The 57,671-nt window shown below is 68.3% G+C and carries 10 protein-coding genes (1 of these 10 running past the window's edge); 9 read left to right on the top strand and 1 reads right to left on the bottom strand.

Translation table 11 applies throughout. The features are described 5' to 3' along the window. The 3 genes from ACWGI6_RS09920 to ACWGI6_RS09910 form a co-directional block, all read left to right on the top strand. On the top strand, positions 1-884 hold the 3' portion of the coding sequence (locus tag ACWGI6_RS09920) for an EsaB/YukD family protein (protein ID WP_453267019.1). It extends 478 nt beyond the left edge of the window; 884 of the gene's 1,362 nt are visible here — the last part of the coding sequence; the start codon falls outside the window, past its left edge; the stop codon is at positions 882-884. A gap of 95 nt (positions 885-979) precedes the next feature. Next, positions 980-3,649 (top strand): right-handed parallel beta-helix repeat-containing protein, encoded by a 2,670-nt coding sequence (locus ACWGI6_RS09915; RefSeq protein WP_453267018.1) that lies wholly within the window; start codon positions 980-982, stop codon positions 3,647-3,649. A 157-nt stretch (positions 3,650-3,806) separates the two neighbouring features. Then, positions 3,807-4,208 (top strand): WXG100 family type VII secretion target, encoded by a 402-nt coding sequence (locus tag ACWGI6_RS09910; RefSeq protein ID WP_453267017.1) that lies wholly within the window; start codon positions 3,807-3,809, stop codon positions 4,206-4,208. Positions 4,209-4,308: 100 nt separating this feature from the next. Here ACWGI6_RS09910 and ACWGI6_RS09905 read toward each other — a convergent pair whose 3' ends face one another. Next, on the bottom strand, positions 4,309-4,917 hold the full coding sequence (locus tag ACWGI6_RS09905; RefSeq protein WP_453267016.1) for a hypothetical protein: 609 nt from the start codon (positions 4,915-4,917) through the stop codon (positions 4,309-4,311). Between the two features lie 234 nt (positions 4,918-5,151). Between ACWGI6_RS09905 and ACWGI6_RS09900 the strand changes: the two genes are divergently transcribed. The 6 genes from ACWGI6_RS09900 (at position 5,152) to ACWGI6_RS09875 (ending at position 57,554) form a co-directional block, all read left to right on the top strand. Beyond that, positions 5,152-5,580, top strand: a complete 429-nt coding sequence (locus tag ACWGI6_RS09900; protein WP_453267015.1) for a WXG100 family type VII secretion target — start codon at positions 5,152-5,154, stop codon at positions 5,578-5,580. Between the two features lie 90 nt (positions 5,581-5,670). Then, positions 5,671-9,822, top strand: coding sequence for a type VII secretion protein EccCa (gene eccCa, locus ACWGI6_RS09895; RefSeq protein WP_453267014.1), 4,152 nt, complete (start codon positions 5,671-5,673; stop codon positions 9,820-9,822). Positions 9,823-9,836: 14 nt separating this feature from the next. Beyond that, positions 9,837-51,815, top strand: a complete 41,979-nt coding sequence (locus ACWGI6_RS09890) for a lonely Cys domain-containing protein (RefSeq protein ID WP_453267013.1) — start codon at positions 9,837-9,839, stop codon at positions 51,813-51,815. A 127-nt stretch (positions 51,816-51,942) separates the two neighbouring features. Continuing rightward, positions 51,943-52,638: a type VII secretion system-associated protein gene (locus ACWGI6_RS09885; protein WP_453267012.1), complete on the top strand. Its 696-nt coding sequence runs from the start codon at positions 51,943-51,945 to the stop codon at positions 52,636-52,638. Between the two features lie 1,158 nt (positions 52,639-53,796). Next, on the top strand, positions 53,797-55,755 hold the full coding sequence (locus ACWGI6_RS09880) for a hypothetical protein (RefSeq protein WP_453267011.1): 1,959 nt from the start codon (positions 53,797-53,799) through the stop codon (positions 55,753-55,755). 281 nt (positions 55,756-56,036) lie between these two features. After that, on the top strand, positions 56,037-57,554 hold the full coding sequence (locus ACWGI6_RS09875) for a sulfatase family protein (RefSeq protein ID WP_453267010.1): 1,518 nt from the start codon (positions 56,037-56,039) through the stop codon (positions 57,552-57,554). The last annotated feature ends 117 nt before the right edge of the window (positions 57,555-57,671 follow it).

The following is a 57,671-nucleotide window of genomic DNA, read 5'->3' as shown; positions in this document are numbered from 1 at the left end:
CCTGGTACGCCTCCTACAAGGCGTGGCCGGTGGGCGTCCGCGTTCGGCAGGCGCTGGCTCTGGCCGCCTGCCCGCTCATGGCCTGCGCCGGACTCGGCGCGCCGCTGCGCGGTCCGGTGGCCACGCCCGTACTGGTCTGTGTGATGGCGCTCGTCGGCGCCGCGGGCGGGATTCTGGCTCAGTCATGCGTGCCCACCGTGATGCTCACGATCCTCACGGGCTGCGCCGGCGCGCTGGTGGTGCCGCTTGTCGCCGTCGGCGCGAACGCGACGGAGTCCGCCGCGGTGGTGAGCACCGCCCTCTTCATGGTTCTGGGGACGCTGCCCCTTGTGCACAGCAGGATCGCCGTTCTCGTACCCGGAGCGCGGGGTGTCTCGGAGCGGAACCCGGGCAGTGGCGAAGTCGCCGCGGTGGTCGGGCGAAGCAACCGGCTGCTGGCGTTCCTCAGCTTCGTGGCGGCCGCCGTCTTCGCGACCTGCTTCGTCTTCCTCAGCTTCTCCCCCGACGTCTTCGCGCTGGCGCTGCTGGGGTGCCTCAGCGCCGGGTTGTTGTTCCAGGCGGGTTCGCTGCGGCTGCTGAGTGCCGTCTTCCCGCAGTTGACGGCCGGGGTCATCGGCCTGTTCCTGCTGGCGGTACGGCTTCCCGAGGCGGTTTTGCACACGCACGTCACTGGGCCTCTGATCGCTTTCCTGGCTGGTCCGGTGCTCGTCGGTGTCGGCGTATCGCTGGCGTTCGGTGCGGTGATGCGTCCCGCGCGTGCGGTTGACGAGCGGCCCCAGTGGCCCACGACGACCGCCGCATTCCTCGCGGTGGTGAGCCTGCCGCTGGCCGTCGGTGTCTTCGGTGTCTTCGGGACGCTGGCGAACCTGGGCGGCGGCCTGTGAGCCCCAAGGCCGCCAAGCAGCGTGTCGCGCCCGGGAGTTGGGGGGCGCACCGCTCCATAGCCGCCGCGGTGCGGGGCGCGAGACCCGGAGCGGTGGTGAGCGTGCAGCCGGGCAAGTACACCGAGAGCCTGTCGGTGGACAAGGACATCGTGCTCGTGGCCGAGAAGGAGGCCGGCAGCGTACGCATCGTCGCCCCGCGCGGACCGGCTCTTACGGTGCACGGCGGTCGTCCCGAGTTCAGGGGGGTGGTCTTCGAGACGGCCGGCGGGCGGGACGCCACGGTGGTGCTGCGCGGCGGTGAACCGGTGCTGCGGGACTGCGAGATCACCGGCGGGCCCGTCGAGGTGTCGGGTACGGCCGCGCCGACCTTCGCAGGGTGCTCCGTGCACGGCACGGGCACGGTGGGGGTGTGGCTGACCGGCACCACGCGGACGGCCATGGAGTCGGTCTCGGTGCGCGGCTGCGGGGCGGACGGCATCGTCCTCGACTGCGAGGCCCGCGCGGAGCTCACGGACGCGGTGGTGGAGGACAGCGCGGGCCGCGGCCTCTTTCTGACCGACTCCGCCCATGTGACGCTGACCAGGGCGGAGGTCCGCCACAGCGGCGGCTCGGCGGTGCACGCCGACGGCGAGGCGACGGCGGTGCTGCGCGAGTGCAGGCTCCACGATGTGAAGGGGCACGGCGTGCGGCTCGAAGGCTCTGCGGGCCGCCGCGGGACGGAGCCGAAGTCGAAGGGGCAGGAGGGCAGTTCGTCCGCGGCCACCGCCGGGGAGAGGGAGTCGCACGGTGTGCGGCTGCGGGACTGTGAGATTTACCGTACCGGCGCGACGGGCGTGTGCGCGGATGGGACCAGTGCCGCCTCGCTGGAGCGTTGCCACATCCACCACACAGGCAGCGCGGCCTTACTCGCCAAGGGCGAGGCATCGTTGACGCTGAGCGACGTCAAGGCCGTCCACGTCGAGGACACCGTTCTGGCGGCCAGTGGCGACGCCTCCGTCACCGCGCGCGGCAGCGTCTTCTCCAAGACGGCCGCCAACGGCGTCTTCGCCGTGGGCAACGCCAAGGTGGAGCTGAGCGAATGCTCGGTCGATGACAGTGCCTTCTCCGCGATTCATCTCGGGGCGGGCGCGCATCTGAAGGCCGACGGGTGCAAGATCACCGGCAGTGCGGAACACGGGCTGCGGGTCACCCAGCGGGCCGAACTGCTCGCCTCTGACTGCGAGATCAACGGCGTCGCCCTGACCGGCGTGCACGTCGACGGCGGTGACGCCGTGCTGCGGGACTGCCTGATCAGCGACGCCCGTACCGGCGTCCGGCTTGAGACCACCCACCGACCGCTCCTCGCCGGCTGTGAGATCTCCGCGACGCGGGGGGCGGGTGTGGAGGTCGGCCCGGATACCGGTGGCCAGTTGGAGAAGGTGACGATCACCGGCAGCGGTACCACTGGACTGCTGGTGGAGAGCGGCGGCTCGGTCGCGGTCGAGGAGGGGACGATCCGCGACTCCGCCGGGTCCGGCATCGTGCTGCGCGGCGGAGCCAGGCCCCGCGTGCGCTCCACGGTCGTCCAGTCCGCTGAGAAGAACGGGCTGTATGTCGAGGAGGGCGGTGCCGGCACCTTCGAGGACTGCCGGATCTCGGGCACCCGCTTCCCCGCAATCTACGCAGGGGCCAGGTCCACACCCGTACTGCGCCGGTGCACCGTGGCGGACACCGAACAGGATCTGCTGCTGGACGACGAGGCCGACCTGCGGGCCGAGGAGTGCCAGGTCGAGGGCGTAAGCGAGGTGCTGCTGCCGACGCTGGGAGGACCAGGCGCCAAGAAGACCGCGGTCCTGGCGACGACCGCGACCGCGAAGCCTGGCAAGGGTCCCGGCGGCAAGGGCAAGAAAGTGGGCGCGCCGGAGGAGGACGAGGCGGACGAGACCGCCGCGAAGCTCGCCGAACTCGACGCCGAACTCGACCGCCTGGTCGGCCTGGACAGCGTGAAGCGCGACGTGCTGACCCTCACCCGGCTCATGCACATGGTCAAGGCCCGCCAGGACGCCGGTCTGGCACCACCGCCGTTGAGCCGTCACCTGGTCTTCGCGGGAAATCCGGGCACGGGCAAGACCACCGTCGCCCGGCTTTACGGCGCCTTCCTTGCCGCGCTGGGCCTGCTCAGCCAGGGGCACCTGGTGGAGGCGGACCGCACCGACCTGGTGGGCGAATACGTCGGCCACACGGCGCCCAAGACGACGGCGGTCTTCCGCCGGGCGCTCGGCGGGGTGCTCTTCATCGACGAGGCGTACTCGCTGGTCCCGCGGGGCCAGATGACCGACTTCGGCTCCGAAGCCGTCTCGACGCTGGTGAAGCTGATGGAGGACCACAGAGACGAGGTCGTCGTCATCGTCGCGGGATACCCCGCCGACATGAGGCACTTCCTCGACTCCAACGCCGGACTGGCCTCCCGCTTCACCCGCACCCTGCGCTTCGAGGACTACACCGCGGACGAGCTGGTCAGCATCGTCAGCCACCAGGCGGACGCACACGAATACACCCTCGTGCCCGAGACCCTCTCCGCCCTGCAGACGTACTTCCGGACCGTGCAGCGCGGTGAGCAGTTCGGCAATGGGCGCGCAGCACGGCAGGTCTTCCAGATGATGACCGAGCGGCACGCGCAGCGCGCCTCCGATCTCGACCTCTCGGCGCTCGACCTCGCCTCCGACGAGGGCAAGGTGCTCAGCACGCTGCTGCCCGAAGACCTGCCGGTGGAGGACGCGCGATGACACCGGCACCCCAACTACTCGAACTCACGTTTCGCGACGTTGACGTTGTACTCCCCGGCCGTCGAGCCGAATCAGCGGTGCGGGGATTCATCAGGGCGGACGCCCGGCCGGCCGGAACCCACCGGGGCCCCTTCGGGAAAGGCGGTGCGGCGCACCGATGACAGACAGCGGGCGATTCACAGATATACACAAGCACGGCAAGAACGTCGAGTTCACCAAGAACGGGAAGCACTACGAGATAAGCCAGCAGAAACTCAGCGAGTTCCGGGTGGATCTCGACGACCTTCACGGCGCGATCGGCGATGTTCAGCGCTCGGCACAGCAAATCAAGGAGGCGATGCATGCCATCGATACGAAGATGAATCACATGCATGCGTACTGGAACAGCCCCTCGTACCAGAGCTACGACGACATGCGCAGCTGGTTCCAGCAGATTCAACACCGTCTGTACCACTTGCTGGAGGAAATCATCAAGCGGATGAATGTCTCCTACCAGCATTACCACAGCAGTGAGCTGGCCAATCTCACCAACATGACCTCCGGCAAGGGATCGAGGTGAGAACGGCATGCTGAGGTGTCTCCCCCGCGCGCCGACAGACGTAGTCGCGCCCCGCACACCGCCGGCGAACCGGCGGTGTGCGGCCGCACACCCCGGATGCTCACACGTTGGGCGGGTCGGGGAAGTTCGCCTTGCGGTCGGCCTGCGCGTACAGCTGCCCCGAGTGGTTGATCAGGGCGATGTACTCACCCAGCGACTCCAGGATGCCGCCGATCTGGCTCAGCCCCTTTTCCATGGCGGGGTTGATGTGGGAGGCGAAGTTCTGGGCGCTGTGAGCAAAGGGGCTGTCCACCTCCGAAATCGTGGGCGGGCCCGTGTAGTTCTGCGACTGCTTCTCCTCCACCGTTGCGTGCTGGCCGAAGATGTTGTCTTTGGCCGCCAGCGTGTGCTCACGCACCTCCTCGTACTTCGCCACGGCGGTCCTGGCGTCCGACAGCATGCTCACTTCGGTTTCCCGCATGGCCGTCAGATCGGCGAGCAGGTGTGCCACGTCGCCGGCGTCCTTGTCGCTGTTGTTTTGACTGCTGCCGGACTGGCTCCAGTCCCCGGGTTTCTGGTTGTAGGACGGCGGCGTGGTCCAGACGACCGTGTCTTCGGGGATGCGGTCTGTGAAGTCCTCGCCCCTGTCCGGATCCGGCGTGTGGTCTCCGTCGCCGCCTCCCGGCTTAATCGGGTTCGGGTCGTATTTCGACTTTATTGGTTCGGTCATGGCGTCTCCCTGATTCAGAGGGCATCCAGTCTCACTGGGACTGCTTGAAGCCTATCGTTCGAGGGGGCATGTGTCAGGGTGTCTCATGTTGAATATTGATAGCGGTCTGCAAGTGCCAGACATTCACTTGGGCTGCCTGTGTAATGGCCTTTTCTGTTCCGGCGGCGGTTCCAGATGCCTACCGCAGGAAAATCCCCGGATTTATTCCAGTAGCTTTCAGAAGGAGGGGCAGCGGTGAATGACCCATCTCGTGTGGACTACGACTCCGCCCTCGTCGATGTTTCGCCCCGCACCATGCAGCAGACGGCCAAGGAGTTGGACGCTCTGAGGACGGAGGTGTCCGACTGTCTCGGAGCCATCGACGACAGGCTGCAATCGCTGCGCCTGTCGTGGACGGGCAACGCTTCGAGGGAACGCCAGAAGATCACGGAGGATTGGCAACACGTGATAACCGGCCTGTTCGGGCAGCGCCACCAGCCGGATACGGGCGTCCTGAACGCCCTTGTCGGAGGGGTGGCTGACGCGGCCGGGAACTTCGCGAAGGCCGATCTGGGTGTCACCGACGTCTTCCGCCGCTTCGCCAACGGCCTGGAGTCGGACGGCAAGCCGACTTACACGGACAAGACCACGCACACTGCTGTGACCGCAGATTATCCCGATTAGTCCGCTTCCTGAGCGCCCCAGCCCACTGTTCTGATCGATGCCGAGGCAAGCGCAGCTATGAGCCGAGTTCCTTTCCACCGTCCCGCGCGGATGACCGCCCCGTCTGTACCTGAGGGAAAGACGGCCCTCGCTTCCCCGCCCCAGCGCACCGATGCGCAGGGCGCTGCGAGTTGGGTCATGCTGCTGCTGCCGTTGTTGAGCAGCATGAGCATGGCCGCGTACATGGTCGCCTACGGCAGGGCCTGGATGATCCTGTTGGGTGTCGCCTTCGTCGTGACGTCGATCGGTATCACCATCGCGGTGCGTATGCAGCTGCGCAGCAGTCGGCGTAAGAAGGAGGGCCGCCAGCGCGAGCGGTATGAGGAGTATCTGGCGGACGTGCGCAAGCAGGCCTCGCGTGTCGCTGTCGCGCAGCGGATTGCCGGCATGTGGCGGCACCCGGACCCGGAGCGGCTGTGGGTGCTTGCCACCCGGCGGCGCCGGGTGTGGGAGCGCAGGCCCGAGGACAAGGACTTCCTGCACCTGCGAGTGGGGACCGGTACGGCCCCCCTGGCCACGCCGCTGAGCCTGGCCCAGCAGTCCGACCCCACGGTCGAGTTGGACCCGCCGTCCCGCCGTGCGGCGGAGGAGGTTGTGGAGACGCTGGGCAGCGTCACGAATCAGCCGGCCTGGGTGGATCTGGGCGGCTGCGGCGTGGTGAGCGTCATCGGCCCCCGTGAGGGGACGGAGAAGGTGGCCCAGTCGATGCTCGCCCAGCTCGGCGTGCTGCATGCGCCCGATGATGTACGGGTCGCCGTCATCACCGGAGATGCCACGGGGCTGGAGTGGGCGAAGTGGCTTCCGCATGCGGAGGAGCCGGGGGCTGAGCCGCAGCGCCGTGAGCAGGAGGCGGTGCCGCTGCTGGCCGCCGACTTTCACGGTCTCCAGGACCATCTTCAGGCGGCGTTGGACAAGGCCGTCGCGGAGCGCAGCGAGCGTTCCTCGAAGTTCACCTCCATTCGCAGTGACGACAAGCCCAGGCAGCAGTTCGTGGTCTTCGTCAACGGCTTCGATCCTGCCGCGTGGTGGGCCCGCTCCCCGCTGGTCGCCGACCTGCTCAACGAGGCGGGGCCCAAACTCGGCCTGCATCTGGTGTGCCTGGTGGAGGAGGAGGCCAAGGAGCCGGGACGGGTGGATGTACGGGTGCGGGTCGATGCGCAGGGCGGGCTGAGCCTGGAGGGTCCCGCAGGCCGGTGCAGCGAGATAGCGGACGCCACCGTCGATGAGTGCCGGCGGGAGATCCTGGAGGACACGGCCCGCGCCCTCACCCCGCTGCGGCTCTCGGGCGAGCGGGAGCAGGTGCTCTCCGAGGACGTGTCGCTGTCGGGGATGCTGGGCTTCCGGGATCTCGCGGGCCTGGACCCGGCTACGAACCGCAAGGGCCCCGACGACAAGGAGCTGCTGCGCACCCCGATCGGTGTGGAGGGCACGGGCGAGGCGGTGACGCTGGACCTGAAGGAGTCCGCGCAGGGCGGTATCGGTCCGCACGGCCTGATCGTGGGGGCCACCGGGTCGGGCAAGAGTGAGTTGCTGCGCACCCTGGTGACGGGTCTGGCGCTGACGCACACGCCCGATCATCTGGCGTTCGTCCTGGTCGACTTCAAGGGCGGCGCGACCTTCGCCGAGGTCACCGAGCTGCCTCACGTCTCGGGCCTGATCACCAACCTCGCCGATGATCTGGCCCTGGTGGACAGGATGCGGCAGGCCCTCCAGGGCGAGCAGCAGCGCAGGCAGCGCATGCTGCGTGAGGCGGGCAATGTCGACTCGGTCCGCGAGTACCAGCTCCGTCAGGCCGCCGGCGGCACCGACATCCACGGCAAGCCGCTGGAGCCGCTGCCCTACCTGCTGGTCATCGTCGACGAGTTCGGTGAACTCCTCTCCCAGCGACCCGACTTCATCGACCTGTTCGTGCAGATCGGGCGTGTGGGCCGCTCGCTTGGCATCCATCTGCTGCTGGCCACTCAGCGCCTTGAGGAGGGGCGGCTGCGCGGACTGGAGTCCCACCTGTCGTACCGGATCTGCCTGCGGACCTTCAGCGCAGGGGAGAGCCGCGCCGTCATCGGCACATCCGACGCCTACATGCTGCCCTCCATTCCGGGCTCGGCCTATTTGAAGGTGGACGAGTCCGTCTACGAGCGTTTCCGCGTCGCCCACGTCTCCGCGCCCTACCGAGCGGAGGAGCCCGAGGACGGCCGGGGCGAGCCCCCGGCGCCGGTGCCTTATCTCGTACGCGGCGATCTCCCGCCGCTCGATGAGACCGAGAGCAGCGAGACCGTCACCTGGGAGGTTACGGGTGAGGCGTCGGGCACCGAGCTTCAGGCGATCGTGGGCCGCCTGGTCGACGAGGACGCGCCGGGGCACCAGGTGTGGCTGCCGCCGCTGCCCCCGGCGTTCACGCTCACCCCGCTCCTCGGCGACCCGCAGGAGGACGCCGAGCGCGGCCTGTCCAGCACACACTGGCCCTGGAACGGCGAGCTGAAGTTCCCCGCCGGCGTGGTCGACCTGCCCGAGCGCCAGGAGCAGGTTCCCCTCATCATGGATCTGACCGGACGCCAGGGGCACCTGGCGATGGTCGGTGCCCCGCAGAGCGGCAAGAGCACCTTCCTGCGCACGGCCATGCTCAGCTCCATGCTCACTCACACTCCGGACGAGTTGCAGTACTACTGCATCGACATGGGCGGGGGAGCCCTGCACGGTCTGGAGGATGCCCCGCATGTGGTGGGTGTGGCGGGCCGTCGGGACGGGGCCCGCGTCCGGCGCGTGCTCGCCGAGGTCTCGCGGCTGATCGGTAGCCGGGAGCGGATGTTCAAGGAACTGCGTGTGCAGTCCGCGGCCGACTTCCGAACCAAACGCGACAACGGCGAACTGCCCGAGGGCGTCCGCGCCGCCGACGTGGTCCTCGTCATCGACAACTGGGGCGCGCTGCATGCCGAGGAGGAGACGGCGCCGGAGATGTTGATGGACATCGCCGCCCGTGGCCTCGGGGTCGGCGTCCACCTGTGGCTGAGTGCCAACCGCTGGGCCGAGATCCGCACCAATCTGCGCGACAACATCCCAGGACGCATCGAACTCCACCTCAACGACCCGACAGAGTCCGAGATCAACCGCGCCGCCGCCCGCGAACTGGGCGCGGCCATCCCCGGCAGGGGCCTGTGCCCCCCGAGCCTGCTTCACCACATCGCCCTGCCCAGGGCAGACGGCGAGGACAGTGCGGACGATCTCGCCAACGCCGAGCGGTCCTTGGTCAGCCGCCTCGCCGCGGCCTGGCACAAGCCCGCCGCCCCAGCGCTGCGGGTGCTGCCGGAGCGGGTGACCGTGCGGGAACTGCAGGCACCAGCCGAACTCCCGGCCGGCAGCCACTGGGAGGAGACCGAACCGGCTCTGGCCGAGGGCGAGGTGCCCATCGGCTTGCGCGAGAGCGACCTGCGCCCCGTCGGCGTGGACCTCGCAAGCGCCGATCCGCACTTCGTTGTCTTCGGCGACTCGGGGTCGGGCAAGACCGCGTTCTTGCGCATGTGGATGCGGGGGCTGGCGGCCCGTCATTCGGCGCGCGAGGTGCGTTTCATGGCGGTGGACTTCCGGCGCAGCCTGCTGGAGGCGGTGCCGCCGGAGTACATCGGCTCCCAAGGCGGTGACCGGGAGTTGGTGTCCGGTCAGGCGGGGGCGCTGATCGATGTTCTGCGTGAGCGTCTTCCCCCGGCCGGGGTCACGCCGCGCCAGTTGCGTGAGCGGGACTGGTGGCAGGGGCCGGAGTTGTATGTCGTGGCCGATGACTACGACCTGGCCGCGGGCAGTGGTATGGCGCCGGGGCCGCTGGCGGGTCTGGCCAAATTCCTGCCGCAGGCAGCCGAGTTGGGGCTGCATCTGGTCCTGGCGCGGCGTGTGGGCGGGGCCGGGCGGGCGTTGATGTCGGACCCGCTGCTGAGCAGGTTGAAGGAGACCGGCATGGGCGGTCTGGTGCTCTCGGGAGACCACCGTGAGGGCGTGCTGTTCGCCAACCAGCGGGCGTATGACCGTCCCCCAGGGCGGGGCGTGCTGGTGCGCAGGAAGTTTGAGCCCACTCTCGTCCAGGTCGCGCTGGATGAGGAACACGGCGAGCAAGGGCCGCAGTCGGAGGCATCGGGCAGGCCGACGTCGGCCGATGCGTCGGGCCGCCCCCGGATATCCACCGTTCGGCCCCAGCCGGCGCAGAAGTACCTCTGAGGAGATAGAGACCCATGGCGACTTGGCAGGACGAGCTCAAGGGTATCGACCTCGATGCCATTTACGGGCTGGGCAACATGTGGATCGAGCTCGGCGACACCGTCTACGAGCGTGCCTTCAAGTCGCCTGAGGGCAGTGTGGAGGCACTTGGGCTGGCGGGTGAGGCGGGTACGGCGGCTCATCATGCCTGGACGGTGCTGGGTAAAAAGATCTATCGCGCTGCCACCGTCGCCTGGAAGATCGGTGAGTCGATCAACGAGTACGGCAATCAGCTCAAGAAGCAGGCCGAGGAGATGGCCGAGCAGGAGAATGCGTCGGATCTGGCATCCATTCTCGGGCTGATCTTCAGCTTTGTCCTCTTGGTGCCGCCGATGATGCTGGCTGCTCTCGTCGCCAGGATCGCTGAAGTCGTGGCAAGCCTGGCGAATTTGATCGCCAGGATTGGGGCGGCAGTCTCCAGCTTCGCCCAGCGGGTGGGCAGCGTCGGGATGGGCGCGATCGGTTTCGCGGGCGGCGCGGTTCTGGGCGGTGCCACGACGCTCGCCGAGGACATCGCCATCGGGGAGCTGATCGGTGCCATCACCGGCACCGGCTACGAGATCAACTGGCAACAGGAAGGCGAGTTCATCGGTCTGGGCGCGGCGACCGGGGCGATGGTGGGGCCCTTTGCCTTCTGGGAGGAATCTGGCGGACCCAAGAACCTGTGGGGCAAGTCCAATTCCTGGCCGGGTAAGGGCATAGACGTGCCCTCGGTCGGCGGGGGTGGGGGTGTCTCTGCGAAGAACTCGTCCGGGACAGGGGCCGGGCCTTCCCATGTGCCGGATGGGCCTGGCGGCAAGGGACTCGGCCTCGACCCTGGCTCCATACCCAAGGTGGGCAAGAACGGTTTGGGCAAGGGGGGAACCTCGTGGAAGGGCTTCCCTCTAACTGACCGGCCCGGTAAGTCGCCTACGCAGGAGGCTCCTGGCGGGGGGCGGGCCGCACAGGGGCCCGAGTCACCGACCTCGCACAGCAGCGGTAGTCACACGGCAACCGTGCATGAGTCCAGGACGCCGTTCTCGCCCGGCCGGGGGCCCAGCAAGACCGGGCATGGGGACCCGCAGAATGCCGGTGTTTCCCATTCGCCGGCGGGTGTGCGTCAGACGCCGAACGCCAAGGCGGGGAACTCTGCGCAGGTAAAGGCGGGGCGGCAGGGGCCGGCCACCGAGGCTCCCCCGGAGCTGACGGGCTGGAACAACAGGAGCAGCGGTTCGCCGCGAGCGACACCGCCCGGGGGCAAGGACGGCTCGCGCCCGGCGCCGCCGCCGGTGAAGGAAGACCCGAATCAGTCGACGCCGAGCACAACGGGTCAGGACCGGGGCCACGAGGTGGAGTCCGGTCCCTCCGTGGATCATCCCCACCCGCTCAAGTCCAATCCTGTGAACCCTCCCGTGAAGCAGGAGAACGCGGCTGGGGGCGGGGGAGGCCGGAGCGCCGAGAAGCAGCCCGAACAGCCCGCGCCGGTCGTTCCGGGGCGGAATCAGCCTGATGGCGCGGTCAACAAGTCGAGTTCTGCGCAGCACGGTTCTCAGGAGGGCGACGGCGAGAACACGTTAGCGGAGGTGGGTGGTTCGGGGGCCAACCCGGGGCGGCCCAGCGACGCGGAGCCGGTCCTCGGCTCTCGGGGCGGGAGCGGGACAAAGGGTGATGAGGGTGCCCCGTCCGGCGGGCGGCCCGCTGAGAAGGTTTCGGGGGGGAAGACTGACTCCGGCCGGACCGAGAACGAAGGTGGTCAGCCGCGGCCGGAGGAGGGCAGCGAGCCGCCGCAGGCTGCGACAGCGCCGCAGCCCGAGTCCAAGCCCGGGGGTGTCGAGTCCAGGTCGGGCGGCGGTAAGCCGTCCGCGTCCGAGACGAAAACCCCGGTGGAGACGCCGCACCGCGGTGCCAAGGACAAGGAGTCCGCCGGTCCGTCCCGCGGCGGCAAGAAGGCGGACGAGGAGGAGCCGCAGGGGCCGTCGAGGTCGCAGGATGGTCCTGTCGCCTCCGAGGGCAACGCCTCGTCCGGTCCGGCGAAGTCCGCCTCGTCCCGTTCTGTTGACCAGGGCGGGCGTACGGGTGGCGACTCCTCCGTGACGGAGGTGCCTGAGGGGACGTCTTCGCTGCCCCGTGAGTCGTCTTCTGCGACGGATGCAACGTCTGTGTCTTCTGTGGGTGGGGAGTCGAAGCTCTCGTCTCCGGCTAAGGGGAATTCGGCCCGTGGGGGGCGGAAGGACACCGGGCCGGGTGCTGAGGCCCACTCGGGTGCGTCTGATGTGCGCGGTGGCTTCGAGACGCGCGGTGGGCGTGAGGGAGGCGCTACCGGAGTCGAGGACGAGGGTGCCGGCACTCATGGTCCGGCGGAGGGTGAGGAGTTCGGGGCGCGTTCGCCGGAGCGTCTCGAGCAGATGGCGGGGCATGCCAAGGACCGCGGCATGCCGCATAAGGAGGCGACGGACTGGCAGGAGCAGTTGGATGCCGCCCACCGGTCCGGGGACCAGGACCGTATCGGGGATCTGGAGAAGAGCTGGGAGGAAGAGCTCGCGGGGCACTGGCGCATCGAGCCGCCGAAGGAGCACGAACTCGGCCCGCACGAGGGCAGTCGGGTGGCGTTCGGCAGTCGCGAGCAGCGTGACCGGTGGATCAATGAGAAGGTCCGCGAGCGCGAGATGCCGGTGGGGGACGAGGCGGGCTGGCATCAGCGGTTCGAGGAGGCCTACGACTCCCATGACGTACGGCAGATCAGCGCCGCGCACGAGGACTTCGACAGTGCTTTGAGCGGGTTGCCGCCGCGGGAGCCGGGCCGGTCGGTGCCCCGGCCCTCGCCTGGGCGTGATCGGTCTTTCGACTTCGATGCGTCGCACGATCCCCGTGCCGATGCGCTGGCGATCGACCGGTCGCCGTCGAAGGTGGCTGACGAGGTCGCGAATGAGGCCCACCGGCTGGGTCTGCCGCCGGAGGATGTTGCCCGGTTGCGGAAGGACGCCTTCGACGCCCACACCTCGGGTGAAATCGGCACGGTGCGCGCATTCCACAACGGGTGGGACCGGTTGCGTGAGTGGTCGAAGTCTGATGCCGGGACGGCTCTTGATCTCCCGCCGGAGTTGTGGGGCGAGAGGTTTGCTGCCCAGGCCCGTGAGCGCGGGCTGCCGCCGGGGGAGGTCGACAGGGTAAAGGCGGAGGCTATTGAGGCACACGCCTCGGGTGATATCCGCAAGGTGCAGGACGTCCACGGGCGTTTGGACGGAGAGAGGGACGAGCTGCCGTCGGCCAAGGGCGGCGATCCGGCGCTCACGTCGAAGCAATGGGGGGAGACGTGGAACAGGCATGCCCAAGAGCATGGGATGTCGGGCGAGGAGGCCGGTCAGTGGTCGGGCCTGATCAAGAGCGCACACGAGTCCGACAATCCCGTCGCTCTGCACAGTCTGGAGTCCAGCCTCGGCAAGCGCATCGGCGACATCCGCGGCGGCGACCGGCACGTGGAGCTTTCCGGGCGGGGGCGTAGGGGCGATGAGGTCGCCAACGAGGCGCATCAGCGCGGGATGACGCCGGAGCAGATCGCCCCGTGGCGGCGCGAGGCCGACAACGCCCAGGATTCCGGCAATCCGGAGGCCGTCCGCGACTTCCAGGACAGGTGGGAGGAGCACAAGTCTGGCCTGCCGCGGCCGCAGGGCAGCGGCTCCGGGGTCACGCCGGACCAGTGGGCCGACACCTGGTCCAGGCATGGCCAGGAGCAGGGGATGCCTGTCGAGGAGGCCCATCAGTGGTCGGGTCTGGTCAAGGGTGCTCATGAGTCGGGTAACCCCGATCTCGTCCACAGCGTCGAGTCCAGTCTGGGCGAGCGGCTGGGCGACATCCGGGGCGAGGGCGCGCACCTGGACCTGCCGTCCACGCGCTGGGGCGACAAGATCGCCGACGAGGCATTCCACCGCGGCATGCCGCCGAATGAGATCCCCGAATGGCGCGCCGCCGCCGACGACGCGCATGGCTCCGGCGACATCGACAGGGTGTCGGCGTTCCACGACAGCTGGGACGAGGCGAGCGGACGGCTGCCCGAAGCCGGGCAGGAGGGCGTCCGGGTCACTCCGGATCAGTGGGCGGAGGCGTGGGGAAAGCACGCCAGGGAGCACGGCATGCCGCCGGAGGAGGTCGCCGGCTGGAAGTCCATGGTGAAGGACGCACACCAGTCCCGGGACCACGCGCGCATCAAGGACGTGGAGTCGGCCTTGGACGCTCGCGTCGGCGAGGTCCACTCCAACGGCGAACACGTGGACCTTCCGCCCGAGCGGTGGGGCGCGGAGATCACGCGTCAGGGCCAGGAGCATGGCCTGACCGGCCACGAGGCAACGGAGGCCGGCAGCGAGGCGGCCGGCGCGCACCGCTCCGGCGGACTGGGCAGGATCTCCGACTTCCACGACGAGTGGGAGCAGCGGCTGTCGAGTCTGGATCGGATGTCGCCGGAGGAGCGCGGTGCTGAGATCGCCCGGTACGGGCGGGAGCACGGCATGTCGCGGCCGGAGGCGGCGGGCTGGCGGGCGAAGTATGTCTCCGCGCTGCGTTCGGGCAACACGAACTCCGTCAAGTCGCTGAACGCCGAATTCGACGCGCGGGTCTCGCAGTTGGAGGGCAAGGACGCCTCCGACCTGCACGGCGACAGCGTCACCGCGCCGAAGAGTGGCCAGGGGGCCGAGCCCGAGGCCGGCACCAACTCCGGTGGCGGCGCCTCGGGCGGCAAGGATGGCACCGGCAAGGACGGCACCGGTGAGGGCGAGTCCGGCTTGGGTGAGTCGGGTGCGGGCGGTGGCCGTCAGGGCGGGTTGGGTGGCCGTGCGGGGAGCCGGACGCCGGAGGAGATCGTACGCACGGGTGAGGATCGCGGTATGTCGCCGCCCGAAGCCGCGGGCTGGCGGGCGCGGTTCGCCTCCGCGCTCCGGTCGGGCGAGGGCAAGGACCTTGCCAGGGTCGACAGGGAGTGGCAGGCCCGCCTTCACCAGCTGTCCGGTGAGGGTGTGCCGGTCAAGGACATTCCACTGCTGGGCACCGAGCCGCGGGAGGAGCACGTTTCCGGTGGCGGTACCGCTGCGGGTGGGGGGACGCGTACGGGTGGTGGAAGTGGTAGGACCGACGGCGGACTCGGTGGGGGCGGAAGCCGTGACGGCGACGCCCTGACCGGAAGCGGCCACGGCGAGGGCGCCGGCGGCGGGGCTGGTGGTGAGAAGCCGGTCACCCTGGAGGACATCCTCAACCGCCAGGGCGAGCCCGGCGGCAGGGACGGTTCTGAGCCGGGTGGCATGAACTCGCGCTCCGGTGGCCCGCGGCTGGGTGGCAGGGATGACGAGCCCGGTGGCGGCGGGGCGTCAGACGGTCCCGGTACCTCCGTCATCGATGAGACCCACGAGTCTCAGTCCCCTGAGGGTGAGGAGCACTCCACCTCGGGCGGCGGCGATCACGACCCGAAGACGAAGGACCCCAAGACCAACGAGGAGGCCGCCGCCAAGCGCGCCGCCAAACTCGCCGGGCGGGCCAAGGCCAAGAACGCCCCGCCCACCGAGGTGGCCGAGTGGCGGGCGAAGTTCTACGCCGCGTTCCGTGCGGGTAAGGCGCGTGAACTCAAGGCCCTCGATGCCCAGTTCGCCCGCTACCTTGAGGGGCTGCACCGCGACAGTGGTGCATCCGGGCCGGGCGCAAAGGGCGAGCACGAGGCTCCGCCCGTGCTCGACTTCCCCCGACGCGACCCAGAGCCCGAGCCCGCTGCCACCACCTCCCATGCCGACACCGAGACCGCCGGTGCCGAGGTTGCCGAGGTTGCCGAGAAGACGGAACCGCACGGCGAGGTGGCCGAGCAGGAGCCGGTCCACACCACCCCGGAAACGGACTCGAAACCGGAGACCGACACCGCGGATCGCGGAACCTCGCACGCCGACGACCGGAGCGACCCCTCGGACCTCGGGGACGGCGAGCGGCGTCTTGGGGGACGGCCGAACGATCCCCACCACACCAGGGAGCAGCTGGACGCCCACCGCGAGGCCAAGGCCAAGGCCGAGGCCGATGCCGAGGCGAAGGCCCAGGCGAGGGCCCGGACCGCGGGGAAGGCTGAGCCTGAGCGGCGTCTTGGGGGGCAGTTGAAGGACTCCTATGGCACGAAGGAGCGGTTGGACAAGCGTGCTGAGGAGAGGGCCCAGGAGAAGGCCGACGCCGAGGCCGAGGGCGATGGGTCTGTAGGTGTGGGGGGTGCGGGGTCGAGGGCGCCCGAATTTGTGGAGGAGGATCCGCAGTTCCTCGGTGGGCCGCAGAACGATCCGTATGGCACGACGGAGCGTCTGCATGATTACAAGGACAGCCGCCCCGGTGGCCCGGCACGTTTTGCAGGCATGCCTCAGCCGCACCACAAGAAGGGTGCCGGATACGAACGTCCCGCCACCTTCAAGGACATCCAAGGGCACTCCAGCGACTCCGGTGGAGACGCGTTCCACCTGAACCCGGGCAACAGCAGCGCTACGCAACTCCAGGCGCCCGAACCCATCGAGGACCCCGCGCCGTCGGAGCAGCCAAGCCCGACGCAGACCTCGCAGACCTCGCAGACTTCGGACCAGTCGCAGACCGGGGCGCCCCCGGAGACGCAGAGCGAGCCGCACGGTCACCAGCCGGACCGGCCGGCCGACCAGGCCGTACACGACCCCGAGCCCGAGGCCGGGCCTCTGAGGGGGCGCGACGCTGGAAACGGAGCGGGTGCCGAGGCGGGGGAGTCGGCGCCTGCTCCTGCCCGCGCGCAGAGCCCGAGGCTGCGGCGTTTCGACCACGAGGAGGCCCGTCGCAAGCTCAACGACCCGTCGCTGCCCGTCGATCGGCGGGCGGAGGCGCTTGACAAGGCGCGAAAACTGGTGGGGAACCGCATCCACCAGGTGGCGCCGGACGAGAACCCGTGGGGCGTCGTTCCTCGCGTCGAGGACGTTGTCGATCTTATCGCCGCGGAGTATCTGCGCGGCAGCCACATCCCCGCCACCGAGCTCGCCCACGAGCTGATCCGCGACCCGCAATCCCGATCGACGCCTGAGGGTGAGCAGACCGGCGTCGTCAACGGTCCCGAGACCCGGAACTCTGCTTCGCCGGAGGCGGGCGACGTTTCGGCGTCCGCGGGGAGTTCGGCGGTCTCGTCCGCGAGCTCTGGCACGGAGCAACCGCTGGGTGACACCGGGCACCTGTCAGAGGATGAGGCCCAGGTCCTGCTGGAGAAGGTCAACGGTGCCTTCCGCGTCTCCGCATCGAGGGCCGTCCGGCCGGTGCGGGTGGAACTGGAGACCGTGATTGCGGAGCACAGGAAGCTTGCGGCGGAGCATGGGGACTCCTATCTGAGCTTGGATGACGGCGAGCGAGGCCGGGCCATCGCGCAGAGCCTGTACAAGTACGCCCAGTTTCTGGAGGGGGCGGTCCGGGGCTGGGTCCGCGGCTCCGTCGCGGGGGACGTCCCGTTCATGGGGCTGGCGACCGTACTCGCGTGGCACGAGGAGCTTGCCGCGGAGGACGCGGAGGCCGCGGGGCGCGGGAACCGGTATCTGGGCTTGAATCTCCTTGGTCGTGGCCGGCTCATCGCGCAGCGGCTGATAGCTGAGGAAATGGGTGTGGCTCCCGGCCAGGTGTTCACGCAGCTGGGCGGGACCCAGGGCGACTTGGACCAAGCACAAAAGGGCGGCCCCGGCCCGGCCACAGCAGCCCACCGATACGGCAGCAGCCTTGGGGCCCGGCCCGCCCCCGCTGCTCTGGACGACCCTCGTTCCAAGCGGGTCAGGTTCGAACTGCCCGGTGCGGCGCAGGAAAATGAGGCGGTAAGTCTGTCCGATGCAGCCCACTTGGCAAGTGACAGTGTCACCGACAACTACAGGTTCACTCCAGGCGGCCGTAGGAATCCGATCATCGTGGACGACGGACGGGCGCCTCAGCAGCTAACCCCGGCCGACGTGGAAATACCGGATGTGGGTTCTTCCACGGATGATTCTGAGGCGGAGCACCTTGCCGAGCAACGTGCGAGGTTTGTGGAATCTCGGCAGATGCAACTCGTGGATCGTGCGGAGGATACCCGCCTTGCAGAGGTGATCAAGGAGATGGATATCTCCTTGATCACCGCCAGGGTGTGGCTTGAGGATATTAAGGCAGACCGGCAATTCCCGCGAACGCTGTCCGAGCAGCAGAAAAAATACAGGCTTCTCAGGAAAGTACTGTACTTCGATCAGGCGGCCCAGATCATGGGAATGTCCGAGGAAACCGCCAAGATATGGGATGCAGAAAATAATAAGCCCAGGCGTGAAGAATTGGTTGCGGTACCCCCCAAGCCTGTGCCCGAAAAAGGAAAAAAATCTGGTGAGGCCAAGTGGATAACATTCTGGGCGTTGAGGCAGCAGGTTGGAGTTACGACTCATCAGGCGGCTCTCGGAGCGGATACTAATCGTGGTAACGCCGCAAAGTGGATTAGTCGCAACCATGCGATTGTAAAATGGGTGGACGCCATTCGGCTGGCACGGTTCGCGCACATGGTAGTGGAAAGGGAAAAGGCTGACTTCAACGACGCCGTTGGCGAGGTGATCATAGATACGGGAATTATGCCCTCCAGGTGGAAGGAGGCCCGAGAGAATTGGATTTTGTATAAGGTTTACCAGGAAAATAGGGAGAAGGATGTCGGCATTGTCGAGGCGGCCCGGATTGCGCAGCAAACCCTGGAGACCGGCCATATGTGGGAGCTGGTAAGGCGAAAAGATCTGGGAGGTGGGGAAGCGAGCGAGGGCGTTCTCGATGAGGGGACGCGCGACGGTCTGAAGGATGAAGCGAACAAGGTGCTCGCCCGGCGTGGGCGAGGCAGCGAGCCACTCACTCTCGATAACGATGATGTCGCCCACCTCTACGCGGTGCTGGACGACACCTTGAAGCCTCCGCATCAGACGGTCGAGGTTGCAGGGTCCTGGCTCGCGAGGATGTACGCAGGTGTGAGGCTGCTCGAGAGCGATGCTGTCGCTCCCCCGCTCCTCGGAGCGAGGCCGTCGACCGGCTTGACCACGAACGAGCAGTCAGGCGATACCGCCCCCGCCGCCGGCGAGACCAACCAAGCGCAGCCCACACACCAAGACTCCTGGGCGCAGCAAGTGCTTGCCGCGCGCAGTCTCACAGATGAAGAGCGGGCGAAGCTGGCCGCGCTCAGGCACACGGCGGCAGAACTGGCTGCGGTCCCTCGGCCCCCTGAGGGGATCCATGACTTTGACTTCCGTCAGGCAGAACCCGCAGAACCCATTCATCCCCTCGTCAAGTGGATAATATTCTGGGTTTCGATGCAGCGGCCGGGTACGAGCGATGCCCTTGCGGGCCGCGCGGCGGGGCTTGGGGAAAGGAAAGCCAAATCTTGGAAAACGAGGGTCCCCGCCGAGGATGCTGACCCGGTGGCAAAAAACCGGCGGGAGCGGAAGGACGCCATGGAGGCCCACCTGCTGGCGCAGGTGCAGTTGACCGAAATCGTGACTGGTCCGGGCCTCCAGCCCCCCTCCGGTGGGGGACGGCAGCCGGCAGCGCCCACTCAAGAGCAGCCCACACAACAAGTCTCATGGGCGCAGCAAGTGCTTGACGCGGGCACCTTCAGGGATGAAGGGCGGGCGAAGCTGGCCACGCTCGGGCCCACGGCGGAAGAACTGGCTGTGGTCCCTGAGCCCCCCGTCCAACGGCGGGGGACAGAAGCCATCAATCCCGTCATGTGGATAATATTCTGGGTATCGATGCAGCGGCCGGGGACGAGTGATGCCGACGCGGGCCGCGCGGCGGGGATTAGTAGAAGCGATATTTGGAAGAGGAAGGCCCCCGAGTCCGTCAAGCGGGTGAAGAGTATTCGGCTGCAGGCCATGGAGGCCGGCCTGCTGGCGCAGGGGCGGTTGAGCGAAAGCGTGGCTGGTCCGGGCCTCCAGTCCCCCCTCGGTGAGGAACGGCAGCCGGCAGCGCTGAGCGATGCTGTGGCTCCCCCGCTCGTCGGCGAGTCCTCCAGCAGTTCGGGTCCGCACGTCGGAGCGAGCCCGTCGACCGGCTCGGTCGAGAACGAGCAGTCTGGTGATATCTACCTCGGTAGCGGTGATGCCGGTGTCGAGGCCGGTGACTCGTCGTCTTGGCCCGAGCTCGGTCGGGACTGGGACTTCGCCCTCGGCGTGGACGGGCAGTCTGGCGATGTCGACTCCGGTGGCGGCGATACCAGCTTCAACGGTGACTCGTCGTTTTTGCCGGAGGGGCCGGGGGACTGGGACTTCGCCCTCGGCGTGGACGGGCAGTCTGGCGATGTCGACTCCGGTGGCAGCGATACCAGCTTCAATGGTGACAAGCATTGGCCCGAAGCCACTCCGGTGGACTGGGACTTCGCCCTCGGTGCGGACGGGAGGCCTGGCGGATTCGGCTTCGGTGGCGGTGATACCAACCTCAACGATGACTCGTCGTTTTGGACCGAACTCGACCGGGTGGGCTGGGACTTCTCCTTCGGTGCCGACGAGTTCGACCCGCACATCGGGCAGGCGACCGACACCTTCCCGCAGGCGGGCTCCGACTTCCGGTCGATCGAGCTGGATCAGGACGGCAACCCGGCCGAAGCGCACGCCGAGTCCGTGGGGGATGCCGAGGGACGACCGGCAGACAGGGCCGGCTCACCGGCGCAGCTCGGGTCCGGGAGGCGGCTGCGGATGCGCGGCGGTGCGCCGACGCAGGGTGCGTCGGCGGCGGCTTCGGGTGTGCATCCCGATTACGTGCAGGAGCTTGAGGAGCATTTCGCCCGGGGGTTCGCGCAGGTTGTGGCGGGCGATCCGGTTGACGTGGGGCAGTTGCTGGAGCTTCTGAACGAGCGGGCCTCGTGGACGGGTTCCGAGACGAGGCCGATTTTTGAGGCGGCGGTAGAGTGGCTGACCCATGCGCAGCCTGCTGATGTGCTGCGTCAGGCGGTCAGCGAGGGCCGGCTGGAGAGCCGTCATGTCCAGTCTGTGCTGGCCGGTCTCGAGGAGGTTCCTGCCCTCCCGAAGACCTCGGCCCGCGGCGGTTCGGCGGGGACGCGTGTCAACTCCGGGTGGGCCGGGAGGCCGGTCGGTTCTCGGATCACGGTGGAGGGACCGCGGCCAGGGCTCCGTTTCCCGGTGCCGACGGGGGACATAGCGCGGAATGCCGGTGCCGGGAAGGGCAAGGCCCCTGCGGAGTGGCATGAGATCACCCTTCCCGAGGGGAGTTCGGCGCCTGGCTATCAGCTCCATGACGACGGCCGGGTGCGGCTGCACGACGGTGTGCAGCTGTCGCCGGAGGGGTGGGTCGGTTTCGGGCGGCGCGACTTCGTTCAAGGTGTACACGGACGCGGTTTTCTGCTGCTCGGCGACAGCGGCGCGATCGTGGAGATCGACAACTGGGATGCGCTCGAAGAGGCGCTGTCTCAACTCGACCCCCGGTCGCGGCCGCACCGCCTGCTGACGGTCCCTTCTGAGGAGGGCCGTCCCGAGGTCTACTTTGTTCCCGCGTACCCCGGTGGCGAGATAGCGGTCCATGTCCCGTATCTCCATGTGCCGGAAACGTCAGGTGAACCGGCCGCCGAGACCGGGAATGCGGCGCCGCAGGGCGGCGATGTCGCGGCGCTGGTGAGGCGGCCCGCGACTACGTCGGCCAGGACCGGTCCGCGCTACCCGCTGGGCGACACCGGTCACTTGACCCCCCTCGAAGCCGAATACCTGCCAGGCCAGATCGAGCGCGAACTCGCCACCCACGGTTGGCCGGAGGCTCGCGTGGACATGGCGACCGTGGTCGCGGAGGACGCGGAACTCAGCGATTCGGACAAGACGAATCTGCCCAGGCGCGCGTGGGCCATCGCGCAGAGCTTGATGATCAAAGATCTCGAGGAGCGCGAGGGCAGGGTCCCGCCCGCGGGCAGCGTCGGGCAGTCACACGACGGTCTGCCGGGCGGCCATGCACCGGATGAGGCAGCGGACGGGCGCGGGCAGGGCGGTGGCGACTGGCTGACCGACCTCCTCGGGAGGCCGATCGAGGACGGCTGGTTCCGCGACGACCTGCTGGATGCCGGCAGGCGGCTGGTGCACTTCGCACGCATGGAGGGGCAGAACCTCGGCGCCGGGGAGCTGATCCGCGGGATGCTCGGAACACCCGCACCGGAGGGGGTCGAGCCCGACCACGTCCTGGATGTGATCCAGTGGGCGCTGGAGGCGGACGACGACAACCTGCGCGAGGGCGTCCGCTTTGCCGGCTCCCGTGAGTCGTGGGGGAACTCCGAGGAGGAAGTCCCCATCCTCTTCAGTCCGGAGCCGAGTGCGCGACCGGACGCTTCGCTCGCACGGCCGGACTCGCCGTCTTCCGTCTACTCGTCGTCGGAGACATCGGGCGAGGACCAGGACGTCCAGTTCTACCTGGAGGAAGCGCTCTCGCCGGCTCCTCGTCCGTTTGCTCCGGAGGAGGACTCCTCATCCGAGGCCTCGTCGTCGGAGGAGAGCGACGACGAGGACGACCCGTTCTATCTGGAGGAAGCGCTCGCATCGGCTCGTTCGTTTGCTCCGGAGGAGGGCTCCTCATCCGAGGATTCGTCGTCGGAGGAGAGCGACGACGAGGACGACCCGTTCTATCTGGAGTACGCCCTGAGGGCCCGGCCGCCGGTGCGAGACGGTGGTCCCGGCAGCGACGAGGACACCATCACGATCGGTCTGGGCACGGTCCCGTCCCGCTACGGCGATCCGGGCGACGCGACCGGGTTCGTCTTCGGGATGGAGGCGTTCGGGCCCGACGACGACGCCGGCACGCAGGACGCCGGTGCCTTCCCGGCGCCGCACGGCCCCATCCAGCCCCGGCCGTTCATCACGCACGACTACCACGTGATCGATCGCACGGGTGACGACGTGCTGTCCCACGTGCCGCCGATGAACTCGTTGACTCGGGCGGACCTGTTCGACGCGAGTGGCACCCTGCTGGGCAACCTGTACGAGCCGACTCAGCGATGGGAGACGGTCACCGGTTCCGCACGGCCTCCGCTGCGGATCTCCGGGGATTACACGATCGCGTTGCTCGGGTCCGAGGGAGGCGGCCGGACCAGGAACCAGCGGGTGTACGCCACCCGCAAGGCGGTCACGAACGCGGCCCGGCAACTGTCCCACTCCGGCGCCGGGGTCAGCCTCAAGCAGGACATGTCCAAGGCCCTCGTCCTGCACAAGCCCGACGGCTCCGAAAGCGAGCCGCTGTACGCCGTCGGGCCCGAGTTCCACACACCCGACGGGCGGGCACAGAACGAAGCCTGCCGCGACTTCGCCCAGGAAGTGGCCGGCGGAAACCGCGCTCCGCTGTCCCATATGGTCTTCCGCACCCCGGACGGAGGGAGCCCCGCCACCGCCTCTATCAACGGCCTGGACGGCTGGGAGATCACCGGCACACACCACGTAGCCCATGCGCTCGCCGGGATTGCCCGCGGAGGGCTGCCCCCGGAGACGGCGGCCCCCTCGTGGATGGCCTCCTGGGCGGCCCGGGACCAAGGCCGCGTCGGTGGCCGGGCCGGAGCCTACACACCCGGCGCGGAGTACGGTTCCGCCCTCGACCCCACCGAGGGCAACTCGCTGCGAGAGCCGCTCGACACGGCGGCCGAGGCGGTCGGCGTGAACCAGTTCGCGTGGCCGAGGGTCGGTGAGGGCTATGTCATCCAGGGCATCAGCGCCATCGACGCCCGTGGGATCCAGGACTTCCAGCGCAACTACACCTTCCCCGAAGACCCGCCCGGGGGACACTTCGGCTACCACTTCGCGCAGGTTGTCCTGGCCAGCGAGGACGGCAACCACCACGTCACGCTGGAGAACTTCGCGCAGGGCAGGCAGCGCGAGCACATGATGCACCAAGTCCTCGACGACAACCTGCGCGACACGGACCAGCCGCGGCTGCTGAACATGGCTGACGCCCTGGAGCAGGACATCGATGACGCAGAGCGAAACGGCGACGAGGACCGAGCCGACTCGTTGCGGAAGCGCCTCGACATGGTGCAGGCGCTGCTCGTCTCCCACCGGATGAGGGCCCGCCTCGCCCCCTTTACCCGCGAGAACCCGGCGTATGCCGAGGCGATGGCCGCGTCGAAGAGCGCCGACATCGCGGCGATGAAGAAGATCGAGCGGGCCGCACCGTTCGTGCCCGCCACCGATCTGTGGCGCCTGGAGATGTACAGCCGCCGGCCCGGAGAGACATTCCACGAGTACAACAGCGGGCTGTCGGCCGAGGGCGGCCCCTCCGTGGTCAATGCGTTCACGGCCGTGGTGCTGCACGGGCAGACTCCGTTCAGGCTGCACACCTCCGTGCGCTTCGACCACAACTCCCACGAACTGCAGGGGCAGGACTGGCGGATCAACAGGCTGGGGCTCGCGCTCTCGCGTATCGCGCTGTGGAACAAGGACCATGACCTGGCCATGCCGCAGGTCACCGTCACCGGCAGGGCCAACACCAGCCTCGGTCTGTTGGCCGGGATAGTGCCGGACGACCGGCCCCAGCGGCGTGCCGAGGCCGTCATCCGGGGCCTTTGGGACAACCTCGCCAAGCACCTCTCCGACATGCAAGACGGGGAGCCCGGGCCGCACCTGACGATGGACGACATTCCGGCCCCCAGGTTGCAGACCGAGCAGGTGGCAGAGGATGGCGCCAACGGACGTGAGGCGACCGTCGAGATCGACGACCGGCGCACCGCGCGGCCCCCGCAGACCACCGACGGTCACGGCCGCCGGCGTTCCATGCCCAGCCGCCTTCGCATGCGCGGCGGTTCCCCGGACACCGGGATCGACCCGCTCGCGGCGCAGTGGCCCATAGGCGCTCAACTCACCGTTTCCGAACCGCGGTCCGCAGGCGTCATCGAGATGCCGGCGCACCGCGCTGCCGAGGCGACGGGCGGTGCCTCCGGGCTGTCGTTCACCTATCTGCGGCCCTCACCGTCCCGCTCGACACCGCTGACGTACGAGGTCACCGACACGGGAGAGATCACCCTCCCGTCGGGCACGGTCCTCTCCCCCCGTGGCTGGATCCGTTACGGGGACGACTTCGTACACGAACCGTCGGGGGCGCTGCTGCGCGGGGACAGCGGATGGATCGGCAAGGTCGGCAATCTCGATACGCTCCTGGAGGGCATGGACGGATCAGGCTCGAACGCCGCCCAGCACACGCTGGCCGCGAACGCCTCGGGTCTCCATCTGATCCCCGACGACCCGAGCACGGGTGTGCCCGCGGTCCACATCCCCTTCCCCGACGCCGGCAGCCGCGGCGCACTGGCCTCACCCGCCGACGGCGAGACGCGCTCCGACGCCCCGGACCGCCCCCGTCCCAAGAAGGGGGTCAGGTTCGCAACGGCCCCGCTGGACCTGGAAGCGAGCGCTGCCGTACGGGAGTTGGTGTACGAGGCCACCCGGCTGCGCCGTGCGCATGGCCGCCCCGACCCCCGACTGCCCGGCTGGGTCGACGGCGACTTGCTGGCGGTGCCCGACGTCTCGCCGGAGGAGGCGCCGGCGACTGCGCCGCGTGCCCTGACGGGGGAGGAGCAGCGGGCGTGGGCGGAGTTCGTCGCGGTGCGGCGAACGCTGCGGCTGAACCCCGGCGTCGATCCGGCGGATTCGCAGGAGGAGACTGCCGCGATACGTGCCGGGGTCCTGGATTATCTGCGCGAGCTGCAGCGCGAGGTGCTGCACGCGCCGCGCGACGAGAACGGCGCTCCGGAGGCGTACGCGGGCGATGACGGCCAACTGGCCGTACAGCTCGCGGACTTGACGCTGCCCTCCGCACAGCTGGACAGCGACGCCGTCACCGACGTCTACCGGATCACCCCTGGCGGCCCCCTGGACCCGGTCTTCACCGAGAGGGAGAAGCAGGTCTTCGCGGACGGCAGCGCCCTGGAGCGGCACGCCGTCACCGTCGGCGGGACGCAGATCAAGCTGCGGGAGGCCGAGCAGGTCGCCGACGGCATCGTCGCGAGGCTCGACGTCCACTCGGAGGATGTGGAGCGGTTCCGCATCGCTCTCTTGAACGAGCTGCGGGAGCGCCCGCAGGCGCTCCTCGCCTCCATTCCGCGCACTCCTGGGGAGTTGGAGAACGAAGAGGAGCCCGGTGCGGTGGGCGACGGCCTCCCGATGCGGTTCCTCGGTAAGGACGGCACCTGGCGACTGGCGAAGGTCAGGGCGCGGAACTTCGGCGACTACACGCGCTATGAGCACCGGCTCGAGGGGAAGATCACCGACCGGACCAGGACCACCGTGGGGCTCCACGAGACCAGTGTGTCCAGGCCGGTCGGCATGCCCGCCATCGGTTTCGGCAGTTATCCGGGTAGCGAGTTCACCGGCATGGGCGAGGCCAAATTCGTTGGTGGCTACAACCTGCTGACGCGCGAAACGGCGGAGAGCAACCGCTCGAGCGGGAGCCGCGAGGTGCGGGCCCTGGGCGACAGCCGTACCTACGCCAACCATCTGGTCGTCGACGCCGAGGTGTACGAGCAGGACGGGCACGGCCGCCTGGTCGCTCGGGCAACGGCGGGAGACTCGTCGCCGGGCGCGATCCGGCTGGGCGTGCGCTACGGCTTCCAGTGGAAGGTCCCTCACGGGATGGCGCGCCAGATGCCCGCAGGCCCCCTGGGGGTTCCGCGGGAGCTGCGCCTGCCGAAGAACGTGACGCCGGACCACGTGAGCGCCGACCAGTTCGCTCTGCCCCCGGTGGTGGTCAACCGGCTGCTGCGGGTGGTGCACGAGTACGGTGGCGTGGAGTTCGAGCATCTGGGCGCCAACGACATCCTCGATCTGCTCCCCTCGCTGCGCGAGATGATGGTGAATCTGACCCGCAGCAAGGGGCAGACCCGTCCCCTTCGCGCGGGAAACCGTGACGCGGGGTACTTCAGCTACTCACTGGAGTACGACCGCGGCACGGATGAGGAGCCCCGCCACTGGACGTTGCAGGACCTCTTCGACGACGACAAGACACGCGCCGTGGGCGACACGGGCACGGAAGTGAAGCGAACCCTGGGGGCCGGTAAGAGCGCCGCGCCCGCCGCTTTCGCCGGGCCGGTGTGGAACTATCCCGTCTTCCGTGCGGAGTTCGGGGTCGGCGGCACGTTCAGCACCAGCCGCACCGACGCCACTTCCCGCACGGTCTCGGGCAACCAGCGGACCGGCCTGGAGAACATCAAGGTCCACGCCCTGTACGACGTGCCCATGAGGGCGAAGGTCCGATACCACCCGCCGCGCGAGGTCGCCGGCCTCCCGCAGGACTACGATCCGGCGGAGCTCGAGCAGACTTTCCGGGCGCGCGCCCAGGTACGTGTTCCTTTCGACTACGCGCGGGAGTGGGGCGGTTGGGACGCGAACCTCAGGCCTGAGGTGGAGAACGGCGGTGCTCCGCCGGAGGGGCCGAAGCGGCTGCCGAGGGAGGTGCGCGAGCATCCGTTCGCGGCGATGGCCTATCAGAGGGGTCTGTTCGTCGCGGCCAAGGAGATCAGCGGCGGCCGGCCGCACCAGCCGCAGAGGAGCGGGGAGGAGCCGAAGCGCGGGCTGATGATTGCGTCTGCCAAGCGCCAGAGGCTGGCCGCTTCGCAGGGAGCGGAACCGGTGGGTGGGGCCGGTGCCTCGTCGTCGCGACGCAGCCCGAGCCGGGGTTCTGTGTCGCAGCCGCGGAGCGGGTGGAGCCGACTTCACAAACTCGCCTCCAGGATGAGCAGCCGCGGCATCGGCGGTGCCCACGCGACTCGGGAGTCGCCGGTGGAGGGCGCCGCCCCTGAGCCCCTCGAAGAGGAGCCGCTGGCGATCCAGATGGTGACGGCCCTTATCCGGGAGCTGGAGCGCCATCCGGACGAGAGGGTGAGGGCCATGGTCAGGGCCCAGCCTTCACGGATGCGGCGCGGAATCAACCGGGCGCATCACGGGGTCTCGCCCGCGCTGCGCACGTCCCGTGCGGCGGTGCGCAACGCGTCGCGGGAGGCGCGTTGGGGCATGCGCTCCGGGCTGCTCAAGTCCGGTGCGGCGGTGCGCAATCTGCGCCGTCAGGGCCGTGCCGGCTGGGCGGAGCTTCCCAGCCTGCCTTCCCCCGCCAAGGTGGAGGCCAAGCGGCGCTTCGACCGCGTGTACCGGGCGGCCGGCAGTGCGCGGCGGAACCGCGGGCGGCTGTCGGCCATGCTGTCGCCGGTGGCATTCGATCCGCGGATGCGTGTGATGTTCGACGGGCGGGACTACTACGTAGTCCTCTCCCGCCGCGGCCGTCTCGGGACGCAGAGCCTCGTTCTGGCGATCAGGGCCACGAAGTGGTCCGAGCCGCGCTGGGCGGGAGTGCGTCCGACCCAGAAGACCCGGGGCTGGAACAGCGGTTCCGGTGAGCACGGCACGAGCTCGCAGACCACTCAGTCGTGGTCGCTGGGCTTCGGCGGGGCAGCCGGCCCGAAGCTGGTGACTTCCTCGAACCGGATCGCCGGGGGGGCCATCGGGACCTACGGACACTCCCGCACCCGCGGAGGCGGGATCAGCATGAGGGCCGGAGTCGGCCACATGCTGGTGTCGGGCTCGCGGGTGCACAATTACGCCGTCGACATGGAGCTGGAGGCCGAGAGCTACTTCACCAAGGAGCCGATGGCGCTGCTGAGGCTGCTTTCGCGTTCGGCCTTCCGCAAGGGACCGCAGCGGAAGCGGCTGGGCAGCCCCGGGGGCGACGGCGTGCTGCGGTGGCAGGCCACTGCGCTCATCTCCCATCCGGATGCCCTCATGCCGGACAACCTGCGCACCGTGGGGGCTCCGGGTCCCGTACCGGAGGTACAGCACGGGCCGGCGTCGCCGCCGCTGGACTCGCAGCGGCTGCCGGATTCCGAGGCGCTGGCGCTGTTGAAGGATCTCCGCGAGCGCCCCGTGTCGGACCCGGAGCGCGTGCACCGCACCCATCTCTGGCTCGGCCACGAAAAGCTCCTGGCCGATCTCCTGGCGAAGCTTCTGGCGGAGATCTCGCCGAATGAGACCAGGTGGTCCCTGGAGTTCGGGGGCGGCACCGAACGCCAACGCGTGGAGAACCTCTTCACCGACGGCAAGTGGACTCGTCTTCTGGACGCCATGATTCGCGAGGGCGTGGACGTCACCCGCATTTACGTCAAGGGGCAATTCTTCGGGCGTGAAGCCGAGATCGAGCTGCACGCTTCGTCCATCGGCCACCGGGTCTGGGACGTGGTGGACGAGGGCCTGGATACCGAGCGGTTCAACACGAGCGACCTGACCGTGGAGAGCAGCAAGTCCAGCCAGCGCACCAGGGACCTTTCGGCGCGATTGACCGGAGCGGTCGGCATCAATGCGTCGTCGCCTGACAAGGTGCCGGGCACGCTCGTCGGCGGGCCCTCGGCGACCCTCTACAACAAGACCGTGGGCAAGGGCACGTCGAGCAGTCGGTCCGCCACGACGAACGACTCCGACATGCAGGGCGGTCGGCAGGTGCGTTCCACGTGGAAACGCACCGCCTACGTCGCTCAGGCCAGGATAAAGCCGGTTCATTCCGGTCCCGCCGGGGACACCGCCATCGCGGGGAGGGTGGTGGACAAGGAGCGGGCCGAGCTCTACGACTGGCGGGACGCCGAGAGGCTCGGGCTCGTGAGCAACGGCGGCCTGGGCAGGCTCAAGCGCCTGGATGAGATCGATCCCACCGCTGTCATGCGCCCGTTGACGAACGGCCCGCTCTTCGTGTCGGTACGGGGGGCGATCGACGCAGGCCCAGCCCTGCGCGAGTTCAGCCTGCGGCTGCAGGAGCAGGGATTGGGCCTGGTGCTGCCCGATTCGAGCATCAAGGACCTGGGCGGCGTGCGCGATTACCTGCGCGAGCTGCTGACCAACCCGAGTGCCGTCAGCGCCTTCTGGGACCAGCTCACCACCCCCGAGGGGATGCGGGTGCGGCAGTTCCGCAACGCGATCCGTGCCGCCGGCGAGTGGGGCCCGGTCAGCGGCGAGGTGTGGGTCCGCGTCGTTCGTGGCAAGCCCGAGGACGCGAAGCGGCGGCACCACCAGCTCTCCCACGAAAAGGAGGGCGGGTACGTCACCAAGGTTCAGAAGTCCCATCTGTACAAGCAGGTCAAGAGCCTGTTGTTCAACATGGTGGGCATTCCCAGCACCGCGTCGAACACGGACGACGGCACCCCCCAGGGACATCTGCTCGTCGGCAACCTGGCAGGGACCGTCGGCGCCCCCAAGACCAAGGCCGTCACCGACTCGCAGACGGAATACTTCATACCCGTGGGCACCAGCAATGGAGTGCACCACGAGTTCGATACGGGAGCGACGCTGGAGCTGGGCTACCGGCGCGATAACGGTGAGACCACCGTGGTGCTCGTCCCCGCCGGGCACGTCACGGAAATGTGGCCAGAGGCACTGCTCATGCTGGCGGATCCCGAAGCGGAGGAACCGGGGTCGGCGGCCTCCGAGCCGGCCGAAGGGGACCAGTCTGAACCGGCAGTTCCCGCGCCGCCGCCGATCACCGTCACTCAGGTGCCGAAGCGAGAGGAGTCGGGTCATGACGGGGGGCGCTGGGACGAGATGCTGCAGGACAAGAACGTCCTGGTGCTGCACGCGCCCAACGCCTTGCGGCTGAACGATGCCGCGCGCGCCGCGATCGACACCGCCATGGGCGCCTCCAGCCCCGGCATAACCGGTGTGAGCGTGCGCACGAGCTCCAGCACTTCGCCGGGAGCGCCCGGAACGGAGCCGTCCGCCCAGATCTCCGACTCCGCGCCGGACAAGGGGATTTCGTGGCGGCGCCGGGCCCTCAGGCACCTTGACCCCCGCGGGCGTGGGCGCGGCCACGGCACGCTGACCCGGCACGGCACCATGCCGGCCGCGGAGCTGGCCGTCGAGGGCAGCTCCCGCTTCCTGCGCTACAACAAATCGCCCTTGCTGAGCAAGAAGGGTTTCCAGTTCCTGCGGAAGCACGACGGGGCCGCCGTCGGCTCGGCCGTAGCGAGGGATGTCACGGCGCACTGGCGAACGGACGAGGCGGCCAAGCCGCGGGTCCTCTGGGCGACGGACGACATGGACTTCTACAACGAACGGCGCGGTGCGGAGTCCAAGGAAGGTAAGGAGGAGCTTTCCGGGCTCGACACCGGGGCCGCAGTCTCCATGCACCCGGCCTTCACGGGCGCCGACGGCAGCACCTTCCCCAGCGACAACGTGCCGATCGGAACCGGTGAGGTCGGCGGCGGCAAGACCGAGAACGTCACCGGCAACCAGAGCAGGAACGTGGAGGCGCCTGTCCGCAGGCTGGTCGTCGCCTTCCCCCGGGTGAGGCAGGAGGTGCGGGCCGAGGTCAAGAACAGCCGGCTGAAGCGGCTCACCGGCGCCGTTCACGGGTTCTTCAGGGGATACCCGCAGTCCCCCGAGCGCGGGGAGCGGACCGCCGCGTCCTTCACCTCCGGTGAGGACCTCGTCGCCCTTGTCCCGGAGGAGCTCGCGCGTGAGCACGACCTCATCGGCAGTCAGAACTTCCCGCAGGAGCTGACCGACGCCTTCGACCACGTCAAGGACCTGAACGCGCGGTCCGGCACGGCATGGCAGGCGCACAACGCCGCCGTGATCCGCGTGGAGCGCGACTACGAGGATCTCTACAGCCTGTTGAGCGATGCGGCCGACCCGACCGCACAGGGCGACGCCCTCGTCCGCCGCTACCAGGGGGCCGTGCGGCGGCTGACCGCCCATCTGAAGGACCTGGCCCGCGAACGCGACGTCTACGAGCGGCTGACCGGGGAGTTCATCAAGGCCAAGCGGGCCGCCCAGCGGCAGCTCGCCTGGTACCAGCAAGAGCCGGGCCTCCGCCGTGAGTCGGAGAAGCCGGCCCCGTACATCCCGGATGCCTCCGACGGCGGCCTCGCCGCACACCAGCACTTCGTCGCCGACCCGGGCGAGGCCGGGGACCTGGACCATCCGTCCGCCGGGCCGTCCGCGTACGAGAAGCAGCCCCGCCGCCCGCTCCATCGGAACCGGAAGGCGCAGCGGCTGGCCACGCAGGCCGCCTCGCCCGGCGGCATCTTCCCCGGACCCGTACCGGGCGAACACGGGTGGCTGCGCGAGGAGTTCAAGGCAGACGGCCTCCGGCAGGAGCTGTCCGGCAAGCGGGCCGAACTCGCCCAGGCGCAGGCCGAGAGGAACGAGGACCACGCCACGCTGGTCCGCGGCGAGATCGCCTACCTGCGCAACGCGCTGGCCGCGGCGGTCGAGACGAGCCGCCGCATGCGCGAAGCGATCGACGGGCAAGTGGAGAAGCTGAAAAACGCCGAGGAGGTCTCGGAGCAGGCCGGCGCGCAGGACGCGGCCCGCTTCGCCCGCGACTCCGCCGAGATCCTCGGCAACGGCGGCTCGCTCGACGTGCGCAAGGACGAGGTCGACGAGCTCGCCAAGGAACTCGCCCGCGCCGATGCGGCACTGAAGGAGCCGTCGCCCCAGCCCACTTCCCACAAGCTGCAAAAGCGCGGGCACGACATCCTTCGCCTGCGGCCCATCACGGAGGAGGAGAGGCCGCAACTCCAGGAGCGGCGGCAGCGGTTGGCCGACGAGTGGCACACGGCCCGGGTCCGGCAGGCGGTGGCCGACTTCGCCGAGAAGGAGCTGCCGGCACCGACCGCCTTCCCCGCGACACGTCCGACCAGGGACCTCTCCGAGGCCGAGCGGCGGGCCATCGCACTGAACGAGGCGCTGGAGTCGCCGGCCCGCGGCGACGTGGAGTGGGACGGCGGTGCGGACCGGACCATCAGCCGCTATGTGACTCTGGGCGGCGTCGTCTACGACGTACACGACCCGCACGACGCCCAGCACCCGGAGACGACGGAGGGCGAGGGCCTGCCGCTGTCCCTGGCCGACGGCCTGTCCGCTTTGCACGACCTCGGCCGGTACACCGGCGACCACTACGAGCACGGCACTCCGCAGGAGCGCGCCCGCGCGGTGCGCGAGGCGCTCGCCGAGCAGTTGCGTCGGCGGCCGGGGCTCGCGGACTCCTGGTTCGGCCCCGAAGGGGGCGATGTCTTCACCGCCGAGGAGCTGCGCGAAGCGGGTGTGGAACTGGAGCGCCCGCACCAGCTCCAGTTCGAGCAGGATGGCGTGCTGAACGAGAATGTGCGGCTGACCCCCGAGAAGCGGGCGGAGCTGCTGGCCCGTCAGCTCCTGCGAGCCGGGAACGCGGAAGTCCGCGGCGTGAAGGAGGCCGGACATGACAACGCCGCCTCCGACTACCTGCCGCAGCTCTTCGCCCTGTTGCACGACGTCGACGTCACTGTGGTGCTCCCAGGCCAGGGCGAGTTCGTCTACTACCCGGACGGCCTGGACCCCGACGGGCCGAAGCCCGAGCTTGGTCGCCCCAACGTCCGTCTGCTCCTGGACGGCGACACGTTCAAGGCGCTGATCCCGCGCGAGCTGCGCGCCCCGGCGGACGTCGAGCAGCCGCTCCCCGAGGACGAAGCGGGGCAGGCCGATTCCGACTCCGAGTGGGAGGACGTACCGGACGACTGGGAGTCGGAGACCTCCGGCGACGACGACGCGAACAGCGAAGCCGACCAGGATGGCAGGCCCAGCCAGATCGGCGGGGCCAGTGGCAGCGGCCGGAGCGGGCAGAGCGGCCCGACCGGCTGGTCCGCTCCTGTCGACAATGAACTCGCCCCACAGGACGAATCGTTCGCCCCGACGCCGACGCCGACGCCGACGCCGACGCCGACGCCGACGCCGACGGACGACGTCCACGACGTGGACGACAGCCACGATGAATGGGCCACGCTCCGGACCACCGAGCAGCAGGACGAGCAGTTGGCGGTCCGGAAGCTGGACGCGCTCCCCACACCGGACGACGAGTCCGTGCTGCACGCCCTCACCGCGGTCGCGGAAGACCAGACCGCGGCCCTGGCCAGGCACCCCTGGCCTGCTGGCACGCAGGAACTGCGCGATCTGGTCGCCGACCGGCTCGACGAGGACCGGGAGCGGGCGGAGTCCCCGCAGTTGTACTGGCCCAAGCTCCGCCGGCTCTCCGTCCCCGGCGCCGATGCACCCATCCTGACGGAGACCGACGGCCAACGCATCGACAGGATCGAGGAGATACGGAACGGCGGAGACTCTGACGGTAACGACTGGCTCACCCTCGCAGCAGCCGCCGCGGTGCTCGGTGTGCGAGTGAACGTGTTGCTGCCCGGGGGCGGCGATCCGTGGCAGGCCGGCCCTGAAGGCGGCCGGGCGGTGTTCCTCCTGCACCTGCCGGAGAGCGGGCCGCACTACGGCCACTGGGCCGGCACCGGCACCACTTCTCCTCAGGACAGCTCTGCCCAGAGCCGGCCCACCCAGGCCACCCAGGCCACCCCGCCCACCCAGGCCACCCCGCCCACCCAGAACAGCGCGGACCCGAACAGCTTCACCTGGAGCAGCTTCGTTCAGAACGGCTTCGACAAGAGCGGCTCCGTTCCTGACGGCTTCACCTGGGGCAGCCCGGGCCGTCCCACCACCACGGACGTGACCGCGGCACGGAGCGCACCCGCCGGACCCGCCGCACCGGCCGCTTCGGAGCCCGCCAAGCCCGCCAAGCCCGTCGAGACCTTCTTCCGCCTCGACACGCGTCCTGCGGAGGTGCCCTCCGGCGAAGCGTCGGACGACGACGCTTCCCCGGCCGGCGGGCCGTCGACTTCCTTGCCCTTCAGGTCGGCTGTGGCTCCCGCCATGCCGGGCCTGGAGTATTCGTCCGACGAGTCCGAGCCCGAGACCGAGTACAGCGGAACGCACGGGGATGGAGACAGCGGGACGCAGCCCCCGAGTGCTGTGTCGGTGTATGCGGAGTCGGTGGCCGAGCGGTCGTCTCTCGGTCAGTCACGGCAGAGTGCGGTGTCGGCGTTTGCGCGGGGCGGGGCGGCGGGGTTGTCCCACTCCGGTTTCTCCGGTCAGCGGTCTGATTCCGGGCCGGAGCGGGCCGGTGCGTCTGAGGTTGGTATCGGTGCGGTGCCGCCTGGGCGTACGCATGTTTCCGTTCGTCTCGGGCCCCAGTCGACGGCGTCTGAGTCTTCCCGGTCCGTCATGATGATGGCGCCTCCGGCTGGGCCCGCGGGCACGCTGGCTGCCCCGGCCGGGGGGATGTCCGGTACTGCTCCGGCCGCTTCCGGTCAGCAGCTTTCTGTCGATGATGTGACGCGTTTGCTGATGTCTGCCGGGACCTCCGTGGCGGGGCGGTCTTCGGCTCCGCAGGGGCGTATCTGGATGAGCGAACATGTGCAGCGTGTCATGCCCTGGCTTGTGGGCCGCTACGTGATCGACCAGAGCGGCAAGGTCGAGTGGGTGGACCACATTTCCGGCAGCATGCCCGACTCGTTGCATGAGTTGGGGTATGTGCTCGGGGCGGACAGGGCTGACGAGCGCGGAGTGTTGCTCGGTGGCCAGAGGTTGAACGGGTATGACCTTCCGACGCTGCTGGAGAACCATCCAGATCTGGCGCATCTGCCTCTGGACGACACCACGGGCGAGCGGATCATCGACCCCGACGCCCTGGCCGCGGTGCTGGAGGTCGACCGCCCGGTGATGGAGGAGCTCGACCGCCGTGCCGGCCGAGGTGAAACCGTGCCGATCATCCTGGCGATCCCGCAATCGGCGGAAGCCATGGACCTTGCGTTCAAGCTCGCTGACGCTTTCCAACGGCAGGTGCTGATCCCGACCAGCCATTGGCACCTGCAACGCGACGAGAGCGGTTTTGGGCACCTCCTCGCGCTGAACGACACCGGCCAGTCCGAGCCTCTCGGCGGCTGGGTGCCGGTCGACCCGAACTCGAACAGGCAGCAGCGCCAGCCGCAATTGCTCTGGGATGTGGACGACAATGCATTCTGGGACACCGCAATCCGCCGCTGGCCGCTGGTGGACCTCAAAGGCCAGGTCCCCTGGTGGTCCGGCAGCATGTTCCTACCCCGTGAGGACAATCGGCGTCTCACTGAGCTGTACTCCCGGTCGATGGCGCATTACGACACGATGTGGCAGCTCATCCCCAAACCCGCGGGGTACCCGGACGAGGCGGACCTCCTCACGGCCCGTCCGGTGTCGATGAAGCACCCCTTCCCGTTCTTCAACGTCCAGGTCCACGGAGGGCCGGGCGAGGTCTACTTCCCCCACCACGGGAAGTTGGTTGTGGACGTGCCCACAGCCGCCCTCGTCATCGCCAACTTGCCGGAGGTGCTCGCGCTGCCGGAGGACTTCTGGCTCTACCTCAACGTCTGCTACAGCGCTGACGCGGGTGTCCCGAAGCGGCCATACAACGCCCGCTTGCCAGTTGAGCCTGTCGACGACCCCCTGGAGCAGTTGCCATTCGGGCAGCTGGAGGCCACCTTGACCGGGCGCTGGGTCATCGCACACCACCACGCAACGGGTACCAACGACGGGAGTTTTTTCGCGATGACCACTGTCGGTGGTCAACCGGGATACCCCGTCGTCTACAAGCCGGAGCCGCTGGACGAGCTGGGTGATCTGGCGCGGAAGGTGGGCCTGCACAGTGGGCCCGGGGATGTCCCGGGGGAGACACAGAAGCTGATGAGGCGGCTGGTGCTGGCGTTGCGGCACCAGTTCACCTACCGCGTCGAGGACGAGCGTGACGCGTGGATCAAGAAGCTGCGGGGGATCGCCGTGCTGGCGCGGATGGGTGGCACTGCGGGGGTGCCCGGCTCCTTCCGGCTGGAATTGTGGGACCTGGTCGCCGACCACATCGCCGCGAAGGAGGGCACCGGACGGACGCAGGACCACTATGAGGCCGCTCTCAATATGGCCCTGGCCGGCGATCCGAATGCTTCGCTGATCGGCGCGTTCTCCGACCGGGCGGTTCAGCTTGCCTTGGAGGGCATCAGCGACCGGGCGGACGGTGCTGCGCAGTTCGTCCGGACGGTGCTCCGTAGCCGGCCCGGCTCCTTGCTGGACGAGGCGGACGTCGCGCGGGCTTTCTGGCGCTTCGTTGAGGCGGGGCAAGCGCTGCGCAGAATCCCGGATGGCGGGGGCCGCGCCCTGCTCCACACCGACGAGCAGATGTCGCCAAAGACGTTGCAGACAAGGCTGGTGAGGCTGATCGCTCAGGCCAAGGCAGCTCGCCGAGCCACCCGGAACGTTCAATTCGGTGCGTTCGACCTGGAGCGGCGTGGGGCGTTCCAGCAGCGTTTGGACGTGAGGGACCACAACGGCGGTTCGGCCTACGGGTTCAAATGGACCAGTGATCCGCTGATCATCGGGATCGACATGACGAAGGTCTTCTGGGCGGACCGGCCCGGGGGGCCGGTCGTCGGCGCAGAGCACGCGCCGTGGGTCGTCAAGGACCAGAACGGCGATCCGCAGGGCACCGACACGTATGTGATCCCTCTTGACGTGCGAGGCGGCGGCGAGATGGTCATGCAGCTGCCTGGTGATAAGGCGATCCCGGTGACCGGTTACGAGCTCTTCGAACTTCTGGCGAACGCCGAGTTGGAACGAATCCTCGATGTTGAAGTACCGCTTGTGTTCCTGGTCTCTGGGCTCGAACACTCGATCGCTCCGTTGGCGCAGCGATACCACAACTACACGGGGCGAATGGCTTATTTCCTCCCAGGGCGTTTCGAGATCCGTGACAATCCCGGTGATTTGCTGACGCCAGGGAAGATCGTGATGCTCCGTGGCCCCGGTGCCACGAACCCGAACTGGGTCTCGACGTACTGGCAAGCGCAGCACATATCTGCTCCGCCACCGCCCGTACTCCCCAAGCACCTCAGCGGGTCGCAGGGCTCGCTGGGCCGACCCATCCAACCGGGCAGCAGCACCGGAGGCGGAGGTGGAACGCAGGGCCACGGGGGTGGGGCCAGTGGGGCGCATTTCATGGCAGGCGATCCCTCTGCTTCGATGGGCTCCGACAACTTCGACCAGCTACAAGACGGCGGCTCGAGCCCACGCACAGAAGCTCACCAAGGCAACCCTGATGTGTGGATGGGCGGCATGGATGATGCTTTCGAAAATAGGTTGAAAGCCGTCCCGGCCGACGACGACTCCGCAACGCTCTACAACGACGAGAGCCCATCGGCCACTTCCGGGGCCGACATCTCCCCGCACGATGATGCGGACGACGGCCTCGTCGAGTACCGCGAGCTGTCGACTTTCCCGAGGAGCAGGTCGGCTGATATTTCGGCCCTCTCCATGCCATCTGCCTCGCAGACCGGCTCGGATCCCTCGTCCGACGAGTCGGACGTGGAGTCCGGCTCCCATGAGTCCGTGTTCGACAAGAGCGAGTTCAGCGACTTCAGCGACCGCGGGTTCGATGTCGGCCCGGAGGGATCTGGCAAGGAACCGGTAGAAGCGTCGCTGACGCAGGAGCCGTTGTCGTCCGGCGAGTTGGGCAAAACCCATGGGCCGGTGACGGGTTCGGCTCCCCCGAGTGCTGTGTCGGTGTATACGCAGACGATGGCGGCGCGGTCGTCTCTCGCAGAGCCGGACCAGGCCCCGGATGTGCGGCATCTTCCGGGCGCAGCTTTCGAGGAGAGCGCGGTATCGGCGTATGGACAGCATGGCCCGGCTGCGCTCTCCCGCTTCTCCGCATCTTCCGGGCAGGCAGTCCAGTGGGCGGGACAGGCTGGTTCGTCTTCGGCCGGTGCCGGAATGCTGCCGCCGGGGAGCACGCATGCCTTCGCCGTGCTCGAGTCCGTATCGTGGGCGCCCCCGGCTGCATCTCCTGCGGCGACGCCAGCCCCGCCCGCCGCGGGGCCGTCCAGCACCGCCTTGGCCGCACCGGGTCACCGGCCTGTGGTCAACGCGGCGACGCATCCGCTGCTGGCGGACGAGACGTCTGTAACGGGACAGTCCAAGGACCGCCCGCAGGGGCGTAGCTGGCTGGTTGAAGGTGTGCAGCGCGTCATGCCGTGGCGGATGTCCCGTTATGTGATGGAGAACGGCCGGCCCAAGAAGGTGTCCGACATCCCCGCCGGCATGACGGTGTCGTGGCCGTCCACGGCGTATACGGTCGCGGCGAGGCATGCCAATCGCCATGGACTGTTGATCGGCGGTCAGGGGCAGATGGACGGCAAGGGCCGTCAGATGCTGAACGGGCATCAGCTGTTGGAGCCGCTGGAGCAGCACCCGGATCTGGCGCATCTTCCTCAGGACCCGGGCACCGGTGCGCGGGTCATGGATCCCCAGACCCTGGCCGATGTGCTGGCTGACGACCCGAAGTTGCGGGACCTGCCGAAGGACACGCCAGTGCTGCTGGTGATCCCGAATGCGGCGGTCGAGAACATCGACCTTGCGTATGCGGTCGCCGACGCTCTCGACAACCACCCTCAACTGGGGCGCGATGACGCTGCTCGACAGCGGGGCGACGCCGGCAGGCAGGTGTGGATTCCCGCCAGTGACTGGCGCCTGCTACGCAACGGGACCCGTCGCGAGCACCTCCTCGGGCTGAACGACACCGGTGAGTCCGCACCGGTCGGCGGCTGGGTGGCGATCGACCCGAACCCGAATCGGAAGCCGCGCGTACGGCGCCACCACAAGGCGCTGGACGACGGCTTCGTATTCACCGAGGTCCGCGGCAGGCCGCTCGTGCACTACAACAAGCGGACCGGCACTATGTTCACGTCAGGCGACGACGAGCCGCGCCGACGGGACAAGCTCGCCCAGGCGCTGCAGGAGTTCACCACGACGGCGTACACCGTTGCCAAACCCGCCGGGTACCAGGGGGATTTCAACCTCGCCCTGACGTCGATGACGTATCCCTTCCCGTTCTTCACTATCGGCGCCCACGGGGTGCCTGGTGGAGCCATGTTCGTCACCCCCGAGGGCCGGACGGTGTGGGTGGACGCCCCGACAGCCGCTTTCATCATCGCCGCTTTGCGGGAGGTGAGGGAGCTGCCGAAGGGCTTCTGGATCTATCTCTCCGTCTGCTACGCCGCCACAGCGGGCGACCCGAACCGGCGACAGGCGCCCGCACGTCTGCCGGTGCCGCCCGTCGACGACCCCCTGGAGGGGAATTCGCTCGGGCAGTTGACGTCCGATATGACCGACCGCGGGGTCGTTGGTCACACCCATGTCACCGGTGCCAACGACGGGGTTTTCACGGAGTTTTCCACCGCCGCCGGGCACCTGGGACGCACTGTCATCCACCTGCCGTCGGGGCGGCCCGAAAAGCTGAAGAAGCTGGCGCGGGAGGCGGGCCTGTACAGCGGGCCCGGGGACGTCCCGGATGCGGTAATGAAGCTGACGAGGCGCCTGGTACTGGCGCTGCGCGAGGTGTTCGGCCCCTTCGTCGAGGGCGACCCGGACAACCAGGTCGACCAGGACGCCTACAACAAAAAGCTGCGAGACATCGCCGCGCTGGCGAAGATGTTCAACAACTCCCCGCTGCCCAGATTCACCCCCTTCCGGATGGAGCTGTTGAAACACGTCGCCCGCGCACTCGCCGGCCCGAACGTGACCGAGTTGACGGAGAACCACTATGAGGCCGCATTCGAGGAGGCATTGCGGCTTCTGAACGCGGACCCGGGGGCCTCTCTGACCAAGGAGTTCCTCGACCAGTCGCAGAGCAGCGCCTTCGGGTACCTGCACCGCGGTGGCGAGGACCTTGTCCGGAAGGTGATCGGCCGGCGGGCCGACGAGCAGCTCTCTCCGGCGGACACCCCGAAGGCATACTGGGCCCTGGTCCGGGGGGATGAGATCGAGCGCACCCTGCCGCCGAGCGATCGGGAGGCCAGGTTCCGCGCTGCATTCCACACCGATCGGCAGGTCTCCCCAGCGGAGCAGCGGAACAGGCTGACCGAACTGAGGGCCATGACCTCCGCGGCCGGCAGCGACCCCTCGAATGACGCCGTAATCGGGGCGCTCGACCTGGTGAAGCGCGATGCGTATCGCCGGCATTGGCAGACGCCGACCGGGGCCGGATTCAACTGGGCCGGTACACCGCTGCCCAACGGCATCGACATGACGAAGGTGTTCTGGGTGGGGCCCGGCGGGCTTCGCGAAGACACCGCGCCGTGGATCGCCACGGGCCAGGACGGCAATCCGCGTTCCGCCTACGGGATCCCCTTCGAGACGGGAAGCATGGGCGAGAGGGTCGTGCATCTGCCCAGCGGCGGTGCCGTCGCGACGAACGACGCCGAAATCTTCGAACTACTGGTGAACGCTCCGCCAGAGCCGCGCATCGGTATGGAAATACCGCTGGTGTTCCTGGTCTCCCGCCTCGGAATCCCGGGCTCGCAGCTGCCACAGCGGTACTCCAACTTCACGGCCCGGGTCAGTTGGGTCTTCACCGGACTGATCGAGGTCCGTCCGCACCCCACCGACCCGCAGGCGCCGGGGCAGATCCTGCTGCATCCCGGACCCGGTGACCCGAACCCAACCTGGCGCCCGCTGCATTGGCAATCGCCGATAGTGACTCCACCACCGCCGCTCCAGATACCCGGCTACCTTCACCAGCCGCAGGGCACCTCGCAGTCCGGCCAGTCCGGTCAGCCGGGCAGCAGCACCGGAGGCGGAGGCGGAACGCAGGGTCAGGGGGGTGCCGTCAGTTGGGCGCATCCCGACGTACGGGAGCCCTCAGCCGACGACGTCGACGACGAATCGGCCGACTCGCCCCGCATCACCGAGCAGCAGGCCGACCGGTTGCGAGTCCTGGGGCTGGAGCCGCTCTATGTCCTGGCCGGCCGCGACGGCGTGCTGCACGCCCTCAACTCCGACTCCGTAGCGGCACACCAGACCGCGGCGCTGGCAAATCACCGCTGGCCGGCCGACGGACAGCAGCTGCGCGATCTGGTCGCCGACCGGCTCGCCGAGGACCTGAAGCGGGATCCGTCCCGGCAGTTGTACTGGCGGCCCCGGCTCGACCGGTTCACCGTTCCCGGGGCCGATGGACCCGCACAGGTGCCGACCGACGCCCAGCGCGAGGCAGGCATCCAAGAGGTACGGACGGGCGAAGGCCCGGACGGCACCGACTGGTTCACCCTCGCGGCCGCCGCCGCGGTGCTCGGCCTGCGAGTGAACGTACTGCGGCCTGAAGGCGAGGAGTGGCAGACCGGCCACGACAGAGGCCGGAACGTGTTCCTCCTGCAACTGCCGGAGAGCAGGCCGCACCATAGCCATTGGGCCGGCACCGGCTCCCCGCAGGACAGCCCTGCCCAGAGCCGGCCCACCCAGGGCAGCGCGGGCGCCCTCGCCGCACCGGCCGCACCGGCGGTGGAGACGTTCTTCCGCGCCGAGACGCGCACTCCGGGGGTCTCCTCCGACGAGCGGGCGGACGATGCCGTCATAGGGCATCGCGAGCGGCCGACTTCCCCGAGGAGTGAATCGGAGTCCGCGGGTTGGGCACCCGTACCGGTGCATTCCGCGGTGTCGGCGTACGCGGAGCGCCGGGCGGCGAAGTCCTTCGGCTCCTCCGGCCGGCCACATCCAGTCGATGCGGCGACGCATCCGCTGCTGGCGGCCGGGACCTCTGTGAGCGGAGAATCCCGGGCTGCGCAGGGGCGTAGCTGGATGATCGATCGGGTGCCGAGCATCGTGCTGTCGCGGGTGGGCCGGTACGTGATCGGTGCGGACGGTGAGCCCCGGTGGGTGGACCACATTCGCGGCAGCATGCCCAAGTCGTTGCCGGCCTCGGCGTATGTGCTCGGGGCGGAGGCGGAGACGGTCGACGATCGCGGGCGCGGGCTGTTGATCAGCGGCCGGATACTGAACGGGGAGGAGCTGCCGGCTCCGCTGGAGGACCACCCGGATCTGGCGCATCTGCCTAGGGACTCCTCCGGTGCGCGGATCATGGGTCCCGAGGCCCTCGCCGAGGTGTTGCAGGCCGACGAGAACTTGGCGGAGCTGCCCCAGGACGTGCCGGTGGCGCTGGCGATCCCGCACCTGGCGATGAAGAACAGGGCGTTCGCCCGCGTGCTCGCCAATGCGCTTCGCAGGCGGGTGCTGGTTCCCACCAGTCACTGGAGCCTGCGTCCTGAGGAGGGCGGACAGGGTCACATCGCTGCGCTGAACGACACGGGTGAGTCCGCGCCGGTCGGTGGCTGGGAGCCGGTCGACCCGAACCCGGACCTGGACCCGCTCGAAGAACGCTTCGTCGAGACGTTGGACGGTGACGTGATCCCGGTCGCCGATCTCTTCCACAGGCCCTGGGTGAATCACGAAGGCGACGCCCCCGAGGTGTCCGGCATCACGTACGGGCCGGACGAGGACGACGGGCGCCTGGATGAGTTCGACGGCCGGTCGATGGCGAACTACACCAGGCTGGTCCACCTGATCCCCGCACCGGCGGGGTACTCGAAGGACTACGTGTTCCGCCAGGTGGCGGTCGATTACGGTGTCCGGTCGTTGGGAGTCACCACCCACGGGCGGCCGGGGGGAGCGGAGTTCGTCACCCGCCAGGGCCGGATAGTGCGTCTGGGTGCTCGGCAAGCCGCTGACGTCCTCGGGGCCTCGCCCGAGGTGACCTCGCTGGCGAAGGACGACTGGATCTTTCTCAAGGTCTGCTACAGCGCCACGGCGGGCGATCCGAGTGGTAATTACACCCCCCGTCTGCCGGTGCAGCCTGTCGACGACCCTCTGGGAGAGGACCGGCCGCTGGGGAAGCGGGTGGCCACCAAGAGCAGGCACTGGCTCTTCGCACACACCCAGCCCACCGGTTCGAGTAGGAAAGGGCACTTCGTAGAGGTGGCCACTGCCGCCGGTCAACTGGGGCACCCGGAGGTCTACAAGCCGGATCCGCTGGACGAGGAACTGGACGAACTGGCGCGGAAGGCGGGCCTGCGCGGCCGGCCCGGGGCCGACCCGCAGCCGCTGAGGGAGCTGATGGGGCGCCTGGTGTGGGCGCTGGAGCTGAAGTTCGGCGCCTTCGTCGAGGACGACCCGAATAACGAGGCCGACCAGAAGGCGTACGTGCAGAAGCTGCGGGGCATCGCCGCGCTGGCGATGATGCACCGCAACTCGGGGCTGCCCGGCCCCTTCAGGATGGAGGTCTGGGATGCGGCAGCCCGCCACGTCGCCGGGCGGACCGCCACCCACCCGACGCGGGCCCACTATCGAATCGCCCTCGTCAAAGCCCTGCAGCACCTGAACGCCAAACGAAGCATCAAGTTGACCGAGGCCTTCCCCGACCCGGCGATCGACGAGGCCTTCAGGAAACTCCGAGCAGGCGGTGCGGGCCTTGTGCGGCGGCTGCTCGACCTGCCGGATAACAACGCTCCGATACTTCAGGACGACATCTCGCGCGTCTTGTGGGGCATGGCCGAGGCGGAGCGAGAGCTGGGCGCGACGCCCGACAGCGGTCTGGAGGCCAAGGGCCGTGCCTACCTCCACACCGATGAGCAGTTGGCCCCGGACGAGTGGCGGGCGCGGATCTCGGAACTGATGTCCAAGGCCGCCGCAACACGCCGAATCTCCCATGACGTTCAATTCCGCGTGTTCGACCTGGAGCAGCGCGGGGCGTACGAGCAGCACTGGAGGGTGGCGGACGGAAAGGGCAACCTTACGGCCCTGGGGTACCTCTGGGGCGGCACGCCGGTGGCCAACGGCATCGATACGACGAAGGTGTTCTGGGCAGACAGGCCCGGCGGGCCCATCGTCGGATCAGAGGAACCTCCGTGGGGCGCCAAGGACCAGAACGGCACTCGGACCGCGGTGTACGCGATCCACATCGAGATGCGAAGCAACGGTGAGGCAGTCCTGCATCTGCCTGGTGATGATCCCGTCACGGTGACCCATGACGAGATCTTCGAACTGCTGGTGAACGCCGAGCTGGAGCGAATCCTCGATGTTCGGATACCGCTCGTGCCCCTGGTCACCGGCTCCGGAAGCTCACTCCCACAACTGGCGGAGCGGTACTCCAACTACACAGGCCGGATCGCCAGGTTCTACACCGGACTGAGCGAGATCCGTCCGCACCCCGACGATCCGCAGGCACTGGCGCAGATCGTGCTGATTCGCGACCCCGACACACAGAAGCCGGTCTGGGACCAGTCGATCTGGCAACCGCCGCAAAACCTTTCTCAGCCGCCACAGCTCCGCATACCCGACTACGTTCGCCAGTCGCAGCGCACCTCGCAGCCGGCCCGGCCCGGCCAACGGGGCAGCCACGACGGCGGCCGAACCGCGGATACAGTCCACCCCTCCGCCTCGACGTCCTCCACCCCGGGGGCTTCCCGTCCCGCGGCGGACACGCCTGGCCCTCGCCTTGACCCGGCCGTAGACGAGGTCAAGACCTTCTTCGGAGCCAACCCGCATCCGAAGCGCTCCTCGGGCAATGAGGCGGACGGCACTCGGGGTTCGTCCACGCCGGCTCCGCAAGCCAGTGAGCGAGCGCCTCTGGCGGATTCCTCCGACTCCGAGTCGGACGGCGACGCTTCCCCGGTCGGTGATCCGGACGCACGGTCGCGTGGTCCCGTGCCGACGGGAGGGGCGTCCGCGCTCACCGGCTTCGAGGACGGGTACGAGGCCGACAGCGACGGGTACGAGGCCGACACCGAGTGGGAGGAGGAGTTCCCCGAAGACCCGCAAGACTCCCCGCACGTCACACACGCCGCGGACTCGGCCGGCCTCTCGGGCGACGAGAGCCCGTCGGCCCCCGTCCACATCGAAGCAGAAGCCGTCCCGGCCGACGACGACTCCGCAACCCTCTACACCTCCGAGACCGACGTCGTCACCCTTGTCGACTCAAGCGGCCGAGCTGAGTGGGGGCAGGTCTCTTCCCAGTTGAGGAGGTCGGCTGCGGCTTCGGGTTCGTCCATGCCGAACCTTGAGACGCCGTCCGCCGAGTTGGATGCCGCGGCCGAGTTCGACGAGAGCGAGTACAGCGTTGACGAGCGTGAGGGCGATGACGCCCCCGCGGTGTCCGGCAACGGTGTGGCGGTGCCGAAGAGGCGGTTCCAAGAGACGCTGCTGGTGGCCGAGTTGAACCCTGACGGTAAGCGAGTCTGGGTCGGGCGGGATCCCTCGGGCCGGCTGGTAGGGGGCCGGTTGGTGCCGGGACGGGTTCGCACGTATCGCGGTGGCGTGCGGCAGAAGGCGAAGGAGCGTTCTGCGCCGTGGGGTGAGGTGGCGTATTTCCTGCCTGTTGACTTCGATGAGAACGGTGCCCCGCTCGTCAACGGCCGCCCGAGGGATATCTCGAGCTTGCGGCAGAGGATCGCCGACGACGAGGCGTTGAGCAGGCTGGATGCCCTGGCGGGCAAGAGGGTGCCGGTGGTGCTGGTGGGTCGGGGCGGTGCCTCGGGGCTCCGCTCGCCTGCACGGTTCCTCGCCGATGGTCTGGATCGTAAGGTCTGGGCGCACACCCGGCACGGGGTGCTGGCGGAAGACAACGGCGAACACTTCGTGAGCAGCATCGTCGGCGAGGACCCGGACAGTCCGTATGGGGACTGGGCTGGGATCGAGCCGATACCCGAGTCCGATCAGCCGTCTGTCCGGGATCCTTGGATCAGGCTGCTGAATGGCAGGCGGGTCCGGGCGCACCAGGTGCGGACCCGGCTGGTGGTCGGACCCGACGGTAAGCCTTTCGGCCGGGAGTCGGTCAAGGCCGAATCCTGGTTGGGCGAGCGGGAGCTGCGCGGTTACCTGGGCCGCAAGGTGATCAAGCACATCACCTTTACCGCCGAGAGCCAGAAGGAGCTGTTCAGCGAGACGCTTTCTTCGTCGCCAGGGGAGTACGTATTCGGCGCACACTCCGTCCCCGGAAAGGTGCTGCTGGTCGTCGATATCGATGGGGCTGAGAGGGAAGAGTGGGTCAGCGACAAGGAGGCTGCCCGGTTTGTGGCCAGCCTGCCTGAGGTGGCTGCATTGCGGGCTAAGCGGGCGCGGAACGAGCTGCCGCGGGATTTCAAGGTGCACGCCGTGGCCTGCTATGGCGCCAGCGCTGCGGACCCCCACCGTCCGATGAATCTTGTGCCGCATCGGCCGATGCCCTGGGTGGATGACCCGTTGGCCACCGTGTCGTTCGTCCAGCGCCTGGCCAAATGGGGCTTGCCCGCCATCGGCAGTCCCCTTGTCGCCCTGACCGACGGCATGGTTGTGCACTCTGCTGATGGCGGTTGGGGTGGTTTGGTTGCCGCCGATGCGGAGCCGGGGCGGGAGAAGCTGGCGGAGTTGGCGGGGATTGCGGGGTTGCACGCGGGGGGCGGTGAGGTGCCGCTGACTGTGCTGAAGCAGGCCCAGCGGCTGGCTCGTGCGCTGCATATCGTCGATGAAAATGTCGAGCAGGACAGTGCCAGGTATAACGAACTGTTCGCTGGGATGGGTGCCTTGGAGCTCTCGCGGGCCGACGACTTGGATCTGGCAGGGCTCGGTTCGTTCCGTATGGAGTTCTTGTGCCTGCTGGCTGGTGGTGATCCGGACAGTGAGCTGAATCTGGACGTGGTCGAGAAGGTGGTGAAGGCCGTTCGTGAGTGGGTGAAGGGCGGCCGGAGCGCAGGTATTACGACTGCCGTCGACTCGTGGCCGACCGCGCACGGCCGTCGCGGCCTCGGCCTGCTGCGGGAGACTGTTGCCGAGCTCACCCGGGCGGGCGACGGCTTGGTGCGCGACATCCTCGGCATGAAGAACCGTGCTCGGGTGGAGCGTGCGGATCGGGCCCGTGTGCTGTGGGCGGGGGTTCGTACCCGCATAAGGATGGCCGAACTGTCCGAACTGCCCGCGGATGAGGTCGAGGCGCTGGCGCGCCGCGTGCTGCATCAGTCCGACGCGGAGCAGGGCGATGTGAGGCGGCTGGAGCGGCGGATATGGCAGGCCGCCGCCCACGGCTGGAACATTCGGAACGCCGACGAGTTCGGTGCCTTCGACCTCTGGAAACGCGGCGCCTTCGGTGAGTCGCGGCGCATCCGCGCCGGCGGCGAACTGAACGGCTTCAACTTCACCGATCAGGATCTTCCCAACGGCGTGGATACGAAGACTGTCGTCCAGGGCGACGGGTCGGTTCTGGACGCTCCGTGGGAGGACGATCGTTTCGAGAACGCACACCTCGTGTATCTCAAACGAGCCGCGCGGCCGGGCTACTTCGGCCTGCACCTGGACGGCGAGGACGAGGTGTACGCGACCGAAGGCGAGCTTCTGGCCTTGCTGAAGGTCAACCCCGACTGGTGGCAGATGCCCGAACCCTACAAGGGGCCGGTTGCCTTCGTTGTCACCGGCGAGGGCGGCAGGACGATGCCGATCCTGCAGGACCTCCACCACCACAACGGCCGTACCACCTACCTCTGGACGGGCACAGCCGAGCTCTCCCGGAGCGACGACGACAACGCCGACTCCGACTCGCCGTACACCATCGTGCTCGGAACGGCCGGTCACTGGGAGAAGACCCCCTGGACGCCTCCCGCGGCCGACGCATCGGCTGCATCCTCGCCGGTGCGTCCGGCGCCGGAGGCTTCCGCCTCTGAGGACGGGGAACTGTCCGAGCCCGACTACGACTCGTCCGGTGCTCAGATGGACGTCTCCTCCGAGTATGCGTCCGATGACGACTTTGAGCCGGACGACGATGGTTCCCAGAGCAATGAGTCGTCGCCCTCCCGGATTGCGGCGGTCATGAGGCGCCCAGCCTGGTTGCCCAGTTGGGGTGCCGCTGCCTCCGCGCCGGCCCGACAGGCTGACCCGGAGGCTTCCTCCGAGGAGTCCGAGTCCGAGTCCGAGTCCGAGGATAGTTTCGACTCCAGCGACTCTGATTCGAGCGCCCGTGAGTTCAGTGAGAGTGAGGACACCGGCTCCGACAGCGACGGCGGGTCTGATGACGACCTGGAGGTGCCGGGCAGCGGCCTTGCCATGCGGGACCTGACTGAACTGTCGCTGCTGACGGCGGAGCTGAGCGGTGGGGCCGGTGGGCCGGAATTGGTGTCTGTGGGGCGGAATCTCACGGGTCGGTCGGTGGGCCAGGTGGTTCCGGGCCGGCAGCTCCACTTCGAGGTCCGTGATGGTGTGCGGGAGACGAAGCAGGACGACCCCGCGCCGTGGGGGGAGCTGGCGTACGTCCTAGCAGTTGACTTCGATGAGGAGGGTGCCCCGCTCGTCGCGGGCCTCCCGGTGGGCGCTTCGGTTTTGCGGCAACGGGTCGAGGACGACCCGGTGTTGAGCGAGTTGGACGCGCGGGCGGGCAAGCGGGTGCCGGTGGTGCTGGCGGGGCGGGGTGGTGCATCGGGGTTCTATTCGCCGGCGCTACGCCTCGCCGACGGCCTGGATCGAATGGTCTGGGCGCACACGCTGGGCGAGGGGTTGATCGAAGACAACGGTGAATACTTCCTGGGCACCGTCGACCAGGACCCGGAGCGCCCGTACGGGGACTGGGCGAGGCTGAAGCCGAGAAGCGTCAAGTCGCGTGTCCGGAACGTCAGGCTCACGGCACGGGATGGCACCCGGTTCTGGTCGAGCCAGGTGGAGACCAAGCTTGTGGTCGCATCCGACGCTGCGCCGTTCGGGCGGGATTCGACCGAGGAGATGTACGAAAGCCGCCGCAGCGAGGAGCAGCTGCGCGGCTACCGGGACCGTACCGAGACCGAGCACATCACCCTCACTGCTGCCGGCAAGCAGACGCTGCGCCGCGAGGGGCGCACCCCGACTCCGGCGGTGTTCGCCTTCTCCGTACACGGCCTTCCCGGGTTGGTGTCGCTCCGCGTCCGTGTCGACGGGCGGCTCCGGACGCTGCAGGTCGACGGCGAGGAGGGCGGCCGGTACGTGGACAGCCTGCCCGAGGTGGCTGCCGCGCGTGAGAAGGCCGAGCGGGGCGAACTGCCGCCGGAATTCCGGGTGCTGCTTCCGGTCTGCTACGGCTCCTCGGCCGGTTCGCGTGTGCGCAATCAGAGCGAGCACGTTCCGGTGCCTCCGGTGCACGATCCGCTGCGCTTCGTTTCCTTCGCTCAACATGTCGCCAACTGGACCAGGTTGGCCGCCGAGGGCGACACCCACGTCGCCTACGTCTCCGGCCAGGTCGTCCATCTGCCCGACGGTAGCGGTGCTCGTACGACCTCCAAGCCGGAGCCGAGGGAGGACGAACTACCCGGACTGGCACGGCGCTTGGGCCTGGACGGGCCGAACGGCCGGGTGCCGCGCAGCGCCTTGAAGACGACCCGGGTGCTGGAGCGTGCGCTGCGCCGGGTCTTCGGCGACGATGTCGTGGACGACCCTGAGTACGGCGAACTGCTCGCAGGCATCGGTGCGTTGGAGCGAATGCGGGCCAACGACACGGCACTGGCCGGTATCATTCCGTTGTTCCTCATGGAGCTGTGGAGTCTTCTGGCCCGGCGGGTGGCTGGTGGCGAACCGGACAAGGCCGCGTACCGGAAGGTCCTGGACGCCGCCCGCGAGCAGGTGGGCGTCGACCGGAACGCCGGCCTCACCACCGCTCCTGGCCCGCGGCTGGGCACGGGCGGCGCTCCGGACACCTTGCGGGTCACCATCCACCTGCTTGACCAGGGCGGGGCGGAGACGGTGCGCGACGTGCTGCGGCTGTCATCCTTCGACTCGGCCCTGACCCGTACGCGATTGACCCGTGCGGCGAGGGCACTGATCGGTGCCGACCAGGCCATGTCGGCACTGTCCGCCGCGGGCGCCGAGGCGCTGGGCCGCCAGGCACTCCACCTGCCCGACGGGACACACTGGGACGTGGCCAAGAGGGACGCCCTGCGGTCCCTGATGGCTAAGGCGATCGCCGCGCACCGTAACGTGGACGATCCCGACGAACTGGGCGCCCTCGACCTGGAACTCCGCGGCGCCTATGACCCGTCCCTGCGCCTGCCCGAGCAGTCCGGCATGCGGATGGGCTTCAACTGGGGTGGCAAGCCGCTGCCCGGCGGGGTGGACTTGCGCCGTACGTTCACCGTCGAGCCCGGTGGCCGGAGCGCACCGCGGCAGGAGCCGGCGCCGTGGGCACAAAAGGGCAGCACAGCGCCGTACGCGTTCCCCGCGGGCTGGAACGCCGACACCGGCAGGTTCGTGCTGCACCTGCCCGGCGGGCCGGTGCAGCCGACCGAGGGTGAGCTGCTGGCGCTGCTCAAGGTCAACCCCGACTGGAAGATCCGGCAGATCTCCGCACCCGTGGTCCTCCTGATCTCCGGGCGCGGGCACGGAGCCTCGCCGCTGCCGCAGCGGTTCTCCGACCACACCGGCCGCGACACCTACCTCTGGACCGGTGACACCAAGCTGATCCAGGGCGCCGGTACGCGTGCACCCCGCCATATCGCGCTGCTGCCCGAACCGGAGACGAACACCGGCGGGCGCTGGAAGAGGACCACCTGGAAGGGAGCGAAGACCTCCGGCTCCTCCGCTGACTCGGGCTCCACGCAGGCGGCTTCCCCGGCAGTGGGGGGCACGCGGAGCCTTGCGCGGGGGTCGGCCGCAGAAGCGGACTTCTCCCCGCACAGTGCTGTGTATGGCGCGCTCGATGACCCCGTGCCGTCGACTTCCGGGTTGAGCAGGTCTGATACCGCTGCTACGGATTCCGGGTCCGCCGTCTCGGACGCCGAGTCCGAGTCGAGCGAGAAGTCCGGTTCCGTCTCCGGCGACGTTGCATTCAACGAGCGTGATTCCAGCGTGAGTTCTGCTTCCAGCGACGGCAGGTACGATGCCGGCTCGGAGGCGTCCGGCCAGAAGCAGGTGGAGTTGTCGCCATCTCAGGAGACGTCGCCTGAGGGCAAGTCGGGTGGTCCGGCTCCTATGAGTGCGGTGTCGGCGTATGCGCGAGCCCGGATGGCGGCGGCGCCATCGTCTGCCGGCCGGCCGCTGGCACAGCGGTATTCCAACTACACGGCGCGGATCGCTTGGTTCTACACCGGAGAGAGCGAGATCCGTCCACACCCCACCGATGCGCGGGCGCCAGGGCAGGTTCTGGTGTGGCCCGGCACGAGGGGCAACGTGGGCCTCTGGTACCCGACTATCTGGCAACCGCCGCAGACGCCTCCTCTGCCGGCACCGCCCCGAATACCCCACTACCTACGCCGGGCGCAGGGCACCTCGCAGCCGGGCCAGTCCGGCCGGACTGGCAGCAGCACTGGAGGCGGAGGATCGAGGGTGCCCTGACAGACGGATGAGGAAGCTCCGAGCCGTGCAACCACAGGCCGGACTCGAAGCGCGGGAACCGGACAGTAGAAGACCGGCAACGAGAACTGCAACGCACACAGCGCATCGCGGAAGATGGAGAGCACAGATGCCGACTCCCCCGGAGAACCAGGGTTCCACGTCACCCGACGAGCCAGACTCGCAGGCGGAGAACCGCACCACGGAAGAGGGTACCGAGGAGCAGCCGCCCAAGCTCGTGCGCCCCGGTGAGCCGGGCTTCCCGCCGCCGCCCGAGGGCATAGTCGAGGCGGCGAAGCTGGCGCCCGGCCACTGGCTCAACGTCGTCGACCAGCAGTGGAGTGCCGAGGACGGCCAGGAGCCGCCCTCTTGGGCCACGCTCGGCCGCTGGCGCACCGACGAGAACGGGGAGATCGTCGAGTGGGAGCGGAACGACGAATACCGCCCCTCGCCCGAGAGGCTGGGATGGTCCGCACCGGTCGGCCCCGCTGACAAGGCCGTCCAGTTGGCCGCCACGGGCTACGGTCCTGAGGACGACGTCGTCCGCGCCCTCGCGGACGCCGATGTCGCCGTGTGCGTGGACGACGAGGGGGAGCCTGCCGTGGACCAGACCCCCGAGGGCGTACCCGCCGTCGCGATCTTCTCCACCTCCCCAGACCTGGAGGCGGACAACCTGCCTTTGCACGAAGTGATGCCGATGCAGGGGCTGTTGGAGCGGTTGGGGGACGACGAGGAGGTGCTGTTCCTCAGCTCCTCTGCGCCGGTGGCGCTGCTCATCAAGAGGGACGCGCTCCGCGCCGTGCCCGGGGGGCAGGAGGCGACATGAGCGGATCGCCGAGCGAGAGCGGACGGTAGGGGGTAAGCGCAGTGCCGGCGGTCCGGCGCACCAGGCAGCTGGCCGGCTCAGCTGGCCTGCGGCCACGGCCCGTTGGACCCCGGCGGTGCCTGAAGAGCCCCCGGCCGGTTCAGTCCGCCAGTACGCCCACGATGGCGCGGCGGATGGGGTCGGCCGGTGCCTCGAGGGCATCCGAGAGGGACATCGAGGAGATCTGCGGGTGGTCGAGCGAGCGCATGACCTCAGCGTAGGCAGTCGCTCGGTGATCGACGGGCGTCGATGCAACCCCGCTGTGCCGGCGAGACGGACGACCGTCAACACCCTGCCAGAACGTAGCAGTTCGCCCACGCACCAGGGCTGGCGCGAAGGGCGCAACGAACATCGTCGAGAACATCGACTTCAAGGTTCTCACCGACCCCGGCGACCCCCACCACCGACTGGGGCAGAAATTCCTCCAGTTCGCCGCCGAAACCATGGGGAATGAGCAGTCGGCCCAGGAGGCGGCGGCGGTCGTGATCGAGGCGGCACCCTCCGACGCCCCCCCGCCTCCTTCCGCGGGCGCGGCGGGGTCGGTGAGCGGACGCTGCCGATTCTGCGGTCGTCCGACATGACGCGCTGGAAGTAGGCGGGACAGTACTTCACCGGCCACAACCAGCCCGAGTGGCGGCGGAAATCTCGGCTGGGGGCGCCCGGCAGTTTATTCCGGTGCCCGGGATTATTGCCGGGACAAAATTGCCACACCTCTTCCGGGACAGGCGCGATGTTTTACACTCGGCTTGCCCGGCTGCGCGCGTGCCTGGAAAGGTGTGTGGCATGCTCGCTTCTCGTACCTGCTGCAGAACTGTGACAGGCGGAGGGGTGTTCAAGGACCGCGCGGTGTTAAGCAGATCGCACCCGGTAGATGGCGGTCGATTCCTCCCATTGGAACCGTGCATCGACCGACGGCGTCTCGATAAGAGTCTGCCGCGCTTGCGGCAGGTGACGGAGAAAGGGAATGTTCCTGCGAGGCTTGGCACCTATTCACTGCACTTACTGATCTGTGAGTCCGTCTTACGGTGGCAAAGCGGTCGGAGTTACAGGGATTATGCGGCGGATTTTCCGCCAGGAGCATCCCCGTGCAGTTGCATTTGAGAGGCAGGTATGGCGCGTATGGCAGAGTTGAAGAGGCGTAACGTCCTGCAGGGCGCGGTGGCCCTCGGAGTGGGGACGCTCACTGTGGGATGCAACCCCGATTTGGGTATCGGTAGTCCTGGTAGTCCCGGAAATTCCAGCGGTGCACCGGTTATCGCTGTCGATACCCGCAAGTCGCTCGCCAAGGTGAGCCGATTCATCACGGGGGTCAACGGCGCCAAGTGGTATGACGACGCGTACGGTATGTGGGATTCCAAGAAGAACGCCCCCGTGCCCGCGGGGGTCAGCCAGGTGAAGCGGAGCGGCATTGCGATGGTCCGCTATCCCGGTGGAACCTCGGCCAATCTGTTCAACTGGAAGAACGCGGTAGGGCCCCAAAACCAGCGGGGCGGTCAACTCGAAGGAAAGAAGGGCGCGCCGGTCGACAGCAGGTACGGTCCGGACGAGTACATGGCCTTCACGAAGGCGATCGGCGGCGAGCCGCAGATCATGGCGCCATTCGCGAATTCCACTCCTCAGGAGATCGCGGATTGGGTCGCCTACATGAACGCGCCTGAGCACACCGAATTCGGAAGGCTACGTGCGAAGAACGGCCACCCGGAGCCGTATGGAGTGCATTACTGGGAGATCGGGAACGAACTCTTCGGCAAGCACCAGCGCTACTGGATGAGTGACGACGACGAGACCGCCATGCGGCAGTACGCTTTCGGCGGCACGCAGCGCCAGATGAATCAGCCGATCGGGAAGCCGACCGACCACAGGCCCTCGGCGGCGGTCAGCAGCGGCGAGCCGCACCAGAGTTTCACTGTGTGGTATCCGCCCGTGGTGCCCAAGAGCCAGATGGTGCACATCAATCGCATGAAGTGGCACCAGGTCGACGACCTCTCCTCGGCCGGCCCGAAGCAGCGCGTCTATACCTTCGAGCCGAAGAGCGGCACCATCTGCTTCGGTGACGGCCACCACGGCAAGATACCGCCCAAGGGCGCCAAAATCACTGCCAATTATGAATCAGGCCCGCACGCCGGTTTTGTGGACTATTACAAGGCCATGAAGGAAGTCGACCCGACGATCAGCGTCCTGTCGGTATGGGCGCTCATCGGCTCGGGGAAGCTTGCGGGCGGCACAAGTTTTCCACAGCTCCTGGCGGAGCACGGTCATGCCGACCATTTCGACGGCATGAGCATCCACCCCTACACGAACTTCCAGCGGGACCTCCACGTCAAGCGTTTTCCCGACAAGCGCGCCGGACACGACTACCAGATGATCGGCGAAAAGGCCGCCGGGGGGATGGTGGAGGACCTTCAGCACGAGGTGCGCAAGTACGGCAAGCGCGGTGCCTACGTTGCGGTCTCCGAGTGCGGTGCCTTGTTCTTCGGGAAGAGCGACAAGAAGGCGTACCCGCAGTATGCGTACGCGATGTCCCACGCTCTGTACATATCCTCTCAGTGGGCGCGGTTCAGCGCCCTCGGCGTGCCGTGGACGGCGAGCAACGACCTGATCCCTCCGAAGGAAGGCATCTCGCGCGAGGTGCTCACCGGTGCCCCCGACTTCGGGCAGACGCCGGACGCGATCGTGCGAGAGCAGCTCCGGGACGTCTTCCACGGCGGCGGGCGCGTCGTGGAAAGCGGTGTGCAGAACAACATCGCGGTGTCGACCCGTGAAACGGCACTGGGAAATTCCTACGACGCGTTGGTGACGATGGCGACCGTGGACGCCGACAACAAGCTCAACATCGTCGTCATCAACCGTTCGCCCGACAAGGACATCAAGGCGAAGATCGTCACGGAGCATTTCAAGTGCTCCGGCACGGCGGAGGTATCCGTCGTCTCGGGTGACGCCTATGACGACTTCGACGACGACAAGCAGAATTCACGGTCCGTGAAGATCGAGAAGTCGCACGCCTCGCCGAAATCCGATGCATTGAATATGGCATTCCGTGCGCACTCCGTGACCCTGATCCGGCTCAACGGGAGCTGACGGCCCGCTTGCGAGCGGCCGACGCTTGCAGAAGGAAAGGGAATCCGAGCGCCGGGAATAATTGCGGACGTGGTTTCGGGTATAGCCTCGGCTCCTGAGGGGTGAGAGCATCGAGCGGAGTTTCGATGGCGAGCTGCGTTCCCCCGGAATTTCCAGGGCGTAAGCCATCCACGCAGAGCGTTCAAAAATTGTGCAACCAATGGGGAGGGCTGTTCATGCCTCGTATTCATCGTCGGCGAACTATCTACTTCGCCTTGCTCGTCGCTTTGTCCTCGACATTGATGACGTCCTGTAATGGAGGCACGGACAGCGCCTCGTCAGGGGGAGACCAGAAGGCTTCGTCCTCGTCGCCCGCCGACTCCCCAGGCGCGAACGGCGGCAGCCCGGACGCGAACGGGGGGAGCCCGGACGCGAACGGCGGGAAGAAGCCCAACATCCTCTACGTGCTCACCGATGACCTGTCGTGGAATCTGGTGAAGTACATGCCGCACGTCCAGCAGTTGATGCAGAAGGGGACGACGTTCTCGAACTTCTTCGCCACCGACTCGCAGTGCTGCCCCTCGCGTTCGTCGATCCTCACCGGTGAGTTCCCGCACAACACTGGCGTGTACGACAACGCGGGCAACGACGGCGGGTATGGCGCGTTCAAGTCGCACGGGAACGAGAAGAAGTGCTTCGGGGCCCGGCTCCAGAAGGCCGGCTACCAGACCGGGTTCATGGGCAAGTACCTCAATGAGTACAACCCGGCCAAGACGCAGGGGACGTCGTCGCCGTTCGTTCCGCCGGGCTGGAACGAGTGGGACGTGGCCGGCAACGGCTACCCGGAGTACAACTACAAGATCAACGAGAATCATCATGTGGAGAAGAAGGGCCACTCTCCCCAGGACTACCTCACCGATGTGATCTCGGACCGGGCAACGAAGTTCATCGACCAGTCGGCGAAGTCGCACAAGCCGTTCATGCTGGAGACGGCCACCTTCGCCCCGCACGCTCCCGCCACTCCCGCGCCGGAGGACATGGGCAAGTTCGGCGGCACGAAGGCTCCGGAAAACTCCGCCTACGGCAAGGCGACCGAGAACGCCCCGAAGTGGCAGCAGAGCCTTAAGCCGCTGACGGACCAGCAGAAGGCCTCGATCGACAAGAAGTTCCGCAAGCGCGTGCGCTCCGTCCAGGCGGTGGACCGGATGATCGGCCACCTGGAACAGCAGCTCAAGGCCAACGGCCAGGACAAGGACACGTACCTTGTCTTCGGCTCGGACAACGGCTTCCACATGGGCGAGCACAACCTGCTTCCGGGTAAGCAGACCATCTACGACAGCGACATCCAGGTGCCGATGATGGTCACGGGCCCCGGGGTTCCTGCGAATAGGAAGGTTTCAGCGCTGGCGCAGAACACCGACATGAACCCCACCTTCCAGGAACTGGCGGGCCTCAAGCCCTCCTCCACCTCGGTCGACGGCAGGAGCCTGGCCGGCCTCATGCAAGGCAAGTCGGAGAGCGACTGGCGCAAGTCGGTGCTGGTCGAGCACCACCACGCGGACGACGCGACGGGCGACCCCGACAAGCAGAAGCGGGAGGAGGGCGACCCGCCGGATTACATGGCGATCCGCACGGACAGCGAGGTGTACGCGGAGTACTCCGACGGTGAGAAGGAGTACTACACCCCGAATTCCGACCCGGACGAGACGGACAACAAGATCGGGTCCCTCTCCCCGGCGAAGCGCGACGCCCTGCACAAGAAGCTGCTGGCGCTCCACCACTGCAAGGGCCAGGAGAGCTGCAAGAAGGCAGCGCAGTAGCGGGCAAGCACAACGACCGCTGCATCAAGGCCAGTTGGTCAGGGGCTGCGCGGGGTCACCCCCGATTGACACGCCGAGCGCCCGGCGGGGTGTGTCGGTGGTGGCTTATTTATAAAA

The sequence above is a fragment of the Streptomyces sp. NPDC054786 genome, from assembly GCF_053611685.1.
The sequence above is the reverse complement of the archived record's forward strand: the minus strand, read 5'-3'. Positions and strand labels throughout refer to the sequence as shown.

Excerpts from the sequence above, each read along its gene's own strand:
- eccCa (WP_453267014.1), top strand. The coding sequence starts at position 5,671 with ATGACCGCCCCGTCTGTACCTGAGGGAAAGACGGCCCTCGCTTCCCCG.
- ACWGI6_RS09910 (WP_453267017.1), top strand. The coding sequence starts at position 3,807 with ATGACAGACAGCGGGCGATTCACAGATATACACAAGCACGGCAAGAAC.
- ACWGI6_RS09875 (WP_453267010.1), top strand. The coding sequence starts at position 56,037 with ATGACGTCCTGTAATGGAGGCACGGACAGCGCCTCGTCAGGGGGAGAC.
- ACWGI6_RS09905 (WP_453267016.1), bottom strand. The coding sequence starts at position 4,917 with ATGACCGAACCAATAAAGTCGAAATACGACCCGAACCCGATTAAGCCG.
- ACWGI6_RS09890 (WP_453267013.1), top strand. The coding sequence starts at position 9,837 with ATGGCGACTTGGCAGGACGAGCTCAAGGGTATCGACCTCGATGCCATT.
- ACWGI6_RS09880 (WP_453267011.1), top strand. The coding sequence starts at position 53,797 with ATGGCAGAGTTGAAGAGGCGTAACGTCCTGCAGGGCGCGGTGGCCCTC.
- ACWGI6_RS09885 (WP_453267012.1), top strand. The coding sequence starts at position 51,943 with ATGCCGACTCCCCCGGAGAACCAGGGTTCCACGTCACCCGACGAGCCA.